We start from the raw sequence: 56,909 nt of genomic DNA, 5'->3' as shown, positions 1-56,909 counted from the left end.
GCCGTCGAGCAGCACCAGCGGTTCGTCGCCGATGCCGCGCACGAGCTGCGCAGCCCGCTCGCGGTGCTGCGCACCCGGCTCGAGATCGCACCGCAGCAGCCGCTCACGGTGGAGGCCCTCACCGATGTCGAGCGCATTCAGCAACTCGCCAGCGACCTGCTGCTGCTGGCCAGGCTCGACGCGCAGGAACCACCGCCGCGCGACGAGGTGGACCTCGGCCAGATCGCCGCGGAGGAGGCGGTGCGCTCCCGCGACCGCGGCGAGGTCGCGGTGGACCTGCAGATCGCTCCCGGTGTGGTGGTCGCCGGGTCCGCCGACGAGCTGCGCAGGCTGGTGACGAACCTCGTCGACAACGCGGTGCGCCACGCCGCCGGTCGGGTCGTCGTCCGGCTCCGGCCGAGCGGTCCCGATGCCGTGCTCGACGTCGGCGACGACGGCCCCGGCATCCCCGTCGACCAGCGCGAAGCCGTGTTCGGCAGGTTCACCCGGCTCGACGAGGCCCGGGATCGCGACCAGGGCGGCACCGGGCTGGGGCTCGCCATCGCCCGCGACATCACCACCCGGCACAAGGGCACGCTCGCGGTCGTCTCCGGGCCGCCCGGTGGGCACCTGCGCGCCCGGATCCCGCTCCACGCGGCCGTCGTCCCAGGCGAGCCTGCGCCACGAGCGCTACCCGCGTCGCCGGAGTGACGTGCGGGAGGGTCAGGAAAGCCACTTTCCTGACACCACGTTGCATGAAAGTGGCTTTCCTGACGTCCCCCGGCACGCGGTCGTAGTGAGCTACGTCTTGCTGGCCGCGAGCGCTCCGGCCATGCCGAGCAGGACGACGCCGGTGCCGCGGTCCATCCGCCGGCGGGCACGAGCGGTGAGTTTCGCCGCCCGGACGACGGCGCCGATAACGACGTACGCGGTGCCGGCGATCGCCTCCGCGAGCAGGTAGAGCGCGCCGAGCACCGCCAGCTGCACCGTGACGGACCCGCGGGCGGGGTCGGCGAACTGCGGCACGAACGCCGTGAAGATCAGCAGGGCCTTCGGGTTGCTGATCGCGACGAGGAACTCCTTGCGCACCAGCTGCCCGCCGGTGATCGCGACGGGCTCGGCCACCGGCTCCGCCGCGCCGTCGGCGGCGTTCCCCCGGAACGTGGCGATGAGCAGGCGCACCGCGATCCACACCAGGTACGCCACACCCACCCACTTGATCACGGTGAGGGCGATCTCCGACGCGGCGAGCAGCGGCCCGAGCCCCGCCACCACCGCGACGATCATGATGGCGAACGCGCCCAGGCGGCCGGACAGCGCGAGGACGGCCCGCCGCGCGCCGTGCCGCACACCGTGGTGCATGCCGAGCAGGTTGTTCGCTCCCGGTGTCAGCGCGATGACCACGGACGCACCGAAGAACACGGCCAGCCACATGCCGGCGACGGTAGCCGTCGCCGCTACGGGCGGGAACCGGTTTCGGGCCCGGCAGCCGGCACGACAGCCGGCACGACGATGGGCAGGGCCGCTTCGCGCAGGTGGACGACCGCGGGCAGTAGCCCGACCTCGTCACCGTCGGCGCACAGCGGGAGCGGCCGGTCGACGTCGATCGTCACCGACCGCCCGACCGCCAGCTCCACCTCCGGCCGCCGCACGTGGGCGCCCGTCCGTGCCTCCGCGATGAACCGGACCACCGCGGAACGGGGCCCCTCACCGATGACGAGCACGTCGAGGTGCCCGTCGTCGACCACGGCGGGCGGGACGATCCGCAGGCCGTGCCCGTAGCGGCCGGAGTTCGCCACGACCACGCTGCGCGCCTGCAGCGTCCTGGTGACGCCGTCGACGTCGATCGTGTAGGTCGACGGGCGCCAGCGGGTCACCGCGATCACCCCGGCGAGGCGGTAGAGCAGCAGCGCCGGCATCCGGCGGTTGTTGTTGATGATCTGGGTCGCCATCGAGTCGACCCCGACGTAGACGTTGCCGGGCGCGATCACCCCGTTGACGTCCAGCACGTCGATCGCGCGCTCCGGGCCGTCGAGCAGCATCGTGACCAGCGCGGCGGGCCCGGTGGGGACACCGAGCGTGTGGGCGAGGTCGTTGCCCCGCCCCGCGGGCACGATCGCCATCGCGCCCGAGCCCGCGGCGACCACACCACCCGCGACGTCGCGGACCAGCCCGTCGCCGCCGACCGCTACAACCACGTCGCCGCGCCCGGCGGCGACCTCCGCCAGCTCCAAGGCGTGGACGCGGCCGCGGGTGGGCTCGGTGCGGACCGTCGCGCCGCGGTCGCGCAGCCCTGCCGCCACCGGCTCCCACGCCGCTGCGGCCCGGCCGCCGCCGGAGATCGGGTTGACCAGCGCGGTGAACTCGCGCATGTCAGCGGTCGGCCGGGACGAGCACGCCGGGGTTGAGGACGCCGTCGGGGTCGAGCACGCGCTTGACCGCTTGCAGCACCTCGACGGCCAGCGGCCCGACCTCCTCGGCGTAGGCATCGCGGTGGTCGGTGCCGACGCCGTGGTGGTGGCTGATCGTCGCGCCGACCTCCCGGATGGCGGTGTTCGCGGCCGCCTTCGCGCGTGCCCACTTCGCCAGCGGGTCGTCGGACTGCGCGCAGACCACCGTGAAGTAGAGCGACGCGCCCGTCTCGTAGACGTGGGAGATGTGGCAGAGCACGAGCGGGTGCCGGCCCGGCTCGGTCAGCGACTCGGTGAGCGCGGCCGTCACCGCGGTGCGCAGCGAGTGCAGGTTCGACCAGAACGTCGCCGTCTCCAACGTCTCGACGAGCACACCCGCGTCGAGCAGCGGGTCGCGCAGGTAGGGCGCGCGGAAGCGGCCGGCCCGCCACGCGTCGCCCGGCCCGGTGCCCAGCGGCGTGCCGCCGAGCTCGGTGAGCCGCGCAGCCGCGCCGGTCCGGCGGGCCTCGACGACGGCCGGGGTGCCCTCGAACCCGACGATGGCGAGGCAACCACCGGGCCCGGCGCCGATCACGCCGGTCGGGTCGGAGAGGTTGACGGCCGTCTCGGCCTCGTCGGAGAGGCGCAGGACGCTCGGGAGCGGCCCGCCCTGCACGAGACAGCGCAGCGCGTCGGCGCCCTCGGCGAAGGTGGCGAAGCGCCAGCCCTCGTAGATCGTGACGTCGGGAGCGGGCCGCACGCGCACGGTGACGGCCGTGATCACACCGAACGCGCCCTCCGAGCCGAGCACCAGCTGACGCAGGTCGGGCCCGGCCGCCGAGCGGGGCGCGGTGCCGAGCTCGACCGTCCCGCGCGGGGTGGCGAGCACGAGCCCGACCACCATCTCGTCGAACCGGCCGTAGCCCGCGCTCGCCTGCCCGGCCGAGCGGGCCGCGGCGTAGCCGCCGATGCTCGCGCCCTCGAACGACTGCGGGAAGTGCCCGAGCGTGTAGCCGCGCGCGTGCAGAAGCCGCTCCGCGTGGGGCCCGCGCACGCCGGCCTGCAGCGTGGCGGTCCGGCTGACGTCGTCGAGAGCCACCAGTGCGTCGAGCCGGCGGAGGTCCAGTGCGATGACCCCGGTGAAGCCGTCGCGCTGCGGTGCCAACCCGCCGACGACGGACGTCCCGCCGGAGTACGGCACGACCGCGATGCGGCGCCGCGCGCACTCCGCCAGCACGGCGACGACCTCGTCGTGCGAGCCGGGCAGTACAACGGCGTCGGGCGCGTCGGTGGTGTCGCCGGCGCGCAGGCGGAGCAGGTCGGGGGTGGACCAACCGCGCGTGTGCGCGATGCGCGTAGCTGCATCGGTGTCGACGTGCTCGGCGCCGACGAGCTCCGTGAGCGCCCTCACCGCGGCGCCGTCCAGCACCGGTGGCGCGAGCGGGACGTCCTGTGGCTCGATCGGACCGTTCGCCGGCGCCTCCGCACCCAGCAGCGCGAGCGCCTTCACCGCGGCGGCCGGGAGCTCGGCGGGGCGGGTCGGGTCGCCCCAGCGGTACGGGTGGAAATTCACCACCGGGATGTCGGCTTCGCTCATCGGCCGCCTCGCTCGATCTGTTCCTACAGGTCACAAAGCTGATACACTTAACCACATGCTGTCGCAGCGTCGCAATGTTGGCGAGCTGAGAGCTGCCAACGCGATCCCCGAGGAGACCATCCTCGATGCCGCGTACACGCTGCTCCTCTCGATCGGGATGCGCCGGATGACGATGGCCGACATCGCCCGGCAGGCCGGTGTCTCGCGGGCCACCCTGTACCGGCGGTGGGGCGGCGTGCGCGAGGTGATCGGGACGCTCATCACGCGCGAATGGGCCGCGCTCGGCGCAACGGCCTTCCCGCCCGCGGACGTCGGGTCGGCTCGCGCACGGCTCGTCTCGGGCGCGGTCACGATGGTCCGCGCGCTGCGCAACCACGCGATCCTCCGCACGATCGTCGAGCTCGACCCCGAGTTCCTGCTCCCCTACCTGCTGCACCGGCGCGGCACCAGCACCACGCAGCAGCTCGGTGTGCTGGAGGCGGCGATCACCGCCGGGGCCACCGACGGGTCGATCCGGGCCGGCGACGTCGGGCTGCAGGCCAGGACGGTGCTGCTGATCGCGACGTCGTTCGTGCTCAGCGCGCCCGTGTTGCTCGACCCGCCCAGCACCACGGGCCCTGCGATCGACGAGCTCGACCAGGAGCTTCGCTCGGCGCTCGACCGGTATCTCGCGCCGTGATCGGCACCTCGCTCAACGCCCCACGGCGCTCGGCGGAGCTCGACGCGCTGGCCGATCGGCGCGAGCCGGTCGACCTGCTCGTGATCGGCGGCGGGGTGACCGGTGCCGGGGTGGCGCTCGACGCCGCCACCCGCGGGTTGACGGTCGTGCTCGCCGAGAAGCACGACCTCGCGTTCGGGACGAGCCGGTGGAGCTCGAAGCTGGTGCACGGCGGGCTGCGCTACCTCGCGGGCGGCCATGTCGGGATCGCGCACGAGAGCGCCGTCGAGCGCGGCATCCTCCTGCGGCACACCGCCCCGCACCTGGTCAGGGCGCTGCCTCAGCTGCTGCCGCTGCTCCCGGCGACAAACGCGTCGATGGCGGGCGTCGTGCGGGCCGGGCAGCTCGCCGGTGACGTCTTGCGCATCGCCGCCCGCACCCCCGGCCACATGCTGCCGCGCTCACGCAGGGTCTCGGGCACAGAAATGCGGCACTACGCCCCGACCGTGCGCACCGAAGGGCTGCGCGGTGGCCTGCTGTTCTGGGACGGCCAGCTCGTCGACGACGCGCGGCTCGTCGTGGGGCTGGCCCGCACCGCGGCGTCGCACGGCGCGATCGTGCTCACCCGCTGCGAGGCCACGCAGGTCACCGGCCACGGCGCGGTCATCAGGGACGGGCTGACCGGGGCGGAGCTGCCCGTCGCGGCCCGGATGGTGATCAACGCGGCCGGGGTGTGGGCGGGCGGGCTCGCCGAAGGCATCCGGCTGCGGCCGAGCCGCGGCACCCACCTCGTGCTGCCGCAGGCGGCGTTCGCAGGCGACGGACCGGGCCTGCAAGCCGGGCTGACCGTGCCCGTGCCCGGCCGCGTCGGCCGGTTCGTGTTCGCCCTGCCGGCGCTGGACGGCCGGGTCTACGTCGGCATCACCGACGAGGACGCGCCGGGCCCGGCGCCCGACGTGCCGACGGCGTCCGACGCGGAGATCGACTTCTTGCTCTCGACGATCAACTCCGTCCTGCGCGCCCCGCTCACCCGCGCCGACCTGCTGGGCACGTACTCCGGTCTGCGCCCGCTGCTCGACGCGGGCGGCGGAGCCTCGGCCGACGTCTCACGCAAGCACGTCGTCGCGACCGGCGCCGACGGGCTCGTCACCGTCGTCGGGGGCAAGCTCACGACCTACCGGCGGATGGCGCAGGACGCCCTCGACGCGGCGTTGCGGCACAGCCGGATCGTGGCCGGCCCGTGCCGGACTGCACGCCTGCCGCTGGTCGGCGCGAGCGGATCAGCGGATCCAGCAGTAGATCTGGCCCCGGCCCGTCTGGTGCGCCTCTACGGCGCAGAGGCAATGGCGGTGGTGGCCGAGGCCGGCGGCGATCCGGCCCTGCTGGAGCCGATCGCGCACGGCGTCCCGACGACCATGGCCGAGCTACTGTTCGCCGTGCGGCACGAGGGCGCTCTCGACGACGCCGATCTGCTCGACCGGCGCACCCGCATCGGCCTCGACCCGGCCGCGCGGGAACGAGCGCTCCCGGCGGCACGGGCGGCGCTCGCCTTCGCTACCGGGTGAATCAGATGGTGAGCACCAACTTGCCGGTGGTGCGGCCCATCTCCCCCGCCCGATGCGCGACGGCGGCCCGTTCGAGCGGGAACGTCTCCGAGACCAGCACCCGCAGCCGTCGCTCGTCGACGAGCCGCGCGAGGTCCTCGAGCCCGTCGCCGTCGGGCTCGACGAGCATGCCGGTGGCGCGCAGACCGCGGTCGGCGGCCGCCGCCATCGCCGCGGACGACGCCGCGGATGGCAGGCAGATGAGCCGACCGTCGGGGTGCAACACGTCGAGCGAGCGCTGCGCGACCTCCCCGCCGATCAGGTCGAACACCACGTCGACGGGGTCGACGGCCTTCTCGAACGGTTCGGTGCGGTAGTCGACGGCCTCGTCGATGCCCAGGTCGTGCAGCAGGTTGTGCTTCGCACCCGAAGCCGTGCCGATCACGTAGGCGCCGCGTGCCTTGGCGATCTGCACGGCGAGGTGCCCGACTCCGCCCGCGGCGGCGTGCACGAGCACCCGCTGCCCGGGCTGCACGTCGGCGATGTCGACCAGGCACTGCCACGCCGTCAGCCCGGCCAGCGGGAGCGCCGCCGCGGCCTGCTCGGAGAGCCGCGCGGGCCGGTGCGCAAAGTGCCGCGACGGCGCCGTCACGAACTCGGCGTAAGCGCCGGCCTGCCTGGGGAACCAGGGCATCCCGAACACCGAGTCGCCCACGGCGAACCGGGTGACACCCGTCCCGACCGCGTCGACCGTCCCGGCGACGTCCCACCCGAGCGTGAACGGCGGCGGGCCGAGCACCGCGGCCATCCCCGCGCCGGCGCGGGTCTTCCAGTCGACCGGGTTCACCCCGGCAGCAGCGACCCTCACCCTGATCTCCGTAGGCAGCGGCTCCGGGATCTCGGCCTCGCCGATCTCCAGCACCTCCGGTCCACCTGTCGAGAGCTGCGTGACCACGCGCATCGTTCCCACGTGCGATGCCTACCATCGCGGCGCCGGGAACGCGGGACGGGATTCGTCCGACGGGGGGACGGGTGCGGTGAAGCTACCGGCGGCCGCGCACGATGCTCGCGGAGACGCCGCCGATCGCCCAGTCGTCCGGATCGACCTGGACGATCCGGCCCCGGACGAGCCTGCGGTCGGCCCCGACCACGTCGACGAGGACGTCGGTGAGCGCCCCGAGCAGGCGTCTGCGCAGCTCACCGCTGCGGCCTTCGAGCAGCGTGGCGGTGAAATAGGGAGCCTCCGCCCCGGCGACACCACCCGCCGCCCACCGATCCGGCGCATGCGCGGTGACGTACGCGCGGACGCGGTCGATGGGGGTGTCCAGGACCTCGGCGCAGCGGGCGCTCATCGTCTCGAGCAGCTCAGCAAGGTGCGCAGAAGCGTGTTTCCCCTCGACGAGGTGCACTTCGAGGACCGGCATGATTCACACGGTAGAGCCGGCCCGGCACACCGATCATCACGATCCGGCGCCGACTCACCGTTTGCGGTCGCCCTCGATGACTGTGGGCTGCTGGCGTTCCCACTCGATGAAGCGTTCGGTCTCGACGAGGAACGCACCGCCGAGCCACAAGGCGACTGCGGCGTCGTCGCCGAGCCCGAGCAGCGGGATGAACAGCTCCGGCACGAAGTCGACCGGCGACACGATGTAGGCGATGGCCAGCAGGAACATCGTGAGCCGGCCCCAGCCGAGCTGCGGGTAGGCGCCGCTCACCGCGCCGCGGAGCAACCGCGGCAAGGCGCGCAGGCGCTCGCCGAAACCCGGTGCGCCCGGGCGGCTGCCCTGCGAGAGGGCTCGCCAGAGGGCGTGCAGCGCCGCCATGCGGCGGGGTCCGATGCTCGGCATGCACGCTCAACGAGCGACCACACATCCACGTTCCGTCCGGAAGTGCACAGTGTGGGGGTCACAGTGTGGGGGTCACGGTGCGGCACTCCGGAGCCGCGGCGCTACTGTTCGTGCTTGCAGTTGATCGTCTCGGGGAGAAGCTGGATGGGGCGTGTGTCGCGCAGGACCGGACGCCCTGCACCTCTTGTCGTTGCGGTGCTGGGCGCCGGCGTGCTGGTCGCCGCCTGCGGCGGCTCCGTCGCCGACACCGACCGCCCGGCCGGGCAGCAGCGCAACCAGCCGCCGCCGACCCCGTTCTGCGCGGCCGCAGCGGCCAACTCGGACACGCTCGAACCGATGATCGCGTTCGTCAACGGTGGTCCGGCACCCCAACGTCTCGACGACCTGGTCGACGAGCTGCGCCGCACCGGGAGCGAGATGACCATCACTTCGCCCGAGGAGCTGCGCGGCGACGTGCAGCGCCTCATCGACATCCAGAACCTGCAGCTCGACGCGATCGTCGCGGCGGGCGGCGACGCCCGCGCGCTGCAAAGCAACGTCGACCTGCGGGCGAAGGTCACCGCACCGGAGATGAGCGTGGCGCGCCAGCGGGTCTCCGGCTACGTCACGGCCAACTGCGGGATCGGCGCCCGGCCGACCCGCTGAGCCGAACCCGGGGTCAGCGGCCGATGGACCGCTGGGAACGGTTGCGGATCGCCGTGTACGCGGCGGCGCCGACGAAGAGCACACCGCCGATCACGAGAGCCCACACCAGGAACTTGAACACAGCACCCAGCAACGAGAGCGCGATCCACACGGCCAGCGCGATGCCGAGGATCTTCACTATCTTCACAGCTGCCTCACCTTCGCTGATCCACCTTCGGAGCCCACGGAGCCCGACATCATGCTGACGAAGGGGAACCCTCCCGGGTTCCCGGTTCGAGGTAGCTCTCCCACGCGTCGATCGTGACGGTGAGGTCGGCAGCGGCGTCGGCGCCCCAGAGCTCCCGCCCGTCGAACCGCACCGTGTAGAGCCATTCCGGCTGTTCACCGAGCCCGTGCGCGTGTGCGTCGGGCAGGACGTGCACGCCGTGGACCCGCTCGACGACCCCGGCCTTCCCGCGGGCGTACCGGGGCAGGCGGGTGTGCCCGGTGGGGTTGCGCACCACCGTGCGGACGGGCTCGCCGACCGCGAACGCGGCCGGCCGGTGTTCGGGCCGGTCGGCGCGCGTCCCCGTGGCCAGCACGGCAGGAACCTCCGCCGCAGTCAGCACCCGGGCGGGCTCGCCGGGGCCGAGCGCGCGCCGCTGCGCGATCTCCTCGGCGCTGACCAGCCCCGATGACACGAGCAGCCGCTCGAGCCCTTGCACCCAGATCGCGTAGTAGCTCGACGTCAGGTAGACGGCGGGGTGCAGGGTCTCTCGTGCATGGCGGCTCTGGTCGATGTTCCAGCGACCGGGGCGGGCCGCGGCGAGGGTGAGCGCGAGTGCCCTGCGTTCCCAGTCGGCGTGGAACCGCTCGTCCTCCGGTTCGGGCACGACCGGCCCGAAACCCATCATCCCGCCGAGGTCCGCAGCGCCGTTCACGGCGCCGCCAACACGCCGGTGCCGATCATGGAGTCGCGGGTGACGAGCGCGGCGAGCGCCTCGACGTCCCACCCGTCCGTGCCCGGCGGGCGCATCGGCACGACGAGGTAGCGGACCTCCGCCGTCGAGTCGTGCACCGTGATGCGGGTGCCCTCCGGGAGCGTCACGCCGAAGTCGGCGAGCACACCACGCGGGTCGAGCACCGCGCGCGACCGGTAGGGCGCCGACTTGTACCAGGTGGGCGGCAGCCCCAGCACCGGCCACGGGTAGCACGAGCAGAGCGTGCAGACGACGAGGTGGTGCTCGTCGGGGGTGTTCTCCAGCGCGACCATGTGCTCGCCCTGCCGGCCGCCGTAGCCGAGCTCGGCGATCGCGGCGGTGGCGTCGGTGAGCAGCCGTTGCCGGTACTCCGGGTCGACCCACGACAGCGCGACGACGTGCGCCCCGTTGCGCGGCCCGACGTCGCGCTCGTAGGTCGTGATGATCGTGTCGAGCGCGGCGGGGTCGACGTAGCCCTTCTCGACGAGCAGCGACTCCAGCGCCTCGACCCTGAGCGCCATCGTGTTGTCGCCGTGCCCGGCCACCTGCCCGGCCGCCTGCCCCGTGTCGCCCGCTGCCACCCGCCCACCGTAGGCCGTCCCGGCCCCGAAGTTCCCCACTGTTTTGTGCACTTGCGCGCTCAGAAAGCGCGCAAGTGCACAAAACGGTGGGGAGGTGTGTAGCCTCAACCAAGTGGTTGGTGGAGACAGGGTTCGCCGCGACCAACTGGTCGCGGCCGCGTACGCACGGGTGGCCGAGGTCGGCTTCGAGGGTTTGCGACTGCGACAGGTGGCGGGTGATGTCGGGATCGACCACTCGACGTTGCACCACCACATCGCAACGAAGCAGGAGCTGGTCGAGGCCGTCGCCGCATACACGACGAGCCGGTTCTTCGGCACCTCACCGCCGGGCAGCGGGTTGCGCGACCACCTGCGCAACTTGCGGCAGCTGATGGTCGAGGACGCGCAGCTCTTCACGGTGACGGCCGAGCTCGACCTGCGCGCGCAGCGCGACCCGGCGGTCGCCGGGCTGATGCGCCGGATCGAGGAGGGCTGGCGGGAGGCGCTGATCGAACTGCTCTTGCCGCACGTCACCGATCCGGCGGCGGACGCGGAGCTGGTGATCGCGGTGGTCAAGGGGGCGCGGTTCGCGCCCCAGCACGCGCAAGCGGTCTTCGACCGGCTCGAAGACCTACTGCTCGGCAGCGACAGCAACAGCAGCAGTGAAACCAGCAGCGAGAACAAGGGGGAAACAACATGAAGGTGATCGTGATCGGCGGCGGCATCGGCGGTCTGACGCTCGCGCAGGGGCTGCGCGGCACGGGCGTCGAAGTCGAGGTCCACGAGCGCGACAGCGCGCCGGGCGCGCGCTGGGAGGGCTACCGCATCCACATCAACCCGGCGGGCGCACGGTCGCTGCAGACCGCGCTGCCCCCGGACCTGTTCGACACGTTCGTCGCGACGTCCGGGCGCGGTGGCGACTTCGGGTTCCTGACCGAGCAGCTCGCCGAGCTCGTCGTGATCGAGGAGTCGATCATGTATCCGGGCCGGGCCGCGGGCCCCGGTGAGGACCACTACGCCGTCGACCGCGCCACGCTGCGCCGTCTCCTGCTCGCCGGTCTCGACGAAGTGCGGTTCGGCGCGGAGTTCGTCCGCTACGAGCACACCGACGACGGCCGGGTCGCCGCGATCTTCGCCGACGGCCACCGCACCGTCGGCGACCTGCTCGTCGGTGCCGACGGCGCGTCCTCCCGCGTGCGCAAGCAGTACCTCCCGCAGGCCACGCCGGTCGACGCGGAGGTCGTCGGGATCGCGCACAAGGTGTTCATGGACGGGGACACCGACCACATACCGCCCCGCCTGCGCACGGGCATGAACGCAATCGTGGCGAACGGCCCGGTCGGCCTGTTCGCCTCCGCGTACGTCCCACCGGCCGGAGCACTGGCGGAGCTGGAGGCGGCGGTCGGGACGGCACCGGACGTGAGCGACCGCCCGTACGTGCTGTGCGCGCTGCTCGCCGACCCGGCCGCGCTGCCCGACGACGTGACCTCGCTCGACTCCGACGCCATTCGGGTCGCGGTCGACGTCCTGATCTCGCACTGGCACCCGGCACTGCGCCGGCTGCTGGCGGAGTCCGAACCCGCGGCGCGCAGCGCGCGGCGGTTCACGGCGTCGCCGGCACTGCCGCCGTGGACCCCGACCAACGTGACGCTCCTCGGCGACGCCGCGCACACCATGCCGCCGATCGGCGGGCTCGGCGGCAACGCGGCCATGCGCGACGCGGTGCTGCTCACCCAGCAGCTCGGTGCGGCGCAGGACGGCCGGCGCCCACTGCTCGACGCCGTCGCCACCTACGAGGAAGGGATGCGCGAACACGGGTACGCCGCGGTCGCGGAGGCTCTCGCGGGCCGCAAGCAGCTCATCGGCGGGAACGCGATCGGCACGGCCGCGGCGCGGGCCTTCTTCCGCTTGTGCCAGGCGGTGCCGCCGTTGCGGCGGCGCAGCTTCGGCGAGTGGGCGGCACCGACCAAGCCGTTGAGCTGGGAGCGTCGTCAGACGCCTGTGACGCAGCTCACGTAGTCGAACGACAGTTAGCGATATATCGTGATGGCACACGAGCTGCTCAGTGCTATCGGAGCACGGAGGGCTCAGAGACTGAGGAGAACACTCATGAACGCCATCAACACCCCCTGGGAGCACCCGATGAGCGGCTGGTCGCGCCGGATGCGCGCACCCTTCGCCGCCATGGCGGCCGGCATGGACGTCCCGCACGGCCGTGGCCCAGGCACCGGGGACGCCGACGACGGACCGCATCCCGAAGATCTCCGGGACCGCCTCCGGCGCGGACCGGGAAGGCGGGGCCGCCGCGGCGGACCGCCGTTCGGTCCCGGCCCCGGCGGCTTCGGCCCCGGGTTCGGCCCGGGCTTCGGTCCGGGACGCCACGGCTTCCCCGGCCCTCGCGGCCGCGGCCGTGGCCGGCGCACCGCACGCGGCGACATCCGCATCGCGGTGCTCGCGCTGGTCGCGGAGCAGCCGCGGCACGGCTACGAGATCATCCAGGAGATCGCGGACCGCACCGGTGGCGCCTGGCGCCCCAGCCCCGGCTCCGTCTACCCCACGCTCTCGCAGCTGGAGGACGAGGGCCTGGTCCGGATCGAGAAGGCCGAAGGCCGCCGGGTCGTGCAGCTCACCGAGAGCGGCACGGCGTACGTCGAGGAGCACCGCGCCGAGCTCGACGCGGTATGGGAGTCGGTCGGCCGCGGTGCCGCCGATGACGAGTCGACGGAGCTGTGGGAGCAGCTGGGCCAGCTGAACGCGGCCGCGCAGCAGGTCATGGGCGCAGGCACGCCGGAGCAGGTCACCGCGGCGTCGGCAGCGCTCGCCGAGGCCCGCAAGACGATCTACCGGCTGCTCGCGGAGTAGCCGACCGCCACCACGTGGAACAGGCCCCCGGCGCGTGCACCGGGGGCCTGTTCTGCATGCGCAGGATCAGCAGTCGCGCAGCTCGGGGCTCTGGTTGAGCACCTGCCCCCGCACGCTGATGAACTCGCGGTACATCGGCGAGCCGACCTGCGACGGCGCGAACGCGGCGACGCGGTGGCAGTTCTGGAACGCCAGCACGACGCCGAAGTGGCGCTCGAGCGCACCGCGGATCGCGTTGCTGGCCAGGGCGCGCAGCAGCTGCCCGCGGGCCTGCTCCGACGGCGGCGGCACCTCGTGCTCGCCGAACGGTGCGTCCGGACGGGCGACCTGGTCGGCAGCCGCGGAGGAGATCACCTCCCACGCGTAGGGCAGCGACTCGCGCACGACGGCGACGAACTGCGCATCGTCGAGCTCGCCGCGCTCAGCGGCATCGAGCACGTGGGTGGGGACATCGAGCGACACGGTTTCCTCCCGAGTTGGATGAGATACCTGGACGGTCCGGATGATCACGCCCACACCGGCGGTGCGTACGTGAAGTCCGGGTACGTGAAATCGGGGTCGACCTGCGCGGCGAGGTCCGCGCCGACGGCGCGGTTGCCCCACGCCTCGGCGTTGCGCAGGTGGAAGGCGACCGAACCGCGGTGGTAAGCGGCCCAGTCGCGATCGCGGGCGTCGAGCGCGGCGAGCAGGCGTCGAGGACCGCGAGGTTGGCCGGCTCCAGCTCGGCGACGGGAGCCGCGGAGCCGCGTTCGGCTGCGCGCACCCACGCCGACGTCCCGATGCAGCCGATCAGCGCGTCGCCGACCTGCTCTCGCAACCAGCCGGCGTCCTCGTCGTCGCTGACCTTGTTGCCCAGCACCCGCAGCTCGACGCCGTGGCCCGCGGCGTGCTCGGCGTACTGCCGGTAGACGCCGACGCCGCGCCGGGTCGGCTCGCTGACCAGCACCGTCAGGTCGAAGCGGGTGAACAGGCCCGACGCGAAGGCGTCCGCGCCCGCGGTCATGTCGACCACCACGTACTCGCCGGGCCCGTCGAGCAGGTGGTTCAGGTAGAGCTCCACCGCCCCGGTCTTGGAGTGGTAGCAGGAGACGCCGATGTCGGCCTCGTCGAACGCGCCGGTGACGACGTAGCGCACGCCACCCGGGGCCACGGCCGAATACCGCGAGAGCAGCTCGCCGGACGGGTCGAGGTCGAGCAGGCGGGAGCCGGCACCCGGCGGCGTCGTCTTGATCATCGACGCCGCCGATGCAACACGCGGGTTGGTGCCGCGCATGTGGTCCTTGAGCCAACCGAGGTCGGTGCCGAGCGCGCGCGGCGGCGCTCCCTCGTCGCCGAGCGCCTGGCCGAGGTGCTGGTTGATGTCGGCGTCGACGGCGAGCACCGGGCGACCGAGTGCGGCCACGAAGCGGCTGAACACCGCGGCCGACGTCGTCTTCCCGCTGCCGCCCTTGCCGACGAAGGCGATGCGCATGCCGTGTCCTTCCGGGCCGATGAACTGCCAAATGAACCGTGGCGCTGATGATAATCGTTATCACCAACGAGTGATCCACTCGGCCCGGCGGTGTGACGGGCTGCGACGGCCGGTGCCCTGATCGGGGTAGCGCGGAGCGTCAGGGCCGGCGGCGCGTCAACACCTCGCGCAGCGGCGGGACGACCACACCCTGCGCAGCCATCTTGCGCCGCGCCCGGCGGCGCGCGACGAGCACGCCGGCCAGCCCGAACGCCCATATCGCGTACTGCACCGTCCAGGCCACCCGGAACGACTCCGGGGTGTACCCACCGGGCCCCACGGCGCCGAGCACGATCCCGACCCCGAGCGCCACCAGCAGCGACGCGACGAACCCTCCGACATTGACGATGCCGACGGCGGTGCCCTGCCGGTGTCCGGGGTTGAACGTGCGGGCGAAGTCGAAGCCGATCATCGAGCCGGGGCCGCCCAGCGCCAGCACGACCACGAGCAGCACCAGCAGCCACCGCGGCGCGGGCGGCGGCACGGCCAGCACGATCGTCCACATCAGCGCGGTCACGGTGATCACCGACAGCACCAGCCACGAACGCCGGAGCGGATGGCGGGCGGTGAACTCACCGAACAGCGGTCCGGCGACAACCCCTGTCACGACGAACATCGTCAGCAGCGCGCTGGCCTCCGTCGTGCTGAAGCCCTGCCCGGCCACGAGGTAAGGCACACCCCACAGCAGCGCGAACACGGTGCCGGAGAACTGCGTGCCGGTGTGCGTCCAGAGGCCGAGCCGGGTGCCCGGCTCCCGCCACGAGCAGACGAGCGACTCGACCACCTCGCGGGGTGACGCCGCCCGGGGTGGCGCCGGCGCGCCCGGCGGGCGGTCGCGCACCACGACGAGCACGGCGATGGCCGCGGCCACCCCCAGCGCGGCGGCGGAGACGAACGCGGTCGTCCAGCCGGGCCCGTGCAGCAGCGCCGCGAGCGGCACCGCACTCAGCACCTGACCGAACTGCCCGAGCAGACCTGTGAGCTGGGTCATCACCGGCACGCGCCGGCTCGGGAACCATGCCGTCACGACGGCGAGAACGCTGATGAACGTCAAGGCGTCGCCTGCACCGACGAGCACACGCGCGGCGATCGCGAGCGGCACCCCCGTCGCGAGGCCGAGCAGGGCCTGCCCGCTCGCCATGATCAACGCGCCGGCGACGACGAGCTTGCGCGGCCCGAAGCGGTCGAGCAGCACCCCGGCCGGGACCTGCAGGATCGCGTAGACCAGCAGCTGCAGCACCAGGAACCCGGACAGCAGCGCGGGCCCCGCAGAGAAGCGCTGCGCCGCGTCGAGCCCCGCTACGCCGAACGAGGTGCGGTGCATGACGCCGACGAGGTAGGCCGCCAGCCCGACGGCCCACACCACCCACATCCGCTGGGCCCGATTCATGTGCAGGTGACTCATCTCGAACCCCATGGTGCGCGAGACCCACCCGGAACGGGATGCTGTGCGGGGAGTTTCACGTTGTGAGCTGTGGAACGTGAGACGTGGAGCGCGCAAGGGGCGTGGACATCCGTCCCGTCGGAAAGTGGAGGTGCGCAGTGCTGGAGCCTGCCGAGCTGTACGAGATGGCACCCGATGCCCCTGAGCTGGAGCAGCCGGTGCTGCTGGTGGCGCTCGACGGATTCGTCGACGCCGGGAACGCCGCGCGGCTCGCGGTGGCGTCGCTGCTGGCCGAGCGGGAGCCGCGCACGGTCGCGCGGTTCGACATCGACCAGCTCATCGACTACCGCTCGCGGCGCCCATCGCTGCGGTTCGACACCGACCGCTGGGCGTCGTACGACCCGCCCGAGCTGAACGTGGTGGCCGTCGGCGACACCGCGCAGACCCAGTACCTGCTGCTGACCGGCCCGGAGCCGGACACGCAGTGGGAACGGTTCTCCGCGGCCGTCGAGCAGATCATCGACCGGCTCGGGGTGCGCCTGGTGATCAACCTGACGGCGATCCCGATGGCGGTGCCGCACACCCGCCCGATCGGCGTGACGGTGCACGGCACGCGGCCGGAGCTGACCGAGGGCCACGAGGCCTGGTTCGCGACCGCCGAGGTGCCCGGCAGCGCCGTGGGGCTCATGGAGTTCCGGCTCGGCGAGAGCGGCCACGACGCCATGGGCTTCGCCGTGCACGTGCCGCACTACCTCGCGCGCGCGGAGTACCCGCAGGCCGCGCGGGTGCTGCTGGACCACGTGGGGATCGCGGCCGACCTCTACCTCCCGACCGAGCCGCTGTCCAAGGCGGCGGAGCGGGCCGAGGAGGAGATCACCGAGCAGGTCGAGGCGTCCGACGAGGTGCGGCAGGTCGTGCTCGCGCTGGAGCGCCAGTACGACACCGTCGCGAGCGGCCGCGGCGAGCACACCGGGCTCGGCCTCGCCGGCGAGCTGCCCAGCGCCGACGAGCTCGCCGCCGAGGTCGAGAAGTTCCTGGCCGACCAGGACGACGAGCAGGACCGGTAGGTCTGCATCGACAACGACGTAATGGCTGCTTGTTAGCGCTCACAACAGCCAGAACGTCGTTGTCGACGCCTCAGCCGAGCAGGTCCAGCCCGGCGCGGACGATGCTGTCGGTGTCGATGCCGTGGTGGCGGTAGACGTCGTCGAGGTCGCCCGACTGCCCGAAGCGCGAGACGCCGAGGTGGGCGGCGCGCACCTGGTTGACGGTCGCGAGGAACGCGAGCGTGTGCGGGTGCCCGTCGAGCACGGTGACGAGCGGGGTCGCGCGGCGGGCGGGGAACGCGGCGTCGAGGATCCAGGTGTCGCCGCTCCCGCGCCCCCCGCGGGCCTGCACCGCGTCGAACACCAGCCCGGGGCTGGTCACGCACACGACGTCGGCCGGCGTGCCACCCGCGGCCAGCCGGTCGGCGGCGGCGAGCGCCTCCGGGACCATCGCGCCCATCGTCGCGATGGTGAGCGCGGGTGGACCGTCGGCCCGCCGCAGCGGGTAGGCGCCACCGACGACCTGGCGCCGCCGCCGCTCGCGGGCCGCGGGGTCGGCGGGCACGGCGGCGAGGGTCTGGTCGACCGGCCGGGTCGAAAGACGCAGGTACGCCGACGTCCCGCCCGGCCGACCGAGCCGGGCCAACGACGCGAGCAGCGTCCACTCCACGTCGATCGCGAACGCCGGCTCGTACGTGGTGCAGCCGGGCTGCTCGAGCCCGACCGACGGGGTGCTGATCGACTGGTGCGCCCCGCCCTCCGGCGCCAACGACACGCCCGACGGCGTGCCGACGAGGATCGACTGCCCGCCCGCGTAGATCCCGAACGACCACGGCTCCAGCGCGCGCTCGACGAACGGGTCGTAGAGCACCCCGATGGGCAGCAGCGGCTGCCCCCATCGCGACCACGTCGCACCCAGCTCGCCGAGCAGCCCGACCAGGTTCGTCTCGGCGATGCCCAGCTCCATGTGCTGGCCGCTCGGGCGCTCGCGCCAGTGCAGGATCGTCTCGGGGTCGTCGGCGAACCAGTCGACCTGCTCGCGCGCCGCCCACACGCCCACCTTGTTCACCCAGCCGCCGAGGTTGGTCGACGAGCTGACGTCCGGGCACAACGTGACCACCCTGCGGGCGGCGTCCGGTGCGGCGCGGGTGAGGTCGAGCAGCGCGCGGCCCAACGCGGCCTGCGTGGTCGCCGTCCCCGACGGCGTGCGGCCGATGTCCACCGGCAGCTCGGGCACGGGCGCCGCCGCGAACGGCGTCCTGCGCAGCCGCTGCGCCACCTCCTCGCACAGCCGCGCCGCAGGTGAGTCGGCCGGCAGCGGCGCCCACGGCGCGTCGACGTCGGCGCCGACCCGCTCGGCCAGCTGCACCAGCTGCTCGTTCGTGAGCAGCGACGAGTGGTTCTGCGGGTGCCCCTCGCTGGCCAGCCCGTACCCCTTCACCGTGTAGGCGAAGATCACCGTCGGCCGGGTGTCGTCGATCGAGGTCAGGGCGTCGCGCAGGGCGCCGAGGTCGTGCCCGCCGAGGTTGCGCACCGCGGCGTGCAGCGTGGCGTCGTCGAGCTCGGCGATCAGCGTGGCCAGCTCGGCGCTCTCCCCCGGCAGCCGCTCGCGCAGCTGCGCGGGCGTGCAGCGCAGCAGCCGCTGGTACTCCGGGTTGGGCATCTCGTCGATGCGCGTACGCAGCGCGGCGCCGCCCGGCCGGGTGAAGAGCTCCTCCAGCAGGCGCCCGTACTTGACGGTGAGCACCTGCCAGCCCGCGGCGGCGAACATGCCCTGCAGGCGGGTGGCGCCGATGTTGGGCACGACCCTGTCGAGCGACTGCCGGTTCAGGTCGACGATCCAGACGACCTCCCCCAGCTCGCCCACCATCGGGTCGAGCACGGCCTCCCAGCACGCGCCCTCGTCCAGCTCGGCGTCGCCGACGAGCGAGTACTGCCGGCCCGTCCCGACCTCGGGCGCTATCGACGAGGTGTAGCGACGGGCGAGCGCTCCCCAGATCGGCGCCGTCGCACCGATCCCGACCGAGCCCGTCGAGTAGTCGACGGGGTCGGGGTCCTTCGACCGGCTCGGGTAGCTCTGCAGGCCGCCGAACTCGCGCAACGTCGTGAGATAACGCTCGTCGAGCTCACCCAGCAGGTGGTTGATCGCGTGCAGCACCGGCGACGCGTGCGGCTTCACCGAGACCCGGTCGGCGCTGCGCAGGTGCTCGAACCACAAGGCCGTCATGATCGTCACCATCGACGCGCTCGACGCCTGGTGCCCGCCGACCTTCAACCCGCTCTCGTTGGGCCGCACCCGGTTGGCGTGGTGCACGATCGCCGTGGCCAGCCACAGCACGCGCTGCTCGATCGCGCGCAGCGCCTCCGCCGTGCCGGCGGGTTTCGTGTCGAGCTCGGTCATGCCGCAACTGCATCACCCACCGGGCGGCGAGCACAACCTCACTCGACACTGAGGCCAGGCGACTGGGGGTCCATCGACTCGTAGGTCGTGTAGGTGTACCTGTAGACGTTGTCCGATTCCGGCGGCCGGTCCATCGAGCAGACGGCCAGGTCGTCAAGCACGCTGCACTCCACGGTCCGCGGCTCGCCGTTCTCAGGTGTCGCGAGCATCTCCGCCCGCACGACCTTCGGCGGAATCCGGATGATCGCGAAGGGATCGGGCCCGGTGGGGTGTGCCCACCTCACCATCTTCGCCCGGGTCGGATCGTCCAGCGGCGGCAGCGGGAACCCGTCGAACGCCCGGTAGTAGTCCGGGAGGTCGGTCGCCGGCGGATCCAGCTCGCAGAAACCCACTCCGACGTCGCCGACCCGCGCGATGAGCAGCGGCGGGGCGCCCTCGATCTCGTGGCGGCCGAACGGCACCCACGATCCGGGATCGCTGAAGACGTGGGTCGGAGCCTTGGCGATACAGGCGTCCAGCACCGCGTCGTCCGGTGACCCCGTCCGCTTCGGAAGCTCGCGGTCGACGTACCGCGTAGCGTCCTCGGGCTCGGGAAGCGGTCCGTCGTACAGGGTCTCGCCGGTCCGGCGGTCGATGACCTGCACCTGGATCATCTCGGGAGCCTCATCGTCGTTGATGTCGTAGAACGCGACGTTGGCGTCCTTGATCTCCGACGCCTTGTCGGGATTCGACCGCGGACCGACGATCAACCTGCGGTCGTCGGGGTTGAGGAACACGAGCTTGCCGGGCGCCATCCGGGTCACAGAAACGTTGCCGGGGATCGGCGTTCCGGCCGAGGCGGACGCGATGTTCTCAGAGAAGATCGTCGCGCCCGGCGTCAGCAGGCAGGCGAAGAAGTCGTCGATGATCACGTCGGTCTCCAGCGCACCCGTGCCGACCGCCGACGTGACCTTCCACTCGTCGGGTGGCCCGTAGAACTGCGACTGGTCGCTGTGCTCGACGGCGTTCCCGCACCGGTCGACGAAGGACTTGTCGGAGCCGTCGCTGAGCGGCCACCCCACGATCCCGTGCGGGATGGACGCGACCCGCGGCGGCGGGCGCTCACCCGGCCCGAAGCCGGACAGCGCGAACGTCGTCGTCACCAACAGCGTGACGACCACCGCCGCCGCGGCCGCGGCGAGGAGAAAGGGACGCCGCTGCCGAGGCGGTGCGTCCAGCCCGGCCAACACCGTCTGCAGCGCGCGCTCCCGCACCTCGGCCGGCAACGGCGGGGCGGGCGGCAGGTCGAGCTCGTTCATCGGACCTCCTCCGGGAGCAGCGTGCGCAGCCGGGTACGGGCGCGGTGGATGCGGGACCGCAAGGTCACCTCGCTGATGCCGAGCGCCCTGGCGGCGTCGGCGTGCGACACCTCCGCCACCAGGCACAACGCGACGGCCTCACGCTGGCCGGTCGGCAGCTCGGCGATCGCGGCGATGACCTGGTGCAACCGCCTGCGGTCGTCCAGCGAGGCCACGACGGTGTCCGCGTGGTCGCTCACGTCGGGCGGCGGCCCGACCCGCAGCTTCAGCCGTTTGTGCCGGGTGGTGCGGCGCCAGTCGGTGCGGGCCTCGTTGCTCGCGACCGTCAGCAGCCACGGCAACGCCGTCCCGTCGACCAGCCGCACGTCACCTCGGCGGCGCCACGCCGTGAGGAAGGTCGCGGCCAGCACGTCCTCCGCGGCCGGGAGCGTCACGGTCAACCGGTAGGCCTGGCTCCACACCGCCGCGGCGTGCTGGTGGTACAGAGCGGTGAACGCGGCGCGGTCCCCCCGTTGCGCAGCGGCCCACAGCTCGGCCTCACCCGGCGGTGCAGGCAATCGAACGGCCCCCTCGCTCGTCGTCATACCCCGCTATGTCCAGCAGTGCACCTTCCGTTGCACTCGTTCGTGTTGCGCAGTACGAGACAAACGGTAACGACATGGTTGAACTCGACGCCTCGAGTTGACGGGGCAACCCGGCCGTCGGATCGTGGCCCCCGTTACGAGGCCAGCCACCACCGACAGGCCGGGAGCAGCGCTGCGCCCGGCCTCCGAACGCGGGAGGGGGGAGGCGCCGCCGACAGCCGGGCGCCGCCAGCATGACCGTCCACGAGAAGCCCGAAGGCACCGCACCGGCATCCGATGCGGCACCTCCGGGCAGCACACCCTCCGACAGCGCGCCGTCCGAGAGCGCACTGCCACGCTCGACCACCGCTGAGCAGCAGCACCCACTCGACCGGTGGATCTTCGGCATCGCCGCGGCGCTGGTCGTTGCGTTCATCCTCTGGGGTGCGTTGTCCACCAGCACGCTCAGCGCCGTGTCCTCCGCCGTGTTGGCCGGCGTCATGAGCGCGGGCGGATGGGCGTTCGTGCTCACCGCTTCCGGTTTCGTCGTCTTCGCGCTGTGGCTGGCGTTCAGCAAGCAGGGCCGCATCCCGTTGGGCGCCGACGACGAGGCGCCGGAGTTCCGCACGGTCTCCTGGATCGCGATGATGTTCAGCGCCGGGATGGGCATCGGCCTCATGTTCTACGGCGTGAGCGAGCCGCTCTCGCACTTCGCGAGCCCGCCGCCCGGCACCGTCGCCGCCGGTGACCCCGAAGCGCTCGACGTCGCGATGGCGACGACGCTCTTCCACTGGACACTGCATCCCTGGGCGATCTACGCCGTGGTCGGGCTGGCCATCGCCTACAGCACGTTCCGCCGCGGGCGGCGCCAGCTGATCAGCTCGGCCTTCGCACCGCTGCTGGGCGAGCGGCACACCGAAGGCGCGTTCGGCAAGGCGGTCGACATCCTCGCGATCTTCGCGACGCTGTTCGGCTCGGCCGCGTCGCTCGGGCTCGGGGCGCTGCAGATCGGCGCGGGCCTCAAGCTCAACGGGGTGTCCGCGGTCGGCGAGGTGCTCCTCGTCGTGATCATCGTGGTGCTGACGATCGCGTTCGTGTGCTCGGCCGTCACCGGTGTCGCCAAGGGCATCCAGTGGCTCTCCAACATCAACATGGTGCTGGCGGGTGTGCTCGCGCTGGTCGTGTTCGTCGGCGGGCCGACCGTGCTGATCCTCAACCTCATCCCGACCGCCATCGGCGACTACTTCGGCAACCTCGCGCAGATGGCCGCGCGCACCGCGGCCAGCGGCGGCGACGCGACGGCGGAGTGGCTCTCCGGCTGGACCGTCTTCTACTGGGCGTGGTGGATCTCGTGGACGCCGTTCGTCGGCATGTTCATCGCCCGGATCAGCCGCGGCCGCACGATCAAGCAGTTCGTCGTGGGGGTGCTGCTCATCCCGAGCGCGGTCAGCCTGATCTGGTTCGCGATCTTCGGCGGCGCCGCGATCAACCTGCAGCGCTCCGGGACCGACCTCGCGGCGCAGAGCACGGAGGGCCAGCTCTTCGGGCTGCTGAACACGATGCCGCTCAGTGGTGTGCTCAGCGTGATCGCCATGGTCCTCGTTGCGATCTTCTTCGTCTCGGGCGCCGACGCCGCGTCGGTGGTCATGGGCACACTGTCGGAGCGCGGCTCGATCCTGCCGAGCCGGTGGGTCGTCGTGTTCTGGGGCGTCGTGATGGGCGCGATCGCCGCGATCATGCTCCTCGTCGGAGCGGGACAGGACGAGGCGCTCAAGGGCATCCGGGACATCACGATCATCATGGCCGCGCCGTTCGCGATCGTGATGGTCGTGCTGTGCGTCGCGCTGGCCAAGGACCTGCGCAACGACCCGATGATGCGCAGGGACCGGCGCTCCGCCCTGGCCGTCGAGCGGGCGGTGGAGTTCGGCACGCAGAAGTACGGCGACGAGTTCTTCATGCCGGTGAAGCCGCACTCCGAGGCTGACCCGCCACCCAAGAACTAATCGCACGACTGATCGCGCGTCGACGTCATGGCTGCCCAGTAGGCATCGGGGCAGCCATGACGTCGTTCTGGGCCCCTTCTAAGGCTCCAGCACGACCTTGCCGGTGACCGCGCGCTCGTCGATGCGGGCCAGCGCTTCCGCGGCCTTCTCCAGCGGGAACGTCTCGCTGATCAGCGGGTCGAGCCTGCCCGCCCGCAGGTGCGGGAGCAGCTCGTCCCACTGCTGGTGGATGAAGCCCGCCCGGCGCAGCGCGAAGGCGCCCCATCCGACGCCGACGACGTCGATGTTGTTCAGCAGCAGCCGGTTGACCTTCACGGTGGGGATCTCGCCCGCGGTGAAGCCGACGACCAGCAGCCGGCCCTCGGGCGCGAGGCAGCGCAGCGAATCGGTGAAGCGGTCGCCGCCGACCGGGTCGACCACCATGTCCACCCCGCCCGGGAGCAACTCCTTGACGGTGTCGCGGAAGCCGTCGGCGAGCACGACGTCGGTCGCGCCCACCGTGCGCGCCACCTCGCCCTTCTCCTGCGTCGACACCACGGCGACCACCCGCGCGCCGAGCGCCCCGGCCAGCTGCACCGTCGCCGTCCCGACGCCGCCGGCCGCGCCGTGCACCAGCACGGTCTGCCCCTCGCGCAGGTGTCCGCGGGTGAGCAGCGCGAAGTGCGCGGTGAGGTAGTTCATCGGGAGGCAGGCCCCTGCGGCGAACCCGACCTCGTCGGGCAGCGGGAGCACGTTGGCGGCCGGCACCGCGACGACCTCGGCGAACGCGCTCCCACCCGGGAAGGCGGCCACCCGGTCGCCCGGCCGCAGCTCGGAACCCTCCGGTGCCTCGCGCACCACCCCGGCAGCCTCCGAGCCGAGCGTGAACGGTGTGTCCGGCTTGTACTGGTAGAGGCCTTTGCTCTGCAGGACGTCGGGGAAGTTGACGCCCGCTGCCTTCACGTCGACCAGAACCTGATCGGCGCCCCGCGTCGGTTCCGGGACGTCCCGGATCTCCACAGCGGACGGCCCGTCCAACCGCACAACCTGCACAGCGCGCACATCAGCCCCTTTGCTCGACGAGAGGGGCCCATCCTCACCCGGGGAACGGTCAGGCGGGAACTCCGTCGTCGTACTGGATGACCCGCGGCGCCTGGGTGAGCTCCTCCACCAGCGCCATCAGCCAGCCGTCGAGCCGCTGCTGGACGCGTTCGAGCACGTCCAGCTCGCACGCCAGGTCCACCGAGCGCGACGCCGCCTGCTCGTCCTTCGCGGCGCCGCCGTCGAGCAGGTCGCGCAGCTCGTCGCGGGTGCGGTCGATCCGGATGCGACAGGCGTCGGAGCTGTCGACGTGCGAGTAGAGGCGGGCGCGCTGCTCAGGGCTGAGGCCATCGGGAACGGTGGCGACGAGCTGCTGGAGCCGGTGCGGGTGCAATGTGGTGGTCCCCTCACGTGACGATCGTCACCTGTGACCGTATGTGGAACGCGGCGATCACGGAACCCCACCCCGTTACGGTCCGCCCTATGTCGCGCCTCGCGGACACCGGCCTGTTCTTGCGCGAGTTCGTCAAAGATCCGCTGCACACCGCCGCCGTGGCGCCCAGCTCCCCCACGCTCGCCGCGGCGATGACCGGTCCCCTCCCCGCCGCCGGCGAACCGGTGGTGGTCGAGCTCGGGCCGGGCACCGGCGCGTTCACCGAGGCGATCCAGCGCCACACCGGCGGGCGGTGCCGGCACATCGCCGTCGAGCTGCACCCGGGGTGGGCCGAGCTGCTCCGGGAGCGCCACCCGGGCGTCGACGTGGTGCTCGGCGACGTCCGCGACCTCGCGACGATCCTCGCCGACCGCGGCGTCACGTCCGTCGATGCCGTAGTGAGCGGGCTGCCGTGGGTGGCGTACGTGCCCTCGCCCGGCGGACGCCCGCTGCACACCGTCATCACCGACGTGCTCGCGCCCACCGGGGTGTTCACGCAGTTCGCCTACACCTGGACGCGCTGGGCACCGCCGGCCCGGCGGCAGCTGGCCGACCTGCGCGCCCACTTCGCCGACGTCGTGATCAGCCGGCCGGTGTGGCGCAACCTGCCGCCCGCCGTCGTCTACGAGGCGCGCAAGCCGCAGCCCACGTCCCGGACGTAGCGCCCGGCCGCCGGGGAGTGCCTGGAAAGTGGCCTTCCAGGCGTGTGGCGCCGGGAAAGTGGCTTTCCAGGCACAAGCCGGGCGCGCGAGGGCGCGGCTAGAGGTGGGGTTCGACCAGCTCCACGTACCGGCGGGCGAGGGTGGCGACGACGTCGGCGCCGGGGGCGGCCCAGATGTCGGCGTGGAAGATCTCCACCTCCACGTCGCCGGTGTACCCCGACGCCGCCATCGCTCGGGTGAAGGCAGTGAAGTCGACGTGCCCGTCGCCCATCATCCCGCGCGCGAGGAGGGTGTCGGCCGGCAGCGGGGTGATCCAGTCGCACACCTGGTAGCTGATGATCCGCTCCCCCGCGCCGGCGAGCAGCTCGTGCACGCCCGGCTCCCACCACAGGTGGTACGTGTCGGCGATGACGCCGACCTCGTGGGGCGCGAACCCAGCGGCCATCTCCAGCGCCTGCGCGAGCGTCGAAACCACACCGCGGTCGGCCGCGTAGATCGGGTTCATCGGCTCGATGCCGAGCGTGACCCCCCGCTCGACGGCGTGCGGCACGAGCGCGCCGATCGCGTCGAGCGCCCGCTGCCGGGCCGCGACGAGGTCGCGGTCGCCCGCCGGGAGCCCGCCCGGCACGAGCACGAGCGCGCGGGTGCCCAGGCCGGCGGCCTCGTCGATCGCGGCGACGTTGTCCGCGTGCGCGCTGGTCCGCTCGTCGGGGTCGGACGCGGTGAAGAACCCGCCGCGGCACAGCGACGAGACCCGCAGGCCGGCGTCGTCGACCCAGCGCCGCGCCTGCTCCACCCCGACCTCGGCAACCGGCTCGCGCCAGAGCCCGATCGCGCCGATCCCGGCCGCGACGGCGCCGTCGATCGCCTCCCGCAGCGACCAGTTGGCGGTGGTGCGCTGGTTGAGGGAGAGGCGGGCGAGCCGCGGGTCACCGGGCGATGGCGTCGGGACCCGCGGCTGCGCGCCGCTGGGGACGTCGAGAACGGCCGTCACGGCGTGAGCCCCGCGACGGCGAGCAGCGACCGCATCCGGGCCGCGGCCAGCTCGGGGTCGGGGAACAGCCGGGCCGCGTTGGCGAGCACGAACAGCCGCCCCAGGTGCACGGGTGAACGGGCCGACTGCATCCCGCCGACCATCGTGAACCCCGGCTGGTGCCCGGCGAGCCACGCCAGGAACGCGATCCCGGTCTTGTAGTGGAACGTCGGAGCGGCGAAGACGTGGCGCGAGAGCTCCAGCGTCGGCGCGAACTCAGCGTCGTACCGGTCGAGGTCGCCGTCGTCGAGCGCGGCCAGCGCGGCCGACGCCGCCGGCGCGATCGCCGCGAACGCACCCAGCAGCGCGTCGGAGTGGTGCGTGCCGTCGCCGCGGATCAGCTCGGGGTAGTTGAAGTCGTCGCCGGTGTAGAGGCGCACGCCGGCCGGCAGCGCGGCCCGCAGCCCGATCTCGTGCTCCGCGGAGAGCAGCGACACCTTCACCCCGTCGACCTTCGCCGCGTGCTCCCGCACGACCTGCAGGAACGTCTCCGTGGCAGCGGCGACGTCGGCGGAGCCCCAGTAGCCGCGCAGCTGCGGGTCGAAGACCTCGCCGAGCCAGTGCAGGATCACCGGCTCGCGCACCTGCCGCAGCAGCTCGCCGCACACCCGCAGGTAGTCGTCGGGGCCCTTCGCGACGGCGGCCAGTTGCCGCGACGCCATGATGATCACCTGCGAGCCGGTCGACTCGACGAACTCGATCTGCTCGGTGTAGGCGTCGATGACGTCGTCGACGGTCGTGAGGTCGGTGCGGTGATCGGTGCCCGCACCGGACGCGATGCGCGCGCCGGACTCGGCCGCCTGCTTCGCGCTGCGCGCCACCAGCTCCTGCACCGCGGCCCAGTCGAGGCCCATGTTGCGCTGGGCGGTGTCCATCGCCTCCGCGACACCCAGGCCGTAGGTGAACAGGTGCCTGCGGAACGCGAGCGTCGCGTCCCAGTCGACGGCCGCGGGCGCACCGGGCACGTTCTCGCCGAGCGGATCGGCGACGACGTGCGCGGCGGCGAACGCGACCCGCTCGCGGTAGGGCTGCGGGTGCTGCACCCACGCCCGCGGCTCGGCGAGCTCGACCCGCTGCCAGCCGCCGGGGGCAGGAACGTCGACGGCATTCACGCCAGCTCCACCCGCTTGCCCTCGGCCGACGAGCGCAGCGCGGCGTCGACGAGCTTCAGCCCGCGCACGCCGCTCGCGAAGTCGTACGGGTGCGGCCGGCCGGCGTCGACGTCGAGGAGGTACTGCTCCCACTGCGCGCGGAACCCGTTGCCGAACTCCTGGTTGTCGGGCACCTGCTCCCACTGCCCGCGGAAGTCCTGGTCGGTCGGCACGTCCGGGTTCCACACGGGCTTCGGGGTGCGCACCCGAGGCTGGATGCGGCAGCCGAACAGCCCGGCGACGGCGGAGCCGTGCGTGCCGTCGACCTGGAACTCCACCAGCTCCTTGCGGTCCACCCGCACCGCCCACGACGAGTTGATCTGGGCGATGACCCCGCCCGCCAGCTCGAAGATCCCGTACGCGGCGTCGTCGGCGGTCGCGTCGTATGCGTTGCCCTGCTCGTCCCACCGGGTCGGGATGTGCGTGACGGCCTTGGTCATGACGGCCTGCACACCCCCGAACAGGTGCTCCAGCACGTAGTTCCAGTGGCAGTACATGTCCAGGACCATCCCGCCGCCGTCCTGGGCGCGGTAGTTCCAGCTCGGCCGCTGCGCCGGGATCAGGTCGCCCTCGAACACCCAGTAGCCGAACTCGCCGCGCACCGACAGGATGCGGCCGAAGAACCCGGAGTCGATCAGCCGCTTCAGCTTGATCAGGCCCGGCAGGTAGATCTTGTCGTGCACCACGCCGTCGACGATCCCGGCGGCGCGGGCGGCGTCGACGAGCTCCTGCCCCTCCGCGACGGACTCCGCGAGCGGCTTCTCGGTGAAGACGTGCTTCCCGGCGGCGATCGCGGCGAGGATCGCCTTCTTCCGCTCGCTCGTGACCTGGGAGTCGAAGTAGACCTGGGCGGAGTCGTCGGCGAGGGCGGTGTCGAGGTCGGTGTGGAACTCCTCGATGTCGTGGCGGCGCGCGATGTCGGCGAGCTTCTCGCGGCTGCGCCCGACGATGACGGGTTCGACCTGCAGCCTGCTGCCGTCGGGGCGCAGAACGCCGCCCTCGTCGCGGATCGCGAGCACGGAGCGGACCAGGTGCTGGCGGTACCCCATCCGCCCGGTCACGCCGTTCATGACGATTCGCACGATCTACCTGCTTTCTGGAGAAACGGGGACTGCCGGGCGGCCGCCGAGGTACAGCTCGGCGAGCCTCGGGTCGGCGAGCAGCTGCGGCGCCGGCCCGCTGATGTGGACGCGGCCGAGGTCGAGCACGCACCCGACGTCGGCGGTCTCGAGCGCGCGGCGCGCGTTCTGCTCGACGAGCAGGATCGCGATGCCGGCCTCGCGCATGCGCACCACCTGCTCGAACACGGTGGTGGTGGTCTTCGGGTCGAGCCCCATCGAGGGCTCGTCGAGCAGCAGGACCTTGGGGTCGACCATCAGCGAGCGGGCGAACTCCACCTGCTTCTGCTGGCCGCCCGACAGCAGCCCCGCGAGCGACTTCCACCGCTCCTTGACGACGGGGAACAGCTCCTGGACGAACGCGACGCGCTCGGCGACGGCGGCCTTGTCGGCGATCGTGTACGCGCCGAGCCCGACGTTCTCCGCCACCGTCATCTCGCGGAACACGCTGTGGCCCTGCAGGACGTGCGCGAGGCCGGCGGCGAGCATCTGCTGCGGCCCGCGGCCGGTCACGTCGACGCCATCGACGTGGATCGTGCCCGAGCGCGGTGCGAGCAGCCCGCTCGCCACCTTGAGCACCGTGGACTTGCCAGCACCGTTGGGGCCGACGAGGCAGACGACCGTGCCTGCGTGCACGGCGACGGACAGGCCGCGCAGCACCAGAGCGGCGCGACCGTAACCGGCCTCGATGTCCTTCAGTTCCAGCAGGGGTTCAGACACCGAGATACGCCTCCAGCACCGCTGGATCCGACTGGACGTCGGCCGGCGGACCCTCCGCGATCGGCCGGCCCCGGTCGAACACGACGACGTGGTCGGACAGGCTCATCACCAGCTCCATGTTGTGCTCGACCACGATGAACGTGCGGCCTTCCGCGTTCAGCTCGCGCACGAGCGCGGCGATCCGGTCGATCAGCGCCGGGTTCACCCCGCCCGCCGGCTCGTCCAGCATGATCGTCTCGGGTTCCGCCATCAGCACCCCTGCCAGCTCCAGCAGCTTCTGCTGGCCGTAGGACAGGTCGCGGGCCTCGGCCGCCTCCAGGTGATCGATCCCGACGCGGTGCAGCCAGCCGCGGGCCCGCTCGACGTCGGCGGCGCCGCCGGACCGGCGCAGGAGCGCGCCGATCCCCTGCGGGCGGACGGCGGCGAGCAGGTTCTCCATCACCGTCATCCGCGGGAAGATCCGGCAGAGCTGGAAGCTGCGCCCGATCCCGGCGGCAGCGACCCGGTGCGGCGCGGTGCGGGTGATGTCCTTGCCGCGGTAGCTCGCCGTTCCCGAGTCGGGGCGGATCATGCCCGTGACGCAGTTGAAGAACGTCGTCTTGCCCGAGCCGTTCGGCCCGATCAGTGCGTTGACCTTGCCGTGGCGGAACGACACCGTCGCGTGGTCGACCGCGACCACGCCGCCGAAGGCCTTCGTGAGCTCCCTGGTCTCCAGTCCGGCGGTCACGGCACACGCTCCTTCTGCAGCTCGGCGGCGCTGACCTCGCGGATGGAGCTCTGCTGCGGGCCGCGGCGGGCGAGCAGGCCGCGCACCGCGGGGATCACGCCGTCGGGCATGAACAGCACGACGACACCGAGCAGCAGCCCGGTCGCTACGAGGTGGAACTGGGTGTCGCCGTACTGCTGCTTGAAGAACTCCAGCGCCACCCCGACGACCAGCGCGCCCAGCACCGGCCCGAACAGGTGCCGCACGCCGCCGAGCAGCGCCATCAGCACCATGTAGGAGCCGATCAGGATGGAGAACTGGAACACCGGGTCGAGGTCGCCGAACCACAGCGCGTACATGCCACCGCCGAGCGCGGTGAACGTCGCGGAGAGCACGAACGCCGCCAGCTTGTAGGCGAACGTCGGCACCCCGAGCGCCTGCGCCTTGTCCTCGTCCTCCCTGATCGCCTTGAGGCCCATGCCGAAGCGGGAGCGGTCGATCGTCCACCAGGCCAGCAGCACCAGTGCGAGCAGCGCGGCGAACAGGTAGAAGAACACGAGGTGGTGCTGCGGGCGCAGCAGCTCGGGGAACGGCCGGGGCACGACCAGCCCGTCCGAGCCACCGGTGACCTCGCGCCAGCTCTGGAACACCAGCAGCAGGATCAGGACCAGCGCGATCGAGACGATCACGAACGACGCGCCGCGCACCCGCAGCGCGGCGATGCCGATCGGCACCGCCAGCACCGCGACGACGAGCCCGGCCAGCCCGAGCGCGAGGAAGCTCGGCACCCCGGCCCGGGTGATCAGCAACGCCGTGCCGTACGCACCGAGGCCGAAGTAGGCGGCGTGGCCGAGCGAGATGTAGCCGGTGAAGCCGCCTACGACGTTCCACGAGGTGGAGAGCACCGCGTAGTGCAGGATCACCACGGCCGCCGAAAGGATGTAGGCGTTCGGGCTGACCAGCGGGAACGCCAGCACCAGCGCGACGCCGACGGCCAGCGCTACCCACCTAGAAGCGCTGCGCAAGGCGACCTCCGAAGAACCCCTGCGGGCGGATCATGAGCGTCGCGAAGAGCGCGAGGTAGAACACCGTCTGCGCCCACGTCGTGCCCATCGGCAGCTGCAGCAGGCTCTGCATGATGCCCAGCAGCATCGCCGCGATCGCCGCACCCGGCACGCTGCCCAGGCCGCCGACCACGATGATCGCCATCAACGGCCCGATCCAGTGCCAGTGCAGCGACGGGAAGATCGTCGAGTCGAGCGCGAGCGCGGTGCCGCCGATGGCGGCCGTCGCCAGGCCCAGGCCGAAGCCGAAGCCGGCGATCCGGTTGGTGTCGATGCCGAGCAGCTGCGCGGCCTGCGGGTGCTGGATGGTCGCGCGCAGCGCCTGCCCGAACCGCGTGCGGGTCAGCACCAGGAACAGCCCCAGCAGCGCCAGCGCCGCGAGCCCGAACGCGATCAGCTTCACCACCGCGATGCGGGCGCCGAAGAAGTCGATGCTCGCGCCGCTGTAGGGCAGCTGGATGCGCCGCTGCGTGCCCGAGTAGACGAATCCGAGCAGCCCCTCGATGGTCAGCGCGACGGCGAACGTCAGCAGCACCGACATCATCGTCACGGTCGCCGGCCGCAGCCGCGCGATCAGCAGCCGCTGCATGCCGACCCCGGCGAGGAAGAACAGCGGCACCGTCACGACGAGCGAGACCAGCGGGTCGAGCCCGGTGCGCTGGTTGAAGTCCCAGGCCAGGTAGGCGGCGAGCACGAGGAACGCGGAGTGCGCGATCATCACGACCCGCATCACCCCGAAGTACAGCGTGAGGCCGGCGGCGAGCAGCGCGTACAGGCCGCCGAGCAGCACGCCCAGCACGAGGCTCTGGAAGAGCAGGGTCCCCGTCACCAGGCGGCCTTCGGGAAGGTGAACTCCGCTTCCTTGCTCTCCGCCGGCAGCACGATCTTGATCTTGCCGTCGACGTACTGCTGGATGAGGTGCGCGCTCTGCGGGCGGCCCTGCGCGTCCCAGCTGAGCGGGCCGACGACGGTGTCGACGGTGTTGGTGCGCAGCCAGCCGATCAGCTTCTGCTGGCAGTCGCCCTGCGCGGCGCACCCGACGGCGGTCACCGCAGCCGCGACGACCTCACCGGTCGTGTACGCGTTCGCCTCGTCCTCCGACGGCGCCGAGCCGAACTGCGCGGTGTAGAGCTTCACGAACTCGACGTTCGACGGGAACTTCGCCTCGGCCGTCCACCCGGTCGGCGAGAGGATGCCCTCGGTCTTCGACCCGATCGCGGCGGGGAACTCGGGGTTGGTCGGCGCCGTGGTGAACGCCGCGAGCTTGGGCTGGTAATTCAGCTGCTGCAGCGCGACGATCAGGTTCACGGCGTCCTGGTACTGGGTGCCACCGACCATGATCTCGGCGCCGGAGTCGCGGATCTTCGCCGCGATGCCGCCGAAGTCGGTGGTGTTGGGCGGGTAGACCTCGTCGACGACCGTCTGGATGCCGGCCGCTTCCAGCTTCTTCTTCAGCCCGTAGGCCGTGCCCTGTGCGAACGGGTCGTCCATCGCGGCGTACGCGGCGGTCTTGGGCCGCTGGTCCGGCGGCATCGCGATGATCGTCTCGGCGAGGTGGTTGTAGTGGTCGTCCGCGATCGCGGGCGCGGCGTAGAAGAGGTTGTCGAAGCCCTGCTCGAACACCTGCGCCGCGGCACCGGCCGGCTCGACGAACAGCATCCCGTACTCCTTGGCCACCCGCGCCGACGGCACGACGAGCCGCGTGGAGAACGGGCCGAAGACGAGGTCGACCTGGTCCTGCTCGATGAGCGACTCGTAGTCGGAGACCACGCGGTCGGCGTTGGACTGGTCGTCGAGGATCTTCAGCTCGACCTGCCTGCCGAGCAGCCCGCCCTTGTCGTTGACGGCCTTCGCCCACGCCTCGTAGCCGCGCTGGACGCCCTTGCCGGGCTCGGAGAAGTCGCCCGTCAGCGGCAGCGAGACCCCGATGGTGATCGGGTCGGTGGGCGCGCCGCCGCCCGATGCCCCGGGCTGGGCGCCGCCGCAGGCCGTAAGGGTGAGCGCGGCGGCCATGGCCGCGCCGCCGAACCGGAGGAGGGTGCTGACCTTCATTGGTGCGCTCCACAAGCCGAGGCGGACGTAAGCGCTTTCGTAAGCGCTTTCGCGACCCTAGAGCCGGGAGGCCGCAACCGCAAGCACCCCGAGGTCAACCGTCGACAACGACGTTTTAGCTGTTGTTAGCGCTCACAAACGACCAGAACGTCGTTGTCAACGCGCTCCCCCCGGCCCGTCAGGGCCTTGCGAGGATGCTGGCCAGCAGTGCCGCGCGGTCCGCCAGCGACGCGACGACGATGTGCTCGTGGGCGGCGTGGGCGCCCGCACCGCGCGGGCCGAGACCGTCGAGCGTGGGGATGCCGGCCGCGCCGGGGGCGTTGGTGTCGCCGCCGCCCGCCGCGGGCGCGGCACCGACCTCCTGGCCCACCGCGGCGGCCGCCGCTGCGACCCGCGCTAGCAACTCCGCCGACTCGACGTCCCACACCGGGCGGCTCGACACCACCTCGACCTCCACCACCGCGCCGTCGCGGATCGGGTGCAGCGCCGTGAGCTGCGGCAGCACCCGCCGTTCCGCGGCGGCGTCGACGAACCGCAGCCCGACGGCAGCCTCGGCGGCGGCGGGGACGACGTTGGTCCGGCCGCCGCCGCTGATCGTCCCGACGTTGCAGAGCACACCGGGGCCGCGGGCGATCCCGCGGACGGCGACGAGCTGGTCGACCAGCTCGTCGATGGCCGAGATGCCGGCGTCGGGGTCGAGCGCGGCGTGCGACTCGCGGCCGGTGACGGCGATCCGCAGCCGGGTGCTGCCGAACCGCGCGCTCTTGAACCGCCCGTCGGGGTGCGGCGACTCCAGCCCCAGCACGGCGACCGCTCCCGCCATCTCGGCCTCGACGACCGCACGCGCCGTGGGGCTGCCCACCTCCTCATCGGCCGCGACGACCAGCCGCACCGGACGCGCGAGCGCCGTCCCGCAGCGGCGCAGCACCTCCATCGCCATCTCGACCACGACGAGCCCGCTCTTCATGTCGAAGACCCCCGGACCGCGCAGCACGCCGTCCTCCAGCACGACGGGCATCGACCCGAGCGTGCCCTTCGCCCAGACGGTGTCGTGGTGACCGACCAGCAGCACGTGCGGCTCGTCGCGCGGGCCCCACCGCGCGACGAGGTGGTCGCCCGTCGGCTGCGCGACCCGCTCCACCTCGGCCCCGAGCTCGCGGTGGCGCTCGGCGAGCAGGGCTGCGAGCGCGTCGAGCGCGGCGGCGTCGCCGCTGGGGGTCTCGTGCTCCGCGTAGCGCCGGAGCCGTTCCACGGCGTCGTCGAGCAGTTCCGCGGCCGAGCTCACGAAGTCCGTCTGCATGGATACACACCTTATCCGTGCATCGATAGATTGACATCCTGCAGTTCTGCCCGTAGGAACGCGGAGATAGTCCTTCTATGGACACAGTCCCTCTATGGAGGAGTCGCCGGTGGAAGCCCGCCCTCTCGAGCGCACCGCGGAGCGTCGCGCGGCCGCAGAGCTCTACCGCTCCGTTTTCGGGCTCGGCCCCACCGATCCCGCCGTGGCTCCCAAGCTGCTCTGCGCGCTCGCCCGGCACGGCGGCTCCGCCGTCGGCGCCTTCGACGGCGACCGGCTCGTCGGGTTCGCGTACGGCTTCACCGGCCTCGACGAGGGCGTCGTATACCACCACTCGCAGGCGGCCGTCGTCGAGCGCGGCCTGCAGGGCACCGGGGTCGGGCGCCTGCTCAAGCACGCGCAGGCCGACGTCGCGCGCGCCACCGGCGTCGCGACCATGCGATGGGCGTACGACCCGCTCGAAGCCCGCAACGCGCACTTCAACCTCGACGTGCTCGGCGCCACCGGCATCCGCTTCTACCGGGCCTACTTCGGCGCCGATTTTTCCAGCGCCGACTTCGCCGACAGCAGCTCTGATGCCGATCGGGCCGACCGGATCATCGTCGAGTGGCCGCTGGACGCGCCCGCCGATCCGGAGCTGCCTGCCGACCCGCCCGACGGCCTCGCGTGGGGCGACTGCGTCGAGCACGCCGGCGAGCACTGGCTCGCCGTGCCCGCGAGCTGGGCGGAGGCGCGCTCACCGGAGCTGCGCGACCGGGTCGCCGCACACCTGGAACGGCTCGTCGGCCGCGGCGAGGTGCTGCGCTCGTGCCGCCGCGTCGACACCACCACGGCCGTCTACCGGATCGGGCCACGATGACCCGGCCGCTCGACAGCCCCGGCGACCGCTTCGGCGCGCGCCTGCAGCGCCGCTCCACAGCGGCCGCACTGCTGCAGCGGGTGGTCGCACAGGAGACCGCGACACTCGCCGCGACGTTCGAGCGCGTCCAGGCCGACGGCTCGCTCGAAGCGGTGGCCCGCCGCGTGGTCGCGGCGAAGCGCCGGTTCGTCACCGGCGGATCCAAGTCGTGGTCCTACGCCTCGCTGCTGGCCACCGACCTCTCCGCGAGCCTCGCCAACGTCACCCTGATCGACGGGACCGTCGTGCGCGCCGTCGACGTGCTGTGCGACGTGCGCCCCGACGACATCCTCATCGCCTTCTCGCTGCGCCGCTACGCCCGCTCCACCGTCGTCATGGCCGAGGAGTTCGCCGCCGCGGGCGGCACCGTCGTCGCGATCGTCGACGACCCCGGCTGCTCCGTGGCGCGGGTCGCCGCGCAGAACGTCGTGGTCAGCACCGACAGCGCCTCCTACGCCGACTCCCCCACCGCCGTCGCCGCCGTCGTGCACGCGCTCGCGACGCTCTGCGCCGCCAGCGCGAAAGGCGCTCGGCGCAGGCTCGCCCGCCGCGACGCCGTCACCGAGCGGCTGGCCGTCTACGAACCGGAAAGCGGAGACCGATGATGCAGGTGACCGGCGCCGAGCTGTTCCTCGTGCGCCTCCCGCTGGTGCGCGAGTTCACCACCAGCTCGCACCGCAAGGCGTTCCTCGAACACGTGCTCGTCCGCGTCGAGGACCGCGACGGCGCCGTCGGGTGGGGCGAGATCGCCTCGCCGTCGGGGCCGTTCTTCGCCGCGGAGACCGTCGAGACGTGCTGGTCGATCACCACCGAGCACCTGCTCCCCCGCCTGCTGGGCGCCGAGTGGGAGCACCCCCGCGACGCCGCAGCGGCGTGGGCCGCGGTGCGTGGCAACGAGTTCGCGAAGGCCGGCGTCGACATGGCCTGCTGGACGCTGTGGACGGGCGCGCGCGGCGAGCCGCTCGCCGCCGCGCTCGGCGGGGAGCGGGAGACCGTCGTCGCCGGGGTCAGCCTCAGCATCGAGCCGACCGTCGACGCACTGCTGGAGCAGGTCGCCCGGCACGTCGAGGCCGGGTACCCACGCGTCAAACTCAAGATCGCGCCCGGGTGGGACGTCGAGCCGGTCCGTGGGGTCCGCGCAGCGTTCCCCGAGCTGGCGCTGCACGTCGACGCCAACGGCGCCTACCCCGGCGAGGCGGCCGACGACCCCGGGTCGCCGCTCCGCGCGCTCGACGACGCCGGGCTGCTGATGATCGAGCAGCCGTTCGCGCCCAGGGATTTCCGCGCGGCCGCCCGGCTGCAGGCCGGGATCGACACGCCGGTGTGCCTCGACGAGTCCGTCGTCGAGCCGGCCGACCTCGAGACCGCGATCGCGCTCGGCGCGTGCCGGGTGCTGAACATCAAGGTGTCGCGGATGGGCGGGCTCACCCCCGCTGTTGCGGCCCACGATCTGGCGGGCCGGCACGGCATCCCGGTGTGGTGCGGCGGCATGCACGAGTTCGGCGTCGGGCGCGCGGCGAACGTCGCGCTCTCCAGCCTGCCCGGCTTCACGCTCCCGTCCGACGTCTCCGGCTCGGACAAGTACTACAGCCGCGACGTCGTGCTGCCGCCGATCCGCGCCGACCGCGGGACCGTCCGCGTGCCGTGGGACGTCGCGGGGCTCGGGCACGCCGTCGACGAGGAGTTCGTGCGCGCGCAGGCGACCCGGACGGCACAGCTCTCAGTGCAGCCCGGAGAACAGCCCGGAGAACAGCGCTGAGTACTGCCGTGTGCACCCTGTGTGTAGTCGCGGGACCACGCTGCCGGAGGATGGCGCAGACCCGATCGTGGTCCGCGACCGCCCGACGAGTGTGAAAGCGCTTTCGTAAGCGCTTACGCAGACCTATGATCAGCCCCGACCTCGAGGAGGCACCGGATGGCGAAATCCCGATCCGCCCCGCGGCTCGCCGACGTCGCGGAACGCGCCGGGGTGTCGCTCGCCACTGCGTCGCGCTCGCTCGCGGGCCGCGAAGGGGTCAGCGAGAGCGTCGCGGCGCACGTCCGCGAGGTCGCGCTGCAGATCGGTTACGTCGCCAACGTGCACGCCCGCACGCTGGCCGGCGGCGCGACGTCGACCGTCGGGCTGATCGTCCACGAGATCGGCGACCCGTACTTCTCCGAGATCGCGAGCGGCGTGCTCGGCGTCGCCACCGAACGCGGACTCACGGTGCAGATCTGCCACTCCGGCCGCGACCCGGGCAACGAGCTGCACCAGATCAGGACACTCATCGCGCACCGCACCGACGCCATCGTCATCGCCGGCTCCGGCTACACCGACCCGGCGTTGCAGGAGGAGTCCGACCGCGTGCTGACGGCGTTCCAGGAGACCGGTGGGCGGGTCGCGGTGATCGGCCGGCACCACCTCTCCGTCGACGCCGTGCTGCCCGACAACAAGCCTGCGGGCGAGGTCATCGGCGCGCACGTGCTCTCCCTGGGGCATCGCAGGATCGGCATCCTCGCCGGCTCGCCGCTGCTCACGACGGTGGCCGACCGGCTCGCCGGGATCGAGGCCGCGCTGCACGCCGAGGGCCTCTCGCTCGACGACATCCCCGTGCTGCACACCGAGTTCACCCGCGACGGCGGGCACGCGGGAGCCGAGGAGCTGCTGCGCGAGCACCCCGACCTCACCGCGATCATCGCGCTCAACGACGCCATGGCGATCGGCGTGCTGTCGGTGCTGCGCAAGCACGGTGTCGCCGTGCCGGGGCAGATCTCGGTGGCCGGTTTCGACGACGTCGCCGTGGCCGCCGACCTCGCGCCCAGCCTGACCACCGTCAAGCTCCCGATGGTCGAGATGGGCGCGGCGGCGCTCACGATGGCGCTCAAACCGGCGTCCGCGAGGCGGCGCCGCAAAGGCACCGGGCACCAGTTGATGGCTCGCGATTCCACGGGCCCCGTACGCGCTCGGTGAACGGGCCACCCCCCTGATCGAAGTCGGCGGGGGTGCTGAGACAGTGGGCCGAGTGCGACTCGTCTTCGGCCCCGATGACCTTGAGGGGTACGCGCACGCCCGCGATCGGCTCCGGTTGCACATCGTCGCCTGGGCGCGACGCAGGGGCATGGAGGTCGAACCGTCGCTGGTGGCGGCGGCGCTCGACCACAAGCACGGCGTCGACGGCCGGCTCGGGCACTGGACCCGCGCGCACGTCGCCGACGCGCTGGCCGTCTGGTTCCCGCGCACGGTCGCGCTGCTGGAGGACGACCGCGACGCCGTCCCGGCCGCGCTGCACGCCCTGATCGGGTTCCTCGCCGACAACGACTGGCTCGACTCGCGCTCCGCGACCCCCGCCGAGCTGCACGCGCAGGTCACCGGCTCGACCCCCGCGCTGCACGACGCGCTGGACGACGAGCGCAACCACGACCTCGGCACGTTCTGGGCGGTGCAGATGCTGCGCCACGGCGTGCCGACCGCCGACCCGTCCGCAGTGGCCCGGTTCCTGGAGCAGGTCAACGCGGGCGAGCTGGAGATCGACCGGGTCGCGCTCGACGAGATCACCCGCCGGCAGGCCGCCGACACGCCGGAGCCGGTGCGCGCGCAGCTGCCGCCCGTGCTGCTGCCGAGCGCGGCGCGGATGCTCGCGGCCGCCGACTCGTCGGTCGCGCTGGCCCGGCTGCGTGCGTTCACCCGCTGGGTGCGCGCGGGACGGGCGCTCAACCGCGACGGCAAGCTCCTGCTGACCGACGCGCGTGCCGTCGCCGACGCGCTCGACCTCGACCACTTCTCCCGCGAACGCGCCCGCACCAGCGACGACCTCTCCGAGATCAGCCTGCTGATGTACTGGGCGCGCCAGGCCCGGCTCGTGCGGGTGGTGCGCGGCAGGCTCGTGCAGGTCAAGAGCGCCGCCCCGCTGCTCAGCCGCCCGATAGAGCTCTGGCAGCGTGCGTTCGAGGCGGTCGGCGGGATCGGGGAGCACTTCGGCGGCAGCAACGTCTTCGGGGCGCCGTCGCTGTTCGGGATGAGCCTCGGCGAGGCGTTCCCGATGCTGCTGCAGCAGCTGTACGCAGCCGGCGGCGAGCCGATGCCGGTGGAGAAGTTCCACCGGCTCGTCCGCGACACCGTCAACGAGCGGATGGGCTGCGTCGTCGACGACCTCGCCGGCGACATCGAGCACCGGCTATGGCGGCGCGACGTCACCGCACTGCTCGACGCGCTGGAGCTGCTCGGCGCCGTGCACCTGGAGGAGAGCCTCGACGGCGAGGACCTCGTCGAGCTGATCGAGCTGGCCGGGCGCGACGACCCCGACCCGACGCTCGTCGCGCTCACCCCGATCGGGATCTGGGCGGTGCGGGAGATGCTGACCGAGCTGGGCATTCACGCTCCGCTCGTCGGCGAGCTGGCCGACGAGGACATCGAGTTCGTCTGCGTCCGCATGAGCAAGGTGCGACCGGAGGTCGCCGAGGCCGAGCTTGCGATGTGGGTGGAGGCCCGCCCGCGACGCGTGGCCGCGCAGGAGATCCTGCGCTACCTGCAGCGGGCCGAGGACCCGGCTCACCGCGGCCTTGCGCTCTTCGCGCTCGCCCGCACCGGCGCACCCGGCCGCGAGGTCGCCCGCCAGCGCCGGGAGCGGCCGTCGACCACGGCGGGCCACCGAGCCGTCGGCGCCGGCGCGCAGCCCAGGGTCGAGTGCGACGCCCGCACCCGCCGCCCCTGAATCGATCCTTTGGTCTGGCGCCTTACCCATCCTCGTGTCATGATTCCAATGCGGAAATCTCCGCTACCGAATCCATCGTCACGGGGGACGACCATGTCTGGAAGATCTGCAGTGCGCGGCGCGCTGATCGCCGCCGTCCTCGGGCTCGGCCTGCTGGCCGGCAGCGGCGTCGCGGCTGCCGAGCCGGAGAACCGCGAGTTCAGCGTGGCGTCCGACAGCGTTCGCATCACGAGCGACGGCGACATCGCCTACGGCGCACAGTCGACCGACTGGACGTAGACACTCGCCCCGCCGCGGGGTCGTGGCGAGGTCAGGAAAGCCACTTTCATGCAATGTGGTTGCATGAAAGTGGCTTTGCTGAACCTCCGGCACGGCGGGTACGGGCCTACAACACGCGGAACGCGATGTCCTCCAGCACGTCCGGCGCGGTGACGATCACGTAGCCGACCAGCGTCATCGGGAGCACCAGCACCGCGGTGAGGGCCAGCTGGCGGGCGCCGCGGGCGGCGAGCAGCCCGACCGCCAGCACGGCGAGCACGGCGAACACCAGCAGCACAGGCGACTCGTTGCGGTGCCCGATCTCCCGCACGCCGTCGGCTATCAGCAGGCCGGCGGCCGCTGCCGTCGCGGCGGCGCCCGGCCAGCCGGTGGAACCGATCCGGTGGAACGCCAGACCCAACGCGATCCCGCCCACGACCGCCAGACCGCACCACAGGGTCAACACCGTGAGGTTGAGCGCGAACGGCGAGCCCGGATACCTGATCCCGTAGATCAGGTCCTTGCCGACGTAGAACGCCACGACGGCGGCCAGCAGGCTGACCACGCAGTCCACCATCGCGCGCCTGGCCGGCTGCCGGGCCGCCGCCACCACAGCGACCAGCAACCACGGCCCGAGCACGTGCGCCAGCGGGCGCAGCAGCTCGTTGTGGTGGGCGTAAGCGCCGAAGGCTCCGGACAGCGCGCCGACGACCGCGAACACCGCCGTCCGGCGGGTCACGCCAGCGCGGCCGTCACGACGTCCTGCGCCTCTTCCTGGATCCGAGCGAGGTGCTCGGGGCCCTGGAAGCTCTCGGCGTAGATCTTGTAGACGTCCTCGGTGCCGGACGGGCGGGCGGCGAACCAGCCCGATTCCGTGGTGACCTTCAGCCCGCCGAGCGGCGCGCCGTTGCCCGGCGCCTCGGTGAGCCGCGCGGTGATCGCCTCGCCGGCGAGCTGCTCCGCCTTCACGTCCGATCCCGAGAGCTTCCCGAGCTTCGCCTTCGCCTCCGAGGTCGTCGCGACGTCGATCCGGGCGTAGGCGGGCGCGCCGAAGCGCTCGGTGAGCGCCGCGTAGCGCTGCGACGGCGTCTCACCCGTCACGGCCAGCATCTCCGAGGCCAGCAGCGCGAGGATGATCCCGTCCTTGTCGGTGCTCCACGGCCCGCCGTCACGGCGCAGGAACGACGCCCCCGCGCTCTCCTCACCGCCGAACCCGATCGAGCCGTCCAGCAGCCCCGAGACGAACCACTTGAACCCGACGGGCGTCTCCACCAGCGTCCGACCGAGATCAGCGGCCACGCGGTCGATCATCGAGGAGCTGACGGCGGTCTTGCCGATGCCGGCGCCCGCGGGCCATTGGGGGCGGTGGGCGTAGAGGTAGCCGATCGCGACGGCGAGGAAGTGGTTCGGGTTCATCAGGCCGGCGTCGGAGGTGACGATGCCGTGCCGGTCGGCGTCGGCGTCGTTGCCCGTGGAGATCGGGAACCGGTCGCGCGCCTCGACGAGCGACGCCATCGCGTACGGCGAGGAGCAGTCCATCCGGATCTTGCCGTCCCAGTCGAGCGTCATGAACCCGAACTGCGGGTCGACGGCCGGGTTGACGACGGTCAGGTCGATGTTGTGCCGCTCGGCGATCGCCCCCCAATACGCGACGCTCGCCCCGCCCAGCGGGTCGGCGCCGATCCGGACGCCCGCGCCGCGGATGGCGTCGAGGTCGACCACCGAGGGCAGGTCGGCGACGTACTCGCCGAGGAAGTCGTAGCGGCCGAGCGCGGAGCGGTCGAGGGAGCGCCTGCGCACGCCGTCGAGCTTCGCCGCGAGCAGCTCGTTCGCGCGCGCGGCGATCCACCCGGTTGCGTCGGTGTCGGCGGGGCCGCCGTTGGGCGGGTTGTACTTGAAGCCGCCGTCGGCGGGCGGGTTGTGCGAGGGAGTGACCACCACACCGTCGGCCAACCCCGTGATCCGGCCCCGGTTGTGCTGCAGGATCGCGTGCGACACCGCCGGCGTCGGGGTGAACGCGTCGTCGCCATCGGCGAGCACGTGCACGTCGTTCGCGCGGAACACCTCGATCGCCGTCATCCACGCCGGCTCGGAGAGCGCGTGCGTGTCGCGCCCGATGAACAGCGGCCCGTCGGTGCCTTGCGCGGCGCGGTACTCGCAGATGGCCTGGCTGGTGGCGGCGATGTGGTCGTCGTTGAAGGTCGAGCGCAGCGCGGAGCCGCGGTGCCCCGACGTGCCGAACGCCACCCGCTCGCCGGGGACGTCCGGATCGGGGTGGCGGTCGTGGTAGGCGGAGAGCAGGCCCGCGATGTCGACGAGGTCGCTGGGCTGGGCGGGAGTACCGGCGCGGGGGTCGGTCGGCATCGGGTGTCTCCTCGGGTGCGGGCTTGCTGTGCGGCCCCACCCTGCCATCCCGACGCGTCGCGGTCAGCCGGTCGCCCGCCGCGTCAGCGCGACGCTGGTGCCAGGAAAGTCAGCCATGGCCCTCCGGCCACCACGAGGGGTGAGAATCTGTGGTGCGGCCAAGATGCGTGCGTTCCGCACGCAAGGGCAGGAAAGCCACTTTCAGGCCCTGCAGGGGCAGGAAAGTGGCTTTCCTGCCCTCCACACGCACCCGGCGCAAGTGGCCGGCCGTGCGCCGTACACCACATGGAACCGTGTGACCCAGCCAGTCCGTGCGACCGGTCCGGGTCGAGACAGCCACTTTCCTGTCCTGTGGCGCCAGGAAAGTGGCTTTCCTGGCAACGTGTGCGTTGCGCACGCATCCTGCTCGCGGGTAGACGCCGTGCGACGAGGTCAGGTTCCCGGAGGAGGAAGTAATCGTCAGGCCGTCATGCGGTCGCGCTGCTGCGGGATGCGCAGGTGCAGCGGCAGCATCGAGCGCGGCGTCGTGTCGGTGGTGAGGTGGAAGTGCCCGCTGCGGGAGCGCCCGCACAGGTACGGGCGCAGGTAGTTGGCGCCGAGCGCCTCGAGCTCGCGGGCGGCCGCCTCGGCGTCCTCGCGGGTCGGGTAGATCACCTTGCCGTCGGTGCCGCGCGTCTGGCGGGCCGGCACCTGCCCGGACAGCTCGGCCCGGCTGGGCGTGCAGAAGATCGGCTTGCCACTGTTGGAGAGCCGGGCGTAGCGGTGCAGGACCTCGCCGCGTGCCGCGTCGCGGATGCCGCGCTGCTGTGGCACTGCGTCGTGGACCGGGCCGACAGGCTCGACCGGCCCCGTCGTCGTCTCGTCCATCTCCGTCCCCTTCCCGCGTTCTTGCCCGGAGATCGCGTGGGACACAGCTTTCCGTTAACCGGTCGGTAGCGGGATACCACCATCGTGTCGTTTACAAGTGGCTGTCACTCAGGGTGAGCGACCGCGCTGGGCATCTACCAGACACTTCCGGAGACCCGGCCGGGTAGGCCGATGATCACGATCCGCCCGACTTGCCCACCGTTTTGCCAACCTGCACACCCTCCGAGGTGCGCAAGTAGACAAAACGGTGGGGAGGTTGCGCCCCGCGTCCGGGACCGTCGGGGCGGCGCCCTACCTTTCTGGGTCATGACCGACGGGCCAGTGCCCCGCACCGGCCGGCTGCACGTGCACCGGGCCGAGCGGGCCGACGCGCTGGCCCGCGCGCTGGGCGAGTTGCTCGCCGATCCGCTGCCCGACCCGTTCACGGCCGAGGTCGTCGCAGTGCCGGCGAAGGGGGTCGAGCGCTGGCTCGCGCACCGGCTCTCCCACCGGCTCGGGGTCGGCGCCGACCGTGTTGATGGCGTCAGTGCCGACGGCGTCCGGGCCGACGGCGTCCGGGCCGACGGCGTCCGGGCCGACGGCGTCCGGGCCGACGGCGTCCGGGCCGACGGCGTTCGGGCCGACGGCGCCCGGGCCGACGGTGTCTGCGCCGGCGTGACGTTCCCGTCGCCGGCCACGATCGTGGCCGCGGCGGTCGGGGAGGCAGTCGGTTTCGACCCGGCCGACGACCCGTGGGCGCCCGCCCGGTCGGTCTGGCCGCTGCTGGAGGTCGTCGACGCGAGCCTGCAGGAGCCGTGGTGCGCGCCGCTGCGCAGCCACCTCGGCCCGGATCTGGTCGCCGCCGGCGGCCGGCCGGGCCGCCGCTACGCGACCGCGCGGCGCCTCGCGGAGCTGTTCGCCTCCTACGCCGCGCACCGGCCGCAGATGCTGCTGGAGTGGCAGTCCGGCGGCGCCGTCGCCGGCGACCTGGCCTGGCAGCCGGAGCTGTGGCGGCGCCTGCGCACCCGGATCGGCGTGCCCGGGCCCGCGGAGCGGCTGGTCGCGGCCTGCGCGAACCTGCGCGACGACCCGAGCCTCTCCTCGTTGCCGCAGCGGCTGTCGCTGTTCGGGCCCACCCGCCTCACTGCGGAGTCGCTCGCGGTGCTGGCCGCGCTCGCGGAGCACCGCGAGGTGCATTTGTTCGTCCCGCACCCGTCGCCCGCGCTGTGGGCCCGGATCGTGCCGCCGCCGGACGTCCCGCGCCGGGCCGACGACCCCACGGCTGCCGCGGCGCGCCACCCGCTGCTCTCCTCGCTCGGGCGCGACGTCCGCGAGCTGGGGGTCCGGCTGGCCGTCGCGGCGCCGGACCACGTCGATCACCACCACGAGCTCCCCGAGCCGCCCGCGACGCTGCTCGGCAGGCTGCAGCGGGAGCTGCGCGACGACCGCCCGCCGGCAGCACCGATCCCGGTCGACGTCTCGGACGACTCGGTGCAGGTGCATTCGTGCCACGGCGCCGACCGGCAGGTCGAGGTGCTGCGCGAGGTCGTGCTCGGGCTGCTCGCCGCCGATCCGAAGCTGGAGCCGCGCGACATCGCGGTGATGTGCCCCGACATCGAGACGTTCGCGCCGCTGATCTCGGCGAGCTTCGGCCTCGGCGAGCCCGACGGCACGGGGCATCCCGGCCAGCAGCTGCAGGTGCGGCTGGCCGACCGCGCGTTGCGGCAGGTCAACCCGCTGCTCGACACCGTGGCGCAGCTGCTGGAACTGGCCCAGGCCCGGCTCACGGCGTCGCAGGTGCTCGACCTGCTGGGCACGGCGGCCGTCCGTCAGCGGTTCCGCCTCGACGACGCCGACCTCGACCGGCTGCGTGAACTCGCGGTCCGCTCCGGTGTGCGGTGGGGGCTGGACGCCGCGCACCGCGGCCCGTTCCGGCTCGACGGGTTCCCGCAGAACACCTGGCAGGCGGGGCTCGACCGGCTGCTGCTCGGCGTTGCGATGCCCGGCTCCGACCACCGGTGGCTGGGCACGGCGCTGCCGATGGAGGAGGTCGACTCCGGCGACACCGAGCGGCTCGGCAAGCTCGCCGAGTTCGTCGCCCGCCTGGAGGCGGTCCTCGCGTCGCTCGCGGGCGAGCAGCCGCTCGCCGGCTGGGTGGCTGCGCTCGGGCGTGGGCTCGATCTGCTCACCGCGACCGTCGCCGACGACGAGTGGCAGGCCGTCCAGGCGCGGGCCGAGCTGGCCGAGGCGGGTGAAGCGGCCGGGCCGCACGCCGCGACGGTGCCGCTGGGGCTCGCCGACGTGCGCAGCCTGCTCGCCCAGCGCCTCGGCGGCCGTCCGACCAGGGCGAACTTCCGCACCGGCACGCTTACGGTCGCGACGCTCGTGCCGATGCGCTCCGTGCCGCACCGGGTGGTCTGCCTGCTCGGGCTCGACGACGGCGTGTTCCCGCGCGCCGGTGTCCCCGACGGCGACGACGTGCTGGCCGCCGATCCCGTCGTCGGCGAGCGCGACCCGCGCAGCGAGGACCGCCAGCTGCTGCTCGACGCCGTGTGCGCGGCGACCGAGCGGCTGGTGATCGTGCACTCGGGGGCCGACGAGCGCAGCGGCGCCCGCCGCCCGCCCGCCGTCCCGCTCGGCGAGCTGCTCGACGCCGTCGCGGCGAGCACGGGAGGCCTCGACCGGGTTGTCGTGCGGCACCCGCTGCAGCCGTTCGACGCCCGCAACTTCACCACGGGCTCCCTCGCGAGCGGGCGGGTGTTCAGCTTCGACCGCACGGAACTGGAAGGCGCCCGCGCGGCCGCGGGGCCGAAGGTGCCGCCGTCGCCGTTCCTGGGCGAGCCGCTGCCCCCGCCCGATCACGACGTGGTCGCGCTCGACGACCTCGCCACGTTCATGGAGCACCCGGTCAAGGGCTTCCTGCGGCAGCGGGTGGGGCTCTCGCTGTACACCGGCGACGACGACCCGGCCGACGCGCTGCCCGTCGAGCCCGACGGCCTGGCGACCTGGGCGATCGGCGAACGGCTGCTGCGCGACCGCCTCGCCGGGCGCGATCTCGAACGCTGCCGGCAGGCCGAGTGGCGCCGCGGGGAGCTGCCACCCGGAGCACTCGGCGACATGGTGCTCGCGCGGGTGCTCGACGACGTGGAGCCGCTGGTCGCGGCGGCGGCCGAGCTGGCGAGCGGTGAGGCCGGCGACATCGACGTCGAGGTGGCGCTGCCCGACGGCACGCGGGTCGTCGGGACGCTCGGCGGGCTGTACCCCGGCCCGGTGCTGCTGCGCGTCGAGTTCTCCAAGCTGGCCGCCAAGCAGCGCATCCGGGCGTGGGTGCGGCTGCTCGCGCTCACCGCCTCGACCGGGCAGCCGTGGCGGGCGGTCACGCTGGGCCGCGGGTTCCGCCACGGCATCGCGCGGGCGTCGGTAGGGCCGCTGCGCCGCGAGCAGGCCGTCGAGCTGCTGGCCGACCTCGTGGCGATGCACCGCGAGGGGCTGTCCGCGCCGCTGCCGCTGCCCACGATGGCGGCGGCCACCTACGCCAGGGTCCGGCGCGGCGGCGCGTCCGCGGGCGACGCGGTCGAGGAGGCCTTGCGGTACTGGGGCTCGGGCACCGTGCCCGAACGCGCCGACGACGCGATCACGGCGGTGTGGGGGCCGGCCGCGGCGCCCGAGGTGATCACCGGAACACCTGGGCCGCCCGGCGGCGAGCCAACCCGGTTCGGGGCGCTGGCGATGCGACTGTGGACGCCACTGCTCGCGGCCGAGGACATGGTGCGCCGATGACGATCTCCGTGCTCGCCCCGGCGGCCTTCGACGTCTGCGGGCCGCTGCCGGGCGGGACGACGGTGCTGGAGGCCAGTGCCGGCACCGGGAAGACGTTCACGATCGCCGCGCTGGCCACCCGGTACGTCGCGGAGGGCCACGCCAGGCTGCCGGAGCTGATGCTCGTCACTTTCGGCCGGGAGGCGACGCAGGAGCTGCGGGAACGCGTGCGTGGGCAGCTGAGCGCGGCCCAACGGGCGCTCGCCGAGCCCGCCCTCGCGCGAACGAGCCCGGAGCCGCTGCTGCGCCTGCTCGCCGACGTGCCCGACGTCGAGGTCGAGCTGCGCCGGCAACGGCTCGCCCGCGCGCTCGCCGAGTTCGACGCGGCCACGATCGCCACCACCCACCAGTTCTGCCAGCAGATGCTCGCCGGGCTGGGCGTCGCGGGCGACAGCGATCCCGATTCGGTGTTCGTCGAGTCGATCGAGGAGCTGATCACCGAGGTCGTCGACGACTTCTACGTGCGCAAGTACGGCGACCGCGCGGCCGGGACACCCGCGTTCAGCAGGGCCGACGCGCTGGTGCTCGCGCGCAAGGCCGTGCACGACGGGCAGGCGCGGCTGGAGCCGAGCACTGCGGAGTCGGGCAGCACCGCGCACGTCCGGCACCGGTTCGCGGCGGCCGTGCGGGCCGAGGTGGCGCGGCGCAAGCGGGTGCGGCGCCTCTACACCTACGACGACATGCTCACCCGCCTCGCCGAGGCGCTGGCCGATCCGACGCGCGGCGCGCCGCAACGGCTGCGCGACCGGTTCCGGGTGGTGCTCGTCGACGAGTTCCAGGACACCGACCCGGTGCAGTGGGACATCCTGCGCCGCGCGTTCCACGGCCACACGACGCTCGTGCTGATCGGCGACCCGAAGCAGGCGATCTACGCCTTCCGCGGCGCCGACGTCGTCTCCTACCTCGACGCCACCGACCACGCCGACGCGCACGCCACGCTGGCCACGAACTGGCGCAGCGACGCGCCGCTGCTCGCGGCGCTGGAGCAGGTGTGGGGCGGCGCGGCGCTGGGCGACCGGCGGATCGCCGTGCACCCCGTCGAGGCGGCGCACGCGGGGCAGCGGCTGCGGGGCGCGCCGGTCGACACGCCGTTGCGGGTGCGGGTGGTCCCCCGGTCGTGGTTGCCGCGGGCGCCGAAGCGCGACCTCGCCGTCGTCGGGCCGGCCCGCGAGCTGGTCGCGCGCGACACGGCGACCGACATCGCCGCGTTGCTCGCGAGCGACGCACGGTACGACGGCCGATCGCTCGCCCCCGGCGACATCGCGGTGCTCGTGCGCACGAACGACCAGGGCACGCTCATCCACCGCACGCTCACCGCGGCCGGGGTGCCGGCGGTGGTGTCGGGCACGGCCAGCGTGTTCGGGACGACCGTCGCGCGCGAGTGGCTGGTGCTGCTGGAGGCGCTGGAGCAGCCGCGGGTCACCCGCCTGCGGGCCGCGGCGCTCACCAGCTTCCTCGGCGTCACCGTCGAGGAGCTGTGCGGGCCGGCCGCCGAGGAGCTGCTCGACCGGCTCGGCGCGCAGGTCAAGGCGTGGGCGGTGGTGCTGCACGAGCGCGGCGTCGCGGCGCTGCTGGAGGCCGTCACCGCCGACACCGCGCTGCCGCGACGGCTGCTGAGCCGCACCGACGGCGAGCGGCGGCTCACCGACCTGCGCCACATCGGCCAGTCGCTGCACGCCGCGGCGGTCTCGGGCCACCTCGGGCCGGGCGCGCTCGTCGACTGGTTGCGCCACCGCATCGAGGACGCCGCGGCCGACGTCGGGGTGGAGCGCAGCAGGCGGCTGGAGTCCGACGCCGCCGCGGTGCAGATCATCACGATCCACCGCAGCAAGGGGCTCGAGTTCCCGATCGTCTACGTGCCGTTCGGGTGGGACCGCAACGTCCGCGACCCCGAGGTGCCGCTGCTGCACGACCCGCGCGGCGCGCGGGTGCTCGACGTCGGCGGCGAGACCGGCGAGGGCTGGAAGGAGCGCTGCGCGCAGCACCTCGCCGAGGAGGCCGGTGAGGACCTGCGGCTGCTGTACGTCGCGCTCACGCGGGCCAAGAGCCAGGTCGTCACGTGGTGGGTGCCGGCCACGACTACGTCGACCTCGCCGGTGCACCGGCTGCTCATCGGGCGTCCGGAGCCGGGTGAGCAACCGGCGCAGGCCTACCGGATCCCGCCCGACGCCGCCGCGCTCGACGCGTTGCGTTCGCTCGCCTCCCCCGTGCTCGCCGTCGAGGAGGTGCAGGTCAGGGCGCTGAGCCAGTTCCCGAGCCGCGACGGTGGCGGCGGCGAGCTGACCGCTGCGACGTTCGCGCGGGCGCTCGACCGGCAATGGCGGCGCACCTCCTACTCCGCGCTCACCGCCGGCGCCGGCCACCACGGTTCGGGTCCAAACGGTTCCGGCAATGAGCCGGAGGACGCCGGGAGCACCGACGAGGTGCCGGTCGAGCTGGAGCCGGTGCCGTCCACGGGTTCCGGGATGCCGTCGCCGATGGCGGACCTCCCGGTCGGAGCCGCGTTCGGGACGCTCGTGCACGCCGTCTTCGAGGCTGCCGACCTGACCGTGCCCGATCTCGGTGGTGAGCTGCTCGCGCGGTGCCGTGAGCAGTTCGTCCGGTTCCCGGTGCTGGGCGTCGACGCGGCGACGCTGGCCGCGGCGCTCGAACCGGTCGCGCGCACGCCGCTCGGCCCGCTGGCCGGCGGGCTGCGGCTCGCCGACATCGCGCCCCGCGACCGGCTCGCGGAGCTCGACTTCGAGATGCCGCTCGCCGGCGGCGACGCCCCCGGCCCGCAGCGGCTCATGCTGGGCGACGTGGCAGCGGTGCTGCGGCGGCACCTGCCGGTCGGCGACCCGCTCGCCGCCTACCCGGCCGCGCTGGAGGAGCCCGCGCTGGCCGAGCAGCCACTGCGCGGGTACCTGACCGGCAGCGTCGACGCCGTGCTGCGGGTACGGGGCGATCGGTTCGTCATCGTCGACTACAAGACCAACTGGCTCGGCCCGGTGGGCCCTGACGGGCGGGAGCCGCTCACGTCGGCGCACTACACGCCGGCGCTGCTCGCCGATGCCATGATCGCGGCGAACTACCCGCTCCAGGCGCTGCTCTACGGCGTGGCGCTGCACCGCTACCTGCGTTGGCGGCTGCCCGGTTACGTCCCCGACCGCCAGCTGGGCGGTGTCGCGTACCTGTTCCTGCGCGGCATGTGCGGGCCGTCCACCCCGACCGTCGACGACGTCCCGTGCGGCGTGTTCAGCTGGGCACCCCCGCCCGCGCTCCTCGTCGAGCTGTCGGCGCTGCTCGACACGGGGCCCGCCACGTGACCGTGCACCGCCGACACCCGGTCGAAGTTCCCCACCGTTTTGCCCATTTGCACGCCTTGCAGGGTGTGCAGGTTGACAAAACGGTGGGGAAGTTCGGGGGTGCGGCGTGACGGTGGGTGTCGAGGTGACCGTCGACGTCGGCGATCCGCGCCTGGCCACGTCGGCGCACGGGTTGCTCGCCGCGTTCAACGTCGCCGGGGTGCTCGCACCGGCCGACGTGCACGTCGCGACCAGGCTGGGCCGGCTCGGCGGCGAGTCCGACGAGACCGTGCTGCTCGCCGCCGCGCTGGCGGTCCGTGCGGTGCGTCTCGGCTCGGTGTGCGTCGACCTCGCCGCGGTGAGCCACACCGTGCTCGGTGAGGGCGACGAGCTGGTCGACGTCTCCGCGCTGCCGTGGCCCGAACCTGCGGCGTGGCTCGCGGCGTGCGTTGCCGGCCCGCTGGTCGCCGACGGCGCCGATGCGCCCGGCGGACGCCCGTTGCGCCTGGTCGACGGCCTGCTCTACCTCGAGCGCTACTGGCGCGAGGAGGAGCTGGTCCGCACTTCGCTGCTGGAGCGGGCGGCCGCCGCGCCACCCCAGGTCGATCTCGACGTGCTGCGCGACGGCCTCGACCGGCACTTCACCTCCGCCGGGTCCGAGCAGCAGCGGCTGGCGGCCGCCGTCGGCGCGTTGCGGCGGGTCACGGTGCTCGCCGGCGGCCCGGGCACCGGCAAGACCACGACGGTCGCGCGGCTGCTCGCGCTGCTCGCCGAGCAACCCGGCCCGCCGCCGCGGGTCGCGCTCGCGGCCCCGACCGGCAAGGCGGCGGCCCGGCTGCAGGAGGCCGTCACCGCCGAGCTGCCGGCTGAGCTGCGCGCCCGCGTGCCGGAGGCGTCGACGCTGCACCGGCTGCTGGGCTGGCTGCCGGGCACCGGCCGCTTCCGGTACGACCGCACCCAGCGGCTCCCGTTCGACGTGGTCGTCGTCGACGAGACGTCGATGGTGTCGCTGACGATGATGGCCCGGCTGCTCGACGCCGTGCGCCCGACCTCGCGGCTGGTGCTGGTCGGCGACCCCGACCAGCTCGCGTCCGTCGAGGCCGGCGCCGTGCTCGGCGACATGGCCGGGGCGCGCGGACGTCCGGAGCCCGCGCTCGAGGAGTCGCTGCGGGTGCTCGGCCTGCCCGGCGACGTCGTGCACGGGGTGGTGACGCTGCAGCACGTCTGGCGGTTCGGCGGCACGATCGCCGAGTTCGCGCACGCCGTGCAGGCGGGCGACGCCGAGACCGCGATCACGCTGCTGCGCCGCGGGTCCGCCGACCTTGCGTTCGTCGAACCGGGCGCGCTCGACGAGGTCCGTGGGGACGTCGTCGCCGCAGGTACGGAGCTCGCCACGGCGGCTGAGGCCGGCGACGCGGAAAGCGCGCTCGCCGCGCTGGAACGCCACCGGGTGCTTTGCGCGCACCGCCGCGGGCCCTACGGGGTGGCGCGCTGGACGACGGAGATCGAGCGCTGGCTCGCGGGCCCCGCGCTCGGCCAGTGGTACCCCGGCCGACCCGTCCTCGTCACCGCGAACGACTACGACGTGGGCCTGTTCAACGGCGACACCGGCGTGGTGATCGCCCGTCCGGAGGGCCTGCGGGTGGCGTTCGCGCGGGGCGGCCCGCCCACGCTGTACCCGCCCTCACGGCTGTCGGACATCGCGACGGTGCACGCGATGACCGTGCACCGCGGCCAGGGCAGCCAGTTCCGCCGCGTCACGGTCGTCCTGCCGCCGGCCGAGTCGCCGCTGCTCACGCGCGAGCTGCTCTACACGGCCGTGACGAGGGCACGCGAGTTCGTCAGGGTCGTCGGCACGGAGGACGCCGTGCGGGCCGCCGTCGAACGACCCGTGAGCCGCGCGAGCGGTCTGCGCAACCGGCTCGACCGCTGAGACGGGAACTCCGGCGCGCCCGCACGCGAGAGCAGGAAAGCCACTTTCCGGCCCTCACAGGGCAGGAAAGTGGCGTTCCTGCCCTCCCCCGGGCCTCGGAGGACCATCCGGGGGAGGGCTGCTAGGTGCGGCGGGAGCCGATGCCGCGGGTGGAGTCCCACTCGCCGGTGTCGGGCCGCTCGTGCGCGGCCGGCCTCGGCGGGACGCATGCGTCGGTGTGCACGTAGGTGTGCACCCACGTGACGCTGCCGTCGTCGTGCGCGTGGTCGATGTGGGCGAGGCGCAGCACCTTCTCGCTCTCCCCGATCGGCGCGTAGCACCGCTCGCACAGCATGATCATGAGGCCTCCAGCCCGGTGTCGATCAGGCGAGAGGACCGTGGTCGCCGTTGACATCGGCCGCTCACGACACAGTGTGACCGCAGATCCGGCCGTAGCCGGTAGCGACGTGCCGAACACCACGTTCACCGGCGGTTTTCCTAGCCTTTCCTCGCCGACACCTCACGGCCGCACACGCACCGTGAGCATCAGGGGTTGCGCCACCACGTGTCGGTCGGGGTCACCGGCAGCGCCCGCTTGTGCCGGGTGCCGAGGAAGAGCAGCTCCACGCGCGCCGCGACCGCCCGCGTGACGTCCTTGCCTTCGAGGTAGTCGTCGATCTCCGAGTACGTGACGCCGAGCGCCTCCTCGTCCGGCAGCGCGGGCCGGTCGTCCTCGAGGTCGGCCGTCGGCACCTTCGCCCAGACGCTCGGCGGCGCGCCCAGCTCCTGCAGCAGCGCGGCGCCCTGGCGCTTCGTGAGCCCGGAGAGCGGGATGAGGTCGACGGCGCCGTCGCCGTACTTCGTGAAGAACCCGGTGACGGCCTCCGCGGCGTGGTCGGTGCCGATCACGAGGTAGCCGAGCTGCCCGGAGAGCGCGAACTGCGCGACCATGCGCTCGCGGGCCTTGACGTTGCCGCGGACGAAGTCACGCAGGTCGCCGCCCAGCGCGCCGCGCACCTCGGCGGACACCGCATCGACGCCCGGCTTGACGTTCACGACGACCGATCGGTCGGGCCGGATGAACCGCAGCGCGATCTGGGCGTCCTCCTCGTCGGCCTGCGTGCCGTAGGGCAGCCGGACGGCGATGAACTCGGCGTCCCCGCCCTCCGCCCTGATCTCCTCGACGGCGAGCTGCGCCAGCCGTCCGGCCAGCGTGCTGTCCTGGCCGCCGCTGATCCCCAGCACGAACCCGGTCGCGGGGGTGGCCGCGAGGTAGCCCTTCAGGAATTCGACCCGGGCGCGGATCTCGGCGCTCGGGTCGATCGTGGGCCGGACGCCGAGCTCGGCGATGATCTGGTCACGGAGGTTCGACACGTTCGGGCACTCTACTGAGACCAATGCAACCTTAAAGCTGCCCCCAACGTCCTCAGGTTTGCTCGTCTTCTGCGACCGTGAGGAGCTCGACATGCGGAAACTCGCTCGTGTGCTGGTACTCGCGCTTGTGCTCGCCGGTGCCGCAGTCGTGGTGCCGGGCGTTGCGGCAGCCTCCGCAACCGAGGGCTACTGCGGCATCTCCTGGGGCAGCACGCCGAAGGTGGCGGACGACGCCGGCAGCGGGTTCGTCCGCTCCGCCCGCGCCGGCCGCCACCAGTGCTTCGACCGGGTCGTCTTCGACGTCGACAAGGACGCCGGCGGCTTCCACGTCGCCTACGTCGACGACGTCCGGCTCGACGGCTCCGGTGCAGTGCTGCCCGTCCCGGGTGGCGCCCGGCTGCAGGTCACGCTGCACAACCGGGCGTACGACGACGCCGGCAACGCCACCTACGACAACAAGAAGGTGGACGTCGCCGGCTACCGGACCCTGCGTTCGGTCGTCTACGGCAACAGCTTCGAAGGCGACACCACGTTCGGTGTCGGTGTCCGCGCGCGGCTGCCGTTCCGGGTGTTCACGCTCGGGAACCGCGTCGTGCTCGACGTCGCGCACCGCTGGAGCTGACGCTCACCAGCCCCAGTGGCGACGCTGCGCGGCGACGGCCCACGCGGTGATCGTCTCGAGATCGGGGTGGCTCGGCAGCGGGGTGCGGCCCGCTGCCAACCGCTCCTCGATCTCGGCCTGCAGCTGCTCGACGCGGGCGAGCACGTCGGCGAGCTCGGGGACGTCGCCGCGCTTCACGCGCAGCACCTCCGCCCGCTCCGCCTCGGGCATCGGCAGCGTGAGCCGCCCGTCCCTGACAATCTCCAGACCCTGGAGGACCAGCCGCAGCGCGTGCGACGCGTACTTGACGTCGTACCCGTAGCGGGCGACCAGCTCCGCACGCGGCGACCCGCGGCCCTCGCCGAGCAGCCGCTTGCGCTGGCCGTTCATGTAGCCGAGGAACCGGTGCACCGCGCGCTGCGAGAGCACCGCCGGCGCGAGCGCACGCAGCTCCTCACCCAGCGGGGTGAGCACCACGATCGCGTCGGGCGGCGCGAAGAGCGGCAGCAGCGCCGTCGGGTTGCCCTTCGTCGCCAGGTGCAGGTACTTGCGCAGCGAGTAGAGCACGAGGTCGGTGTCGCCGGGCCCGGAGCGGACCCCCTCCGGCTGGGTGCGCCAGACGTAGTGCGGCACGTCGGGCGACATGCCGAGCACCCGCTCCGGCGGCTCCAGGAAGACGCCCATCTCGTCGTGGTCGTCGGTGCCCGCGATCGCGATGCCGTGCACGCCGGAGCCGACGACGGTGCGGAGGATCTCGCCGCCGAGAGCCACCTCCCGCGTGCCGTACTCCGTGTGCTGCGTTGATCGGGTCACGTGCTGGATGGTGGCACGGCCCCCGCGTCGACGCGCTCCGTTTTCGGGTGCTCACCGGGGCCGCCGAACGCGATCCCGGCCAGCCCGAGGCCCATGACCGTCATCGCGGCGGGCATCACCCCGGTGTTGCGTCCGGCGATCATCGCGACACCGAGCAGCACGATCCCGGCCGCCAGGGCCACCGGCGGCGGCATCGGCACGGTGCGCCGCCAGGCCAGCAGGACCGCGAGCACCAACAGTGCGACGAAGATCAGCTGCGCGCCGACCGAGTACACCAGCGGCTCGACGGCCGGCAGCGAGCGAAAGCCCGCGAGGCCGGCCCGCAGCTCGTCGCGCGAACCGGCCTGGAACCCGACCACCAGGTCGACGCCCATCTGCACGATGTTCGCGACCGCGCTGAGGACCACCGCGACGCCCGCAAGGTCGGCGATCACGCTCGGCCGGGCCAGCGTCCGCAGCGCCAACCCGACAGGGATGAACGCAACGAAGCCGACGAGCCACACCACATGCGCGGACGTCCACCAGAACCCCGGTTCGAGCCCGCCGCCGATCGGCCGCATCAAGAGCCAGCCGCCGAGGAAACCTGCCGGGGCCACCAGGAACGACACCCGGGCCACACCACTTCTGATCACGTCTCGATGTTGCGCCTCGACGCGACCGGCGGGCATCGGGGAAGACCCTGGCGCCGACCCGGACCCGCGCGCGCAAATCTCCCCACTGTTTTGGGTGGATGCGCGCCGAAATGGCGCGCAGGTGCCCAAAACGGTGGGGAAGTTGGTCAGGCGGCCGCGGCGGCGCCGCGCAGCGCGCGGTAGACGACGGAGGGCTCGCCGAGGCGACGACGCAGCGCGCGTTCGAGCCCGGCGATCGGGTAGAGGTTCTGCGGGGCGCGGGAATCCTTGTACTCGGTCGACGCGTACCGCACGAGCGTGACCTGGCTGATGTCGGCGAGCGCGACCGCCGCATCCGTCGTGATCTCGGCGCTGCACTCGACCCTCACGACGCCGGCCCACGGCGCTCCCGGCGCGCAGGGCAACCGCAGGTACCAGGTGTGGCGCTCCCAGGAGCTGCCCAGCTTGAACACCGGGGTGCGCTGCCCGGGGCGCAGCATCGCGACCACGCCGCCGAGTCGCGGCGGCAGGTAGTCGCTGCGGTGGCTCTTGACGAAGCCGATCGTGCGCGGCAGGTGCTGGCGCCCGCGCAGCGGGCCGTCGAGGACGAGCAGGTCGTCGGAGCCGGTGTGCTCCTCGCGCGCCGCTGTGGCCGCGACCAGCTCGGTGTCGCCGAGCTCGCGCTGCAGCGCGAGCGACAGGTTCTGTACTGGCGCGATGTCGGGCCGCCCCGACGTGTAGGTCGCGCGGTAGGTGCCGGCGGCGGTGACGACGTCGGCGCCGTCGGTGATCGTCGTGAACAGCCCGCGCCGGACGTGCGCGGCAAGCAGGTGCGCCCCGTCGCCGTCGCAGCAGCAGACCACACCGGCCGCGTAGGACGCGCACAGCGCCGCGGAGGCGGACCCGTCGGGCTCGTCGACCCAGACCTGCGCGTCG

General features: G+C 72.9%; 53 protein-coding genes and 1 pseudogene (2 of these 54 running past the window's edge). 20 read left to right on the top strand and 34 right to left on the bottom strand.

The window, feature by feature from the left end:
- A protein-coding gene (locus tag LL648_RS26385) for a sensor histidine kinase (RefSeq protein ID WP_232665422.1) crosses the window boundary here: on the top strand, positions 1-690 show its 3' portion. Its footprint begins 636 nt before the window's first position; the window shows 690 of its 1,326 coding nt (coding positions 637-1,326); its start codon lies off the left edge, out of view; its stop codon occupies positions 688-690.
- Between the two features lie 90 nt (positions 691-780).
- On the opposite strand, the gene LL648_RS26380 is transcribed toward LL648_RS26385, so the two are convergent.
- Genes LL648_RS26380 through LL648_RS26370 form a run of 3 tightly spaced genes read right to left on the bottom strand, consistent with a single transcriptional unit; the run spans position 781 to position 3,966 of the window.
- Positions 781-1,413 carry a LysE family translocator gene (locus LL648_RS26380; RefSeq protein WP_232665421.1) on the bottom strand — a complete coding sequence of 211 codons (633 nt, stop codon included), beginning with the start codon at positions 1,411-1,413 and terminating at the stop codon, positions 781-783.
- A gap of 23 nt (positions 1,414-1,436) precedes the next feature.
- Positions 1,437-2,351 (bottom strand): diacylglycerol/lipid kinase family protein, encoded by a 915-nt coding sequence (locus LL648_RS26375; protein ID WP_232665420.1) that lies wholly within the window; start codon positions 2,349-2,351, stop codon positions 1,437-1,439.
- A 1-nt stretch (position 2,352) separates the two neighbouring features.
- Positions 2,353-3,966 (bottom strand): FAD-binding oxidoreductase, encoded by a 1,614-nt coding sequence (locus LL648_RS26370; protein ID WP_232665419.1) that lies wholly within the window; start codon positions 3,964-3,966, stop codon positions 2,353-2,355.
- A 55-nt stretch (positions 3,967-4,021) separates the two neighbouring features.
- Between LL648_RS26370 and LL648_RS26365 the strand changes: the two genes are divergently transcribed.
- Together LL648_RS26365 and LL648_RS26360 are read left to right on the top strand one after the other, a co-directional pair.
- On the top strand, positions 4,022-4,645 hold the full coding sequence (locus tag LL648_RS26365; RefSeq protein ID WP_232665418.1) for a TetR/AcrR family transcriptional regulator: 624 nt from the start codon (positions 4,022-4,024) through the stop codon (positions 4,643-4,645).
- Positions 4,642-6,189: a glycerol-3-phosphate dehydrogenase/oxidase gene (locus tag LL648_RS26360; protein WP_232665417.1), complete on the top strand. Its 1,548-nt coding sequence runs from the start codon at positions 4,642-4,644 to the stop codon at positions 6,187-6,189. Before LL648_RS26365 ends, LL648_RS26360 begins: the two co-directional genes overlap by 4 nt.
- Before the next feature lies 1 nt (position 6,190).
- On the opposite strand, the gene LL648_RS26355 is transcribed toward LL648_RS26360, so the two are convergent.
- The 3 genes from LL648_RS26355 to LL648_RS26345 all read right to left on the bottom strand — a co-directional run bounded on the left by LL648_RS26355 (position 6,191) and on the right by LL648_RS26345 (position 8,015).
- A complete protein-coding gene (locus LL648_RS26355; RefSeq protein WP_232665455.1) occupies positions 6,191-7,129 on the bottom strand; it encodes an NADP-dependent oxidoreductase in 939 nt (312 codons plus the stop codon).
- A gap of 82 nt (positions 7,130-7,211) precedes the next feature.
- On the bottom strand, positions 7,212-7,592 hold the full coding sequence (locus LL648_RS26350; RefSeq protein WP_232665416.1) for a tautomerase family protein: 381 nt from the start codon (positions 7,590-7,592) through the stop codon (positions 7,212-7,214).
- Between the two features lie 54 nt (positions 7,593-7,646).
- On the bottom strand, positions 7,647-8,015 hold the full coding sequence (locus LL648_RS26345; protein ID WP_232665415.1) for a YkvA family protein: 369 nt from the start codon (positions 8,013-8,015) through the stop codon (positions 7,647-7,649).
- Between the two features lie 144 nt (positions 8,016-8,159).
- On the opposite strand from LL648_RS26345, the gene LL648_RS26340 reads away from it, so the two are divergent.
- Positions 8,160-8,660, top strand: a complete 501-nt coding sequence (locus LL648_RS26340; protein WP_232665414.1) for a hypothetical protein — start codon at positions 8,160-8,162, stop codon at positions 8,658-8,660.
- A gap of 13 nt (positions 8,661-8,673) precedes the next feature.
- On the opposite strand, the gene LL648_RS26335 is transcribed toward LL648_RS26340, so the two are convergent.
- From LL648_RS26335 to nthA, 3 genes are read right to left on the bottom strand one after another with little or no spacing between them, the layout of a single operon-like run.
- Positions 8,674-8,847, bottom strand: coding sequence for a hypothetical protein (locus LL648_RS26335; RefSeq protein ID WP_232665413.1), 174 nt, complete (start codon positions 8,845-8,847; stop codon positions 8,674-8,676).
- 49 nt (positions 8,848-8,896) lie between these two features.
- A complete protein-coding gene (gene nthB, locus LL648_RS26330) occupies positions 8,897-9,580 on the bottom strand; it encodes a nitrile hydratase subunit beta (RefSeq protein WP_232665412.1) in 684 nt (227 codons plus the stop codon).
- Complete coding sequence (nthA, locus tag LL648_RS26325; RefSeq protein ID WP_232665454.1) at positions 9,577-10,140, bottom strand: nitrile hydratase subunit alpha; 564 nt, start codon at positions 10,138-10,140, stop codon at positions 9,577-9,579. Before nthA ends, nthB begins: the two co-directional genes overlap by 4 nt.
- A gap of 172 nt (positions 10,141-10,312) precedes the next feature.
- On the opposite strand from nthA, the gene LL648_RS26320 reads away from it, so the two are divergent.
- From LL648_RS26320 to LL648_RS26310, 3 genes are all read left to right on the top strand, one after another.
- Positions 10,313-10,879, top strand: coding sequence for a TetR/AcrR family transcriptional regulator (locus LL648_RS26320; protein ID WP_232665411.1), 567 nt, complete (start codon positions 10,313-10,315; stop codon positions 10,877-10,879).
- Entirely contained in the window at positions 10,876-12,198 is a 1,323-nt protein-coding gene (locus LL648_RS26315; protein WP_232665410.1) for an FAD-dependent oxidoreductase, read from the top strand. Before LL648_RS26320 ends, LL648_RS26315 begins: the two co-directional genes overlap by 4 nt.
- 90 nt (positions 12,199-12,288) lie before the next feature.
- A complete protein-coding gene (locus LL648_RS26310; RefSeq protein ID WP_232665409.1) occupies positions 12,289-13,041 on the top strand; it encodes a PadR family transcriptional regulator in 753 nt (250 codons plus the stop codon).
- Positions 13,042-13,107: 66 nt separating this feature from the next.
- Here the strand turns inward: LL648_RS26310 and LL648_RS26305 are convergent, their stop codons facing one another.
- From LL648_RS26305 to LL648_RS26295, 3 genes and pseudogenes are all read right to left on the bottom strand, one after another.
- Positions 13,108-13,503: an SCO5389 family protein gene (locus LL648_RS26305; RefSeq protein ID WP_232665408.1), complete on the bottom strand. Its 396-nt coding sequence runs from the start codon at positions 13,501-13,503 to the stop codon at positions 13,108-13,110.
- Between the two features lie 44 nt (positions 13,504-13,547).
- A pseudogene (locus LL648_RS26300) lies at positions 13,548-14,512 on the bottom strand (nucleotide-binding protein).
- Between the two features lie 139 nt (positions 14,513-14,651).
- The gene (locus tag LL648_RS26295; RefSeq protein WP_232665407.1) at positions 14,652-15,956 is read right to left on the bottom strand and encodes an MFS transporter; all 1,305 of its coding nucleotides are present in this window, start codon (positions 15,954-15,956) and stop codon (positions 14,652-14,654) included.
- Between the two features lie 137 nt (positions 15,957-16,093).
- Between LL648_RS26295 and LL648_RS26290 the strand changes: the two genes are divergently transcribed.
- On the top strand, positions 16,094-17,002 hold the full coding sequence (locus LL648_RS26290; RefSeq protein WP_232665406.1) for a proteasome assembly chaperone family protein: 909 nt from the start codon (positions 16,094-16,096) through the stop codon (positions 17,000-17,002).
- Positions 17,003-17,072: 70 nt separating this feature from the next.
- Here the strand turns inward: LL648_RS26290 and LL648_RS26285 are convergent, their stop codons facing one another.
- Genes LL648_RS26285 through LL648_RS26275 form a run of 3 tightly spaced genes read right to left on the bottom strand, consistent with a single transcriptional unit; the run spans position 17,073 to position 21,237 of the window.
- Positions 17,073-19,382: a transketolase-like TK C-terminal-containing protein gene (locus tag LL648_RS26285; protein WP_232665405.1), complete on the bottom strand. Its 2,310-nt coding sequence runs from the start codon at positions 19,380-19,382 to the stop codon at positions 17,073-17,075.
- Between the two features lie 38 nt (positions 19,383-19,420).
- Positions 19,421-20,680 (bottom strand): hypothetical protein, encoded by a 1,260-nt coding sequence (locus LL648_RS26280; RefSeq protein ID WP_232665404.1) that lies wholly within the window; start codon positions 20,678-20,680, stop codon positions 19,421-19,423.
- A complete protein-coding gene (locus LL648_RS26275) occupies positions 20,677-21,237 on the bottom strand; it encodes an RNA polymerase sigma factor (protein ID WP_232665403.1) in 561 nt (186 codons plus the stop codon). Before LL648_RS26275 ends, LL648_RS26280 begins: the two co-directional genes overlap by 4 nt.
- Positions 21,238-21,497: 260 nt before the next feature.
- Here LL648_RS26275 and LL648_RS26270 point away from each other — a divergent pair, with 260 nt between their 5' ends.
- Positions 21,498-23,246 carry a BCCT family transporter gene (locus tag LL648_RS26270; protein WP_232665402.1) on the top strand — a complete coding sequence of 583 codons (1,749 nt, stop codon included), beginning with the start codon at positions 21,498-21,500 and terminating at the stop codon, positions 23,244-23,246.
- Positions 23,247-23,324: 78 nt separating this feature from the next.
- Here the strand turns inward: LL648_RS26270 and LL648_RS26265 are convergent, their stop codons facing one another.
- Together LL648_RS26265 and LL648_RS26260 are read right to left on the bottom strand one after the other, a co-directional pair.
- Positions 23,325-24,287 (bottom strand): NADPH:quinone oxidoreductase family protein, encoded by a 963-nt coding sequence (locus LL648_RS26265; RefSeq protein WP_232665401.1) that lies wholly within the window; start codon positions 24,285-24,287, stop codon positions 23,325-23,327.
- Positions 24,288-24,336: 49 nt separating this feature from the next.
- Complete coding sequence (locus tag LL648_RS26260) at positions 24,337-24,660, bottom strand: hypothetical protein (RefSeq protein ID WP_232665400.1); 324 nt, start codon at positions 24,658-24,660, stop codon at positions 24,337-24,339.
- An 89-nt stretch (positions 24,661-24,749) separates the two neighbouring features.
- Here LL648_RS26260 and LL648_RS26255 point away from each other — a divergent pair, with 89 nt between their 5' ends.
- Positions 24,750-25,361 carry a class I SAM-dependent methyltransferase gene (locus tag LL648_RS26255; RefSeq protein ID WP_232665399.1) on the top strand — a complete coding sequence of 204 codons (612 nt, stop codon included), beginning with the start codon at positions 24,750-24,752 and terminating at the stop codon, positions 25,359-25,361.
- A 97-nt stretch (positions 25,362-25,458) separates the two neighbouring features.
- Here LL648_RS26255 and LL648_RS26250 read toward each other — a convergent pair whose 3' ends face one another.
- The 9 genes from LL648_RS26250 to LL648_RS26210 form a co-directional block, all read right to left on the bottom strand.
- Positions 25,459-26,355 (bottom strand): sugar phosphate isomerase/epimerase family protein, encoded by an 897-nt coding sequence (locus LL648_RS26250; protein WP_232665398.1) that lies wholly within the window; start codon positions 26,353-26,355, stop codon positions 25,459-25,461.
- The gene (locus LL648_RS26245; RefSeq protein ID WP_232665397.1) at positions 26,352-27,506 is read right to left on the bottom strand and encodes a dihydrodipicolinate synthase family protein; all 1,155 of its coding nucleotides are present in this window, start codon (positions 27,504-27,506) and stop codon (positions 26,352-26,354) included. Before LL648_RS26245 ends, LL648_RS26250 begins: the two co-directional genes overlap by 4 nt.
- The gene (locus tag LL648_RS26240) at positions 27,503-28,615 is read right to left on the bottom strand and encodes a Gfo/Idh/MocA family protein (RefSeq protein ID WP_232665453.1); all 1,113 of its coding nucleotides are present in this window, start codon (positions 28,613-28,615) and stop codon (positions 27,503-27,505) included. Before LL648_RS26240 ends, LL648_RS26245 begins: the two co-directional genes overlap by 4 nt.
- Positions 28,616-28,630: 15 nt before the next feature.
- A complete protein-coding gene (locus LL648_RS26235; protein WP_232665396.1) occupies positions 28,631-29,383 on the bottom strand; it encodes an ABC transporter ATP-binding protein in 753 nt (250 codons plus the stop codon).
- Positions 29,376-30,110, bottom strand: a complete 735-nt coding sequence (locus tag LL648_RS26230; protein WP_232665395.1) for an ABC transporter ATP-binding protein — start codon at positions 30,108-30,110, stop codon at positions 29,376-29,378. Before LL648_RS26230 ends, LL648_RS26235 begins: the two co-directional genes overlap by 8 nt.
- Positions 30,107-31,114, bottom strand: a complete 1,008-nt coding sequence (locus LL648_RS26225) for a branched-chain amino acid ABC transporter permease (protein WP_232665394.1) — start codon at positions 31,112-31,114, stop codon at positions 30,107-30,109. Before LL648_RS26225 ends, LL648_RS26230 begins: the two co-directional genes overlap by 4 nt.
- Positions 31,098-31,982, bottom strand: a complete 885-nt coding sequence (locus tag LL648_RS26220) for a branched-chain amino acid ABC transporter permease (protein WP_232665393.1) — start codon at positions 31,980-31,982, stop codon at positions 31,098-31,100. Before LL648_RS26220 ends, LL648_RS26225 begins: the two co-directional genes overlap by 17 nt.
- Positions 31,979-33,205, bottom strand: coding sequence for an amino acid ABC transporter substrate-binding protein (locus tag LL648_RS26215; protein ID WP_232665392.1), 1,227 nt, complete (start codon positions 33,203-33,205; stop codon positions 31,979-31,981). The genes LL648_RS26220 and LL648_RS26215 overlap by 4 nt, the downstream gene beginning before the upstream one ends.
- Before the next feature lie 178 nt (positions 33,206-33,383).
- Entirely contained in the window at positions 33,384-34,505 is a 1,122-nt protein-coding gene (locus LL648_RS26210) for a M20/M25/M40 family metallo-hydrolase (protein WP_232665391.1), read from the bottom strand.
- A gap of 109 nt (positions 34,506-34,614) precedes the next feature.
- On the opposite strand from LL648_RS26210, the gene LL648_RS26205 reads away from it, so the two are divergent.
- The 6 genes from LL648_RS26205 to LL648_RS26180 all read left to right on the top strand — a co-directional run bounded on the left by LL648_RS26205 (position 34,615) and on the right by LL648_RS26180 (position 40,370).
- A complete protein-coding gene (locus tag LL648_RS26205) occupies positions 34,615-35,361 on the top strand; it encodes a hypothetical protein (RefSeq protein WP_232665390.1) in 747 nt (248 codons plus the stop codon).
- Positions 35,358-36,005, top strand: coding sequence for a MurR/RpiR family transcriptional regulator (locus tag LL648_RS26200; RefSeq protein ID WP_232665389.1), 648 nt, complete (start codon positions 35,358-35,360; stop codon positions 36,003-36,005). Before LL648_RS26205 ends, LL648_RS26200 begins: the two co-directional genes overlap by 4 nt.
- Positions 36,002-37,159, top strand: a complete 1,158-nt coding sequence (menC, locus tag LL648_RS26195; RefSeq protein ID WP_232665388.1) for an o-succinylbenzoate synthase — start codon at positions 36,002-36,004, stop codon at positions 37,157-37,159. Before LL648_RS26200 ends, menC begins: the two co-directional genes overlap by 4 nt.
- 156 nt (positions 37,160-37,315) lie before the next feature.
- Positions 37,316-38,350, top strand: a complete 1,035-nt coding sequence (locus LL648_RS26190; protein ID WP_232665387.1) for a LacI family DNA-binding transcriptional regulator — start codon at positions 37,316-37,318, stop codon at positions 38,348-38,350.
- A 52-nt stretch (positions 38,351-38,402) separates the two neighbouring features.
- Positions 38,403-40,091, top strand: coding sequence for a hypothetical protein (locus LL648_RS26185; protein WP_232665386.1), 1,689 nt, complete (start codon positions 38,403-38,405; stop codon positions 40,089-40,091).
- A gap of 93 nt (positions 40,092-40,184) precedes the next feature.
- Positions 40,185-40,370 (top strand): hypothetical protein, encoded by a 186-nt coding sequence (locus tag LL648_RS26180; protein WP_232665385.1) that lies wholly within the window; start codon positions 40,185-40,187, stop codon positions 40,368-40,370.
- A 106-nt stretch (positions 40,371-40,476) separates the two neighbouring features.
- Here LL648_RS26180 and LL648_RS26175 read toward each other — a convergent pair whose 3' ends face one another.
- From LL648_RS26175 to LL648_RS26165, 3 genes are all read right to left on the bottom strand, one after another.
- Positions 40,477-41,088: a DUF6518 family protein gene (locus LL648_RS26175; RefSeq protein ID WP_232665384.1), complete on the bottom strand. Its 612-nt coding sequence runs from the start codon at positions 41,086-41,088 to the stop codon at positions 40,477-40,479.
- On the bottom strand, positions 41,085-42,713 hold the full coding sequence (gene pgm / locus LL648_RS26170) for a phosphoglucomutase (alpha-D-glucose-1,6-bisphosphate-dependent) (RefSeq protein WP_232665383.1): 1,629 nt from the start codon (positions 42,711-42,713) through the stop codon (positions 41,085-41,087). Before pgm ends, LL648_RS26175 begins: the two co-directional genes overlap by 4 nt.
- A gap of 459 nt (positions 42,714-43,172) precedes the next feature.
- Entirely contained in the window at positions 43,173-43,580 is a 408-nt protein-coding gene (locus tag LL648_RS26165) for a hypothetical protein (protein WP_232665382.1), read from the bottom strand.
- A 306-nt stretch (positions 43,581-43,886) separates the two neighbouring features.
- On the opposite strand from LL648_RS26165, the gene recC reads away from it, so the two are divergent.
- The 3 genes from recC to recD all read left to right on the top strand — a co-directional run bounded on the left by recC (position 43,887) and on the right by recD (position 52,595).
- The gene (gene recC, locus LL648_RS26160) at positions 43,887-47,339 is read left to right on the top strand and encodes an exodeoxyribonuclease V subunit gamma (RefSeq protein ID WP_232665381.1); all 3,453 of its coding nucleotides are present in this window, start codon (positions 43,887-43,889) and stop codon (positions 47,337-47,339) included.
- Positions 47,336-50,683, top strand: a complete 3,348-nt coding sequence (locus tag LL648_RS26155; protein ID WP_232665380.1) for a UvrD-helicase domain-containing protein — start codon at positions 47,336-47,338, stop codon at positions 50,681-50,683. The genes recC and LL648_RS26155 overlap by 4 nt, the downstream gene beginning before the upstream one ends.
- A gap of 106 nt (positions 50,684-50,789) precedes the next feature.
- Positions 50,790-52,595: an exodeoxyribonuclease V subunit alpha gene (gene recD, locus LL648_RS26150; protein ID WP_232665379.1), complete on the top strand. Its 1,806-nt coding sequence runs from the start codon at positions 50,790-50,792 to the stop codon at positions 52,593-52,595.
- 121 nt (positions 52,596-52,716) lie between these two features.
- Here the strand turns inward: recD and LL648_RS26145 are convergent, their stop codons facing one another.
- Positions 52,717-52,935 carry a hypothetical protein gene (locus LL648_RS26145; protein ID WP_232665378.1) on the bottom strand — a complete coding sequence of 73 codons (219 nt, stop codon included), beginning with the start codon at positions 52,933-52,935 and terminating at the stop codon, positions 52,717-52,719.
- Between the two features lie 185 nt (positions 52,936-53,120).
- Positions 53,121-53,948: an ammonia-dependent NAD(+) synthetase gene (gene nadE / locus LL648_RS26140; protein WP_232665377.1), complete on the bottom strand. Its 828-nt coding sequence runs from the start codon at positions 53,946-53,948 to the stop codon at positions 53,121-53,123.
- 91 nt (positions 53,949-54,039) lie between these two features.
- On the opposite strand from nadE, the gene LL648_RS26135 reads away from it, so the two are divergent.
- Positions 54,040-54,570, top strand: a complete 531-nt coding sequence (locus LL648_RS26135; protein ID WP_232665376.1) for an AMIN-like domain-containing (lipo)protein — start codon at positions 54,040-54,042, stop codon at positions 54,568-54,570.
- A 3-nt stretch (positions 54,571-54,573) separates the two neighbouring features.
- On the opposite strand, the gene LL648_RS26130 is transcribed toward LL648_RS26135, so the two are convergent.
- The 3 genes from LL648_RS26130 to LL648_RS26120 form a co-directional block, all read right to left on the bottom strand.
- Positions 54,574-55,362: a nucleotidyltransferase domain-containing protein gene (locus LL648_RS26130; RefSeq protein WP_232665375.1), complete on the bottom strand. Its 789-nt coding sequence runs from the start codon at positions 55,360-55,362 to the stop codon at positions 54,574-54,576.
- On the bottom strand, positions 55,359-55,994 hold the full coding sequence (locus tag LL648_RS26125; protein ID WP_232665374.1) for a hypothetical protein: 636 nt from the start codon (positions 55,992-55,994) through the stop codon (positions 55,359-55,361). The genes LL648_RS26130 and LL648_RS26125 overlap by 4 nt, the downstream gene beginning before the upstream one ends.
- Before the next feature lie 146 nt (positions 55,995-56,140).
- Positions 56,141-56,909 carry the 3' portion of a hypothetical protein gene (locus tag LL648_RS26120; RefSeq protein WP_232665373.1) on the bottom strand. Its footprint extends 185 nt past the window's final position, so 769 of the gene's 954 nt are visible here — the last part of the coding sequence; the start codon falls outside the window, past its right edge — the gene reads right to left on this strand; it ends in the stop codon at positions 56,141-56,143.

This window comes from Pseudonocardia sp. TRM90224 (assembly GCF_021245725.1).
Lineage (GTDB): Bacteria > Actinomycetota > Actinomycetes > Mycobacteriales > Pseudonocardiaceae > Pseudonocardia.
Note: the sequence above shows the minus strand (reverse complement) of the source record. Positions and strands in the feature narration are given on the sequence as shown.

Coding starts and splice junctions, on each gene's coding strand:
- LL648_RS26345 (WP_232665415.1), bottom strand. CDS start 8,015: ATGCCGAGCATCGGACCCCGCCGCATGGCGGCGCTGCACGCCCTCTGG.
- LL648_RS26190 (WP_232665387.1), top strand. CDS start 37,316: ATGGCGAAATCCCGATCCGCCCCGCGGCTCGCCGACGTCGCGGAACGC.
- LL648_RS26295 (WP_232665407.1), bottom strand. CDS start 15,956: ATGAGTCACCTGCACATGAATCGGGCCCAGCGGATGTGGGTGGTGTGG.
- LL648_RS26240 (WP_232665453.1), bottom strand. CDS start 28,615: ATGAACGGCGTGACCGGGCGGATGGGGTACCGCCAGCACCTGGTCCGC.
- nthA (WP_232665454.1), bottom strand. CDS start 10,140: ATGGCGCTCAGGGTCGAGGCGCTGGAGTCGCTGCTCGTCGAGAAGGGC.
- LL648_RS26370 (WP_232665419.1), bottom strand. CDS start 3,966: ATGAGCGAAGCCGACATCCCGGTGGTGAATTTCCACCCGTACCGCTGG.
- LL648_RS26215 (WP_232665392.1), bottom strand. CDS start 33,205: ATGAAGGTCAGCACCCTCCTCCGGTTCGGCGGCGCGGCCATGGCCGCC.
- LL648_RS26210 (WP_232665391.1), bottom strand. CDS start 34,505: ATGCAGACGGACTTCGTGAGCTCGGCCGCGGAACTGCTCGACGACGCC.
- LL648_RS26380 (WP_232665421.1), bottom strand. CDS start 1,413: ATGTGGCTGGCCGTGTTCTTCGGTGCGTCCGTGGTCATCGCGCTGACA.
- recC (WP_232665381.1), top strand. CDS start 43,887: ATGACCGACGGGCCAGTGCCCCGCACCGGCCGGCTGCACGTGCACCGG.
- LL648_RS26340 (WP_232665414.1), top strand. CDS start 8,160: ATGGGGCGTGTGTCGCGCAGGACCGGACGCCCTGCACCTCTTGTCGTT.
- LL648_RS26135 (WP_232665376.1), top strand. CDS start 54,040: ATGCGGAAACTCGCTCGTGTGCTGGTACTCGCGCTTGTGCTCGCCGGT.
- LL648_RS26355 (WP_232665455.1), bottom strand. CDS start 7,129: ATGCGCGTGGTCACGCAGCTCTCGACAGGTGGACCGGAGGTGCTGGAG.
- LL648_RS26315 (WP_232665410.1), top strand. CDS start 10,876: ATGAAGGTGATCGTGATCGGCGGCGGCATCGGCGGTCTGACGCTCGCG.
- LL648_RS26375 (WP_232665420.1), bottom strand. CDS start 2,351: ATGCGCGAGTTCACCGCGCTGGTCAACCCGATCTCCGGCGGCGGCCGG.
- LL648_RS26155 (WP_232665380.1), top strand. CDS start 47,336: ATGACGATCTCCGTGCTCGCCCCGGCGGCCTTCGACGTCTGCGGGCCG.
- LL648_RS26280 (WP_232665404.1), bottom strand. CDS start 20,680: ATGAACGAGCTCGACCTGCCGCCCGCCCCGCCGTTGCCGGCCGAGGTG.
- LL648_RS26285 (WP_232665405.1), bottom strand. CDS start 19,382: ATGACCGAGCTCGACACGAAACCCGCCGGCACGGCGGAGGCGCTGCGC.
- LL648_RS26350 (WP_232665416.1), bottom strand. CDS start 7,592: ATGCCGGTCCTCGAAGTGCACCTCGTCGAGGGGAAACACGCTTCTGCG.
- pgm (WP_232665383.1), bottom strand. CDS start 42,713: ATGCCGACCGACCCCCGCGCCGGTACTCCCGCCCAGCCCAGCGACCTC.
- LL648_RS26310 (WP_232665409.1), top strand. CDS start 12,289: ATGAACGCCATCAACACCCCCTGGGAGCACCCGATGAGCGGCTGGTCG.
- menC (WP_232665388.1), top strand. CDS start 36,002: ATGATGCAGGTGACCGGCGCCGAGCTGTTCCTCGTGCGCCTCCCGCTG.
- LL648_RS26200 (WP_232665389.1), top strand. CDS start 35,358: ATGACCCGGCCGCTCGACAGCCCCGGCGACCGCTTCGGCGCGCGCCTG.
- LL648_RS26180 (WP_232665385.1), top strand. CDS start 40,185: ATGTCTGGAAGATCTGCAGTGCGCGGCGCGCTGATCGCCGCCGTCCTC.
- LL648_RS26165 (WP_232665382.1), bottom strand. CDS start 43,580: ATGGACGAGACGACGACGGGGCCGGTCGAGCCTGTCGGCCCGGTCCAC.
- LL648_RS26365 (WP_232665418.1), top strand. CDS start 4,022: ATGCTGTCGCAGCGTCGCAATGTTGGCGAGCTGAGAGCTGCCAACGCG.
- LL648_RS26145 (WP_232665378.1), bottom strand. CDS start 52,935: ATGATCATGCTGTGCGAGCGGTGCTACGCGCCGATCGGGGAGAGCGAG.
- LL648_RS26270 (WP_232665402.1), top strand. CDS start 21,498: ATGACCGTCCACGAGAAGCCCGAAGGCACCGCACCGGCATCCGATGCG.
- LL648_RS26255 (WP_232665399.1), top strand. CDS start 24,750: ATGTCGCGCCTCGCGGACACCGGCCTGTTCTTGCGCGAGTTCGTCAAA.